At 52.2% G+C, this 42396-nt stretch carries 44 protein-coding genes (1 of these 44 running past the window's edge); 26 read left to right on the top strand and 18 right to left on the bottom strand.

The annotated features are described in order from the left end of the window. The first annotated feature begins 283 nt into the window (after nucleotides 1-283). From EVJ24_RS09085 to EVJ24_RS15585, 4 genes are all read left to right on the top strand, one after another. Entirely contained in the window at nucleotides 284-871 is a 588-nt protein-coding gene (locus EVJ24_RS09085) for a hypothetical protein (protein ID WP_131441066.1), read from the top strand. Nucleotides 872-984: 113 nt separating this feature from the next. After that, nucleotides 985-2454: a catalase gene (locus EVJ24_RS09080; protein WP_131441065.1), complete on the top strand. Its 1470-nt coding sequence runs from the start codon at nucleotides 985-987 to the stop codon at nucleotides 2452-2454. A gap of 144 nt (nucleotides 2455-2598) precedes the next feature. After that, entirely contained in the window at nucleotides 2599-3348 is a 750-nt protein-coding gene (nfsA, locus tag EVJ24_RS09075) for an oxygen-insensitive NADPH nitroreductase (RefSeq protein ID WP_131441064.1), read from the top strand. Nucleotides 3349-3411: 63 nt separating this feature from the next. Beyond that, entirely contained in the window at nucleotides 3412-3861 is a 450-nt protein-coding gene (locus tag EVJ24_RS15585) for a YrvL family regulatory protein (protein WP_131441074.1), read from the top strand. A gap of 98 nt (nucleotides 3862-3959) precedes the next feature. Here the strand turns inward: EVJ24_RS15585 and EVJ24_RS09065 are convergent, their stop codons facing one another. From EVJ24_RS09065 to EVJ24_RS09055, 3 genes are all read right to left on the bottom strand, one after another. Further along, the gene (locus EVJ24_RS09065; protein WP_131441063.1) at nucleotides 3960-5084 is read right to left on the bottom strand and encodes a redoxin domain-containing protein; all 1125 of its coding nucleotides are present in this window, start codon (nucleotides 5082-5084) and stop codon (nucleotides 3960-3962) included. Nucleotides 5085-5147: 63 nt separating this feature from the next. Continuing rightward, nucleotides 5148-6548, bottom strand: coding sequence for an MBL fold metallo-hydrolase (locus EVJ24_RS09060; protein ID WP_131441062.1), 1401 nt, complete (start codon nucleotides 6546-6548; stop codon nucleotides 5148-5150). A 67-nt stretch (nucleotides 6549-6615) separates the two neighbouring features. Continuing rightward, nucleotides 6616-6912 (bottom strand): rhodanese-like domain-containing protein, encoded by a 297-nt coding sequence (locus EVJ24_RS09055; RefSeq protein WP_131441061.1) that lies wholly within the window; start codon nucleotides 6910-6912, stop codon nucleotides 6616-6618. A gap of 114 nt (nucleotides 6913-7026) precedes the next feature. On the opposite strand from EVJ24_RS09055, the gene EVJ24_RS09050 reads away from it, so the two are divergent. The 7 genes from EVJ24_RS09050 (at nucleotide 7027) to EVJ24_RS09020 (ending at nucleotide 14640) form a co-directional block, all read left to right on the top strand. Next, nucleotides 7027-7398 (top strand): rhodanese-like domain-containing protein, encoded by a 372-nt coding sequence (locus EVJ24_RS09050; RefSeq protein WP_236637610.1) that lies wholly within the window; start codon nucleotides 7027-7029, stop codon nucleotides 7396-7398. Between the two features lie 41 nt (nucleotides 7399-7439). Continuing rightward, complete coding sequence (locus tag EVJ24_RS09045) at nucleotides 7440-8219, top strand: sulfite exporter TauE/SafE family protein (protein ID WP_016508199.1); 780 nt, start codon at nucleotides 7440-7442, stop codon at nucleotides 8217-8219. A gap of 206 nt (nucleotides 8220-8425) precedes the next feature. Continuing rightward, a complete protein-coding gene (locus EVJ24_RS09040) occupies nucleotides 8426-10333 on the top strand; it encodes an LTA synthase family protein (RefSeq protein ID WP_131441060.1) in 1908 nt (635 codons plus the stop codon). A gap of 401 nt (nucleotides 10334-10734) precedes the next feature. Beyond that, entirely contained in the window at nucleotides 10735-12216 is a 1482-nt protein-coding gene (locus EVJ24_RS09035) for a SulP family inorganic anion transporter (protein WP_131441059.1), read from the top strand. Between the two features lie 15 nt (nucleotides 12217-12231). Continuing rightward, nucleotides 12232-12645 carry a universal stress protein gene (locus EVJ24_RS09030; RefSeq protein WP_070327803.1) on the top strand — a complete coding sequence of 138 codons (414 nt, stop codon included), beginning with the start codon at nucleotides 12232-12234 and terminating at the stop codon, nucleotides 12643-12645. 57 nt (nucleotides 12646-12702) lie between these two features. Further along, nucleotides 12703-13320: a class I SAM-dependent methyltransferase gene (locus EVJ24_RS09025; protein ID WP_131441058.1), complete on the top strand. Its 618-nt coding sequence runs from the start codon at nucleotides 12703-12705 to the stop codon at nucleotides 13318-13320. Between the two features lie 54 nt (nucleotides 13321-13374). After that, a complete protein-coding gene (locus tag EVJ24_RS09020) occupies nucleotides 13375-14640 on the top strand; it encodes an MFS transporter (RefSeq protein ID WP_131441057.1) in 1266 nt (421 codons plus the stop codon). 34 nt (nucleotides 14641-14674) lie between these two features. On the opposite strand, the gene EVJ24_RS09015 is transcribed toward EVJ24_RS09020, so the two are convergent. The 3 genes from EVJ24_RS09015 to EVJ24_RS09005 form a co-directional block, all read right to left on the bottom strand. After that, nucleotides 14675-14869: a hypothetical protein gene (locus tag EVJ24_RS09015; RefSeq protein ID WP_236633421.1), complete on the bottom strand. Its 195-nt coding sequence runs from the start codon at nucleotides 14867-14869 to the stop codon at nucleotides 14675-14677. Nucleotides 14870-15003: 134 nt separating this feature from the next. Beyond that, complete coding sequence (locus EVJ24_RS09010) at nucleotides 15004-15741, bottom strand: ABC transporter permease subunit (RefSeq protein WP_070327797.1); 738 nt, start codon at nucleotides 15739-15741, stop codon at nucleotides 15004-15006. Continuing rightward, nucleotides 15719-16651 (bottom strand): ABC transporter ATP-binding protein, encoded by a 933-nt coding sequence (locus EVJ24_RS09005; protein ID WP_071399282.1) that lies wholly within the window; start codon nucleotides 16649-16651, stop codon nucleotides 15719-15721. The genes EVJ24_RS09010 and EVJ24_RS09005 overlap by 23 nt, the downstream gene beginning before the upstream one ends. Nucleotides 16652-16985: 334 nt before the next feature. On the opposite strand from EVJ24_RS09005, the gene EVJ24_RS09000 reads away from it, so the two are divergent. Both EVJ24_RS09000 and odhB read left to right on the top strand, forming a co-directional pair. Further along, entirely contained in the window at nucleotides 16986-19832 is a 2847-nt protein-coding gene (locus tag EVJ24_RS09000; protein ID WP_131441055.1) for a 2-oxoglutarate dehydrogenase E1 component, read from the top strand. A gap of 18 nt (nucleotides 19833-19850) precedes the next feature. Then, nucleotides 19851-21122 (top strand): 2-oxoglutarate dehydrogenase complex dihydrolipoyllysine-residue succinyltransferase, encoded by a 1272-nt coding sequence (odhB, locus tag EVJ24_RS08995; protein WP_071399284.1) that lies wholly within the window; start codon nucleotides 19851-19853, stop codon nucleotides 21120-21122. A 36-nt stretch (nucleotides 21123-21158) separates the two neighbouring features. On the opposite strand, the gene EVJ24_RS08990 is transcribed toward odhB, so the two are convergent. Further along, a complete protein-coding gene (locus EVJ24_RS08990) occupies nucleotides 21159-22754 on the bottom strand; it encodes a diguanylate cyclase domain-containing protein (protein WP_131441054.1) in 1596 nt (531 codons plus the stop codon). A gap of 153 nt (nucleotides 22755-22907) precedes the next feature. Between EVJ24_RS08990 and EVJ24_RS08985 the strand changes: the two genes are divergently transcribed. The 4 genes from EVJ24_RS08985 (at nucleotide 22908) to EVJ24_RS08970 (ending at nucleotide 25772) form a co-directional block, all read left to right on the top strand. Further along, nucleotides 22908-23579, top strand: coding sequence for a DsbA family protein (locus EVJ24_RS08985; protein WP_131441053.1), 672 nt, complete (start codon nucleotides 22908-22910; stop codon nucleotides 23577-23579). Then, a complete protein-coding gene (locus EVJ24_RS08980) occupies nucleotides 23576-23995 on the top strand; it encodes a disulfide oxidoreductase (protein WP_131441052.1) in 420 nt (139 codons plus the stop codon). Before EVJ24_RS08985 ends, EVJ24_RS08980 begins: the two co-directional genes overlap by 4 nt. Nucleotides 23996-23999: 4 nt before the next feature. Continuing rightward, complete coding sequence (locus EVJ24_RS08975; RefSeq protein ID WP_131441051.1) at nucleotides 24000-24587, top strand: SCO family protein; 588 nt, start codon at nucleotides 24000-24002, stop codon at nucleotides 24585-24587. Between the two features lie 90 nt (nucleotides 24588-24677). Continuing rightward, a complete protein-coding gene (locus EVJ24_RS08970; RefSeq protein WP_236637608.1) occupies nucleotides 24678-25772 on the top strand; it encodes an MBL fold metallo-hydrolase in 1095 nt (364 codons plus the stop codon). A 25-nt stretch (nucleotides 25773-25797) separates the two neighbouring features. On the opposite strand, the gene EVJ24_RS08965 is transcribed toward EVJ24_RS08970, so the two are convergent. Continuing rightward, complete coding sequence (locus EVJ24_RS08965) at nucleotides 25798-27015, bottom strand: MFS transporter (protein WP_071399289.1); 1218 nt, start codon at nucleotides 27013-27015, stop codon at nucleotides 25798-25800. A 173-nt stretch (nucleotides 27016-27188) separates the two neighbouring features. Between EVJ24_RS08965 and relB the strand changes: the two genes are divergently transcribed. Further along, nucleotides 27189-27410: a type II toxin-antitoxin system RelB family antitoxin gene (gene relB / locus EVJ24_RS08960; protein ID WP_071399290.1), complete on the top strand. Its 222-nt coding sequence runs from the start codon at nucleotides 27189-27191 to the stop codon at nucleotides 27408-27410. A 62-nt stretch (nucleotides 27411-27472) separates the two neighbouring features. Here the strand turns inward: relB and EVJ24_RS08955 are convergent, their stop codons facing one another. Both EVJ24_RS08955 and trhA read right to left on the bottom strand, forming a co-directional pair. Beyond that, nucleotides 27473-28168 carry a DsbA family oxidoreductase gene (locus tag EVJ24_RS08955; RefSeq protein ID WP_131441050.1) on the bottom strand — a complete coding sequence of 232 codons (696 nt, stop codon included), beginning with the start codon at nucleotides 28166-28168 and terminating at the stop codon, nucleotides 27473-27475. An 86-nt stretch (nucleotides 28169-28254) separates the two neighbouring features. After that, a complete protein-coding gene (gene trhA, locus EVJ24_RS08950; RefSeq protein WP_070327786.1) occupies nucleotides 28255-28899 on the bottom strand; it encodes a PAQR family membrane homeostasis protein TrhA in 645 nt (214 codons plus the stop codon). Nucleotides 28900-29024: 125 nt separating this feature from the next. Between trhA and EVJ24_RS08945 the strand changes: the two genes are divergently transcribed. Next, the gene (locus EVJ24_RS08945) at nucleotides 29025-29549 is read left to right on the top strand and encodes a DUF1836 domain-containing protein (RefSeq protein ID WP_071399292.1); all 525 of its coding nucleotides are present in this window, start codon (nucleotides 29025-29027) and stop codon (nucleotides 29547-29549) included. A 42-nt stretch (nucleotides 29550-29591) separates the two neighbouring features. Here EVJ24_RS08945 and EVJ24_RS08940 read toward each other — a convergent pair whose 3' ends face one another. The 4 genes from EVJ24_RS08940 to EVJ24_RS08925 all read right to left on the bottom strand — a co-directional run bounded on the left by EVJ24_RS08940 (nucleotide 29592) and on the right by EVJ24_RS08925 (nucleotide 32321). Then, nucleotides 29592-29870: a hypothetical protein gene (locus EVJ24_RS08940; protein ID WP_131441049.1), complete on the bottom strand. Its 279-nt coding sequence runs from the start codon at nucleotides 29868-29870 to the stop codon at nucleotides 29592-29594. A 14-nt stretch (nucleotides 29871-29884) separates the two neighbouring features. After that, on the bottom strand, nucleotides 29885-30499 hold the full coding sequence (locus tag EVJ24_RS08935) for a PH domain-containing protein (RefSeq protein ID WP_071399294.1): 615 nt from the start codon (nucleotides 30497-30499) through the stop codon (nucleotides 29885-29887). 13 nt (nucleotides 30500-30512) lie between these two features. After that, the gene (locus EVJ24_RS08930) at nucleotides 30513-31346 is read right to left on the bottom strand and encodes an aldo/keto reductase (RefSeq protein WP_071399295.1); all 834 of its coding nucleotides are present in this window, start codon (nucleotides 31344-31346) and stop codon (nucleotides 30513-30515) included. Between the two features lie 63 nt (nucleotides 31347-31409). Next, complete coding sequence (locus tag EVJ24_RS08925; RefSeq protein WP_131441048.1) at nucleotides 31410-32321, bottom strand: MBL fold metallo-hydrolase; 912 nt, start codon at nucleotides 32319-32321, stop codon at nucleotides 31410-31412. 364 nt (nucleotides 32322-32685) lie between these two features. Here EVJ24_RS08925 and abc-f point away from each other — a divergent pair, with 364 nt between their 5' ends. The 3 genes from abc-f to EVJ24_RS08910 all read left to right on the top strand — a co-directional run bounded on the left by abc-f (nucleotide 32686) and on the right by EVJ24_RS08910 (nucleotide 36191). Next, complete coding sequence (abc-f, locus tag EVJ24_RS08920) at nucleotides 32686-34383, top strand: ribosomal protection-like ABC-F family protein (RefSeq protein ID WP_131441047.1); 1698 nt, start codon at nucleotides 32686-32688, stop codon at nucleotides 34381-34383. Nucleotides 34384-34395: 12 nt separating this feature from the next. Further along, nucleotides 34396-35169, top strand: coding sequence for a hypothetical protein (locus EVJ24_RS08915; RefSeq protein WP_131441046.1), 774 nt, complete (start codon nucleotides 34396-34398; stop codon nucleotides 35167-35169). Between the two features lie 119 nt (nucleotides 35170-35288). Further along, nucleotides 35289-36191, top strand: coding sequence for a cation diffusion facilitator family transporter (locus EVJ24_RS08910; protein WP_131441045.1), 903 nt, complete (start codon nucleotides 35289-35291; stop codon nucleotides 36189-36191). 41 nt (nucleotides 36192-36232) lie between these two features. Here the strand turns inward: EVJ24_RS08910 and EVJ24_RS08905 are convergent, their stop codons facing one another. The 3 genes from EVJ24_RS08905 to EVJ24_RS08895 form a co-directional block, all read right to left on the bottom strand. Next, complete coding sequence (locus EVJ24_RS08905) at nucleotides 36233-37372, bottom strand: zinc-dependent alcohol dehydrogenase (RefSeq protein ID WP_131441044.1); 1140 nt, start codon at nucleotides 37370-37372, stop codon at nucleotides 36233-36235. Nucleotides 37373-37477: 105 nt separating this feature from the next. Continuing rightward, nucleotides 37478-38335 carry a metallophosphoesterase gene (locus EVJ24_RS08900; protein ID WP_131441043.1) on the bottom strand — a complete coding sequence of 286 codons (858 nt, stop codon included), beginning with the start codon at nucleotides 38333-38335 and terminating at the stop codon, nucleotides 37478-37480. A gap of 97 nt (nucleotides 38336-38432) precedes the next feature. Continuing rightward, nucleotides 38433-38846, bottom strand: coding sequence for an organic hydroperoxide resistance protein (locus EVJ24_RS08895; protein ID WP_083273990.1), 414 nt, complete (start codon nucleotides 38844-38846; stop codon nucleotides 38433-38435). 117 nt (nucleotides 38847-38963) lie between these two features. On the opposite strand from EVJ24_RS08895, the gene EVJ24_RS08890 reads away from it, so the two are divergent. Both EVJ24_RS08890 and EVJ24_RS08885 read left to right on the top strand, forming a co-directional pair. Further along, nucleotides 38964-39410 carry a MarR family winged helix-turn-helix transcriptional regulator gene (locus EVJ24_RS08890; protein WP_070327775.1) on the top strand — a complete coding sequence of 149 codons (447 nt, stop codon included), beginning with the start codon at nucleotides 38964-38966 and terminating at the stop codon, nucleotides 39408-39410. A 21-nt stretch (nucleotides 39411-39431) separates the two neighbouring features. Beyond that, complete coding sequence (locus tag EVJ24_RS08885) at nucleotides 39432-40352, top strand: CAP domain-containing protein (RefSeq protein ID WP_131441042.1); 921 nt, start codon at nucleotides 39432-39434, stop codon at nucleotides 40350-40352. Between the two features lie 44 nt (nucleotides 40353-40396). Here the strand turns inward: EVJ24_RS08885 and EVJ24_RS08880 are convergent, their stop codons facing one another. Then, entirely contained in the window at nucleotides 40397-40873 is a 477-nt protein-coding gene (locus EVJ24_RS08880) for a glutathione peroxidase (protein ID WP_131441041.1), read from the bottom strand. Nucleotides 40874-41032: 159 nt separating this feature from the next. Between EVJ24_RS08880 and EVJ24_RS08875 the strand changes: the two genes are divergently transcribed. Both EVJ24_RS08875 and EVJ24_RS08870 read left to right on the top strand, forming a co-directional pair. Continuing rightward, the gene (locus EVJ24_RS08875; protein ID WP_131441040.1) at nucleotides 41033-41551 is read left to right on the top strand and encodes a VanZ family protein; all 519 of its coding nucleotides are present in this window, start codon (nucleotides 41033-41035) and stop codon (nucleotides 41549-41551) included. 294 nt (nucleotides 41552-41845) lie between these two features. Then, nucleotides 41846-42396, top strand: the 5' end (the start) of a protein-coding gene (locus EVJ24_RS08870; protein ID WP_131441039.1) for a murein hydrolase activator EnvC family protein. It continues 763 nt past the right edge of the window; 551 of the gene's 1314 nt are visible here — the first part of the coding sequence; the start codon lies at nucleotides 41846-41848; the stop codon falls past the right edge of the window.

Here is a 42396-nt window from a genome sequence, read left to right as displayed (position 1 = left end):
CCATAGAGACGTCATGAGCCTCCTCGATTTCCTTCCAGGTGCATGTTCCTTCTTCCAGCATACGTAGTGCACTCAGTTTTTGTTCAATCGAATGCCGACTTCTCGCCATAAAAAAACACTCCCCAATTGATAAACAGATTTGTTATTTCATCTGTCTACCTATTGGGGAGCATATCAAAGCGATGGGGTCTTTGTCATATGGAAAAATGTATGTATTTGTTCGATGAGACGCGGAAATGGGAATAAGTCCGTAGAGACATTTTACAGAAAGAAGGCACGTATCATGAAGCTGACACGAGGACGACTGTTAGAATTCGGATTCGTCTTGTTCATGGGGATTATTCTCATCACGTCCATCATTCAAGGAGCGTGGTTTAACGCGAGTGTCGCCGGGGCGGGGATCGTCTCGGGACTGATTCCGTTCATGTTGGAGAAGATATTTAAAACCGAGTTCGATGCCAAGATGAAAATCGCCTATATTATTTTCCTGTTCGCCTCGCAATATTTGGGTTCGATCGTCGGATTATACAGCAATGGATGGTGGGACACGTTTTTGCACGTGTTGAGCGGGATATTTTTGGCGTTTCTTGGTTTTGACTTCTTTAGTCGTCTCGATGAAGACACACGGCTCGAGATGCCGAAGCGCTTTCTCTTCGTTTACATCGTCGTCTTCTCGATGGCGGGCGCGGCGTTATGGGAGATGTATGAGTTCACGTCAGACATTGTGTTGCAGACGACGATGCAAGGGAACGGGAACGATGACACGATGGTTGATATAATTGCCGGATCGCTCGGAGGGATCATCGCTGCCTTATTGGTGACAGAAATCCATCGGAAAGAGCAGATTAAAAAGAAGAATGGAACCACCTAAAAATAATAGCGCTTACAAAACGCTCGAGACGTCTCGAGCGTTTTATTTGTAATAATTATTATCTTTTAATATTATTAATTTAGTAATAATGATTATTAAGAGGAGGCAACAATATGGATCAACATCGTCATCTAACTACTAACCAAGGCGTTCCAATCGGGGACAACGCCAACTCCATCACAGCCGGCCGCCGCGGCCCAACGCTTCTCGAAGATTATCAGCTAATTGAGAAACTCGCCCACTTTGACCGTGAGCGCGTGCCGGAGCGGGTCGTTCATGCCCGTGGTGCCGGAGCACACGGTGTCTTCAAAGTTAAAAATAGCATGAAACGATATACGAAAGCCAAGTTCTTGCAAGAAGTTGGTCAAGAAACACCAATTTTTGCCCGCTTCTCGACGGTCATCCACGGTCTCGGTTCACCGGAAACGCTTCGTGACCCGCGTGGATTCTCAGTCAAGTTCTACACCGAAGAAGGGAACTACGACTTCGTCGGAAACAACTTGCCGGTCTTCTTCATCCGTGATGCGATCAAGTTCCCAGACGTGATCCACTCGCTCAAACCGGACCCACGGACGAACCTTCAAGACCCGGACCGTTTCTTCGACTTCATGTCGCTCACACCGGAATCGACGAGCATGCTCGTGCACTTGTTCAGTGATGAAGGCATCCCGGCGTCGTACCGTCACATGCGCGGTTCATCGGTCCATTCGTTCAAATGGGTAAACGAATTTGGGAACACGGTGTACATAAAGCTCCGTTGGGTTCCGAAGCAAGGCATTAAAAACTTGTCGATGGACGAAGCGGCCAAAGTGCAAGCGGAAGACTTCAACCATGCGACGCGCGACTTGTTCAACGCGATCGAAGAAGGCGACTTCCCGGAATGGGACCTTTACGTCCAAATCCTCGATCCGGCCGATATGGACAACTTCGACTTCGACCCGCTCGATGCGACGAAAGACTGGTTCGAAGACATCATCCCGTATCAACTCGTCGGCACGATGACGCTCAATAAGAACGTCGACAACTTCTTCGCCGAGACGGAATCGGTCGGGTTCAACCCGGGCGTGCTCGTCCCTGGGATTCAACCGTCTGAAGACAAGATGCTGCAAGGTCGTCTGTTCTCATACTCAGACACGCAACGCTACCGGATCGGAGCGAACTATCTCCAACTCCCGATCAACTGCCCGTTCGCACAAGTGTCGAACAACCAACGTGACGGCGCAATGCCGTTCAAACAACAGACGAGTCCGGTCAACTACGAGCCGAACCGTTACGAGGACACACCGAAACCGGATGCGGCTTATATCGAAACCGAGCAACCGATTTCAGGAGTAACGGGTCGTCAGAAAATCGAGAAGACGAACGACTTCGGGCAAGCGGGTGAAGTGTACCGCCGCTACTCGCAAGACGAGAAAGATGGTCTCGTGCGTAACTTGGTCGCCCACATTAAAGAAGTCCGTCATGAGAAGACAGTCCTTCTCTTGATCTGCAACTTCTATCGTGCTGACCGTGACCTCGGGGAACGCCTCTCGAAAGAGTTGAACGTCGATATCACGCCGTTCTTGAGTCAAGTGACGGAATAAATCATCAGCAACAGAGATACCTAACCGTATCTCTGTTTTTTTGTTTACCGTGGATACTCTACGAAGTGCAAACGTGAATGAAAGCCTCCAAAATTGTCGGGAGTCTTCCCGTATGCCAAGATAAGAAAAAAAGGGGGAAGTTACATGAATCAAGTTATCGAAACATTACTGAACCATCGCTCCGTCCGTTCGTTCACGGACGAGACGCTCACGGAAGAACAAATCCGTCTCATCGTCGAGAGTGCCCAGCGCGCCTCGACGTCGAGCTTCATCCAGGCGTATTCGATCATCGGCGTGACCGATCCTGACAAAAAGGCCCGTCTCGCAGAAATCGCTGGCAATCAACAGTACGTCGTCGACAACGGTCATTTCTTCGTCTTTTGTGCTGACCTTTACCGGCACGAACTGATCGGGCAACTGCAAGAAGCCGCCGTCAATCCGACGCTCGAGACCGATGAGAAGTTGCTCGTCGCCGTCATCGACGCCACGCTCGCGTCACAGAATGCCGTCGTCGCTGCCGAATCGATGGGGTTAGGCATTTGTTACATAGGCGGGATCCGCAATGATATGTCGGCGGTCAAAGAGTTGCTCGGTTTGCCGGAGCGGGTGTTGCCGCTGTTCGGGCTCGCGGTCGGTGTCCCGGCGCACGTCGAGGATCAAAAACCGCGGCTCCCACTCGAGCATATCTATCATGAGAACACGTACGATGCCGATCCGAATCAACTGAAGCAAGAGCTCACAGCTTATGACATGACGATTCACGATTACTACGCAGCACGCGGGTCGAACCAACGGAGTGACACATGGACCGGACAGATGGGACGGATGTTGTCGAAACCGACACGACTCGATGTGAAAGACTTCTTGAAGACACAAGGCTATTTGAAGCAATAAGAAAACCGCCGGGAGGCGGTTTTCAGTTTGGGGGATACGTCGTCTTAAAAATGAAGGGAGACAATCACAATTAAAGGAACTAAATCTCTATTAATCTGTATATTGATCGTTTCAACTATACTGATTGTCTTTATATCTTTCGAATTTCTAATTTTGAAGATACTTGGTCTACAGTATGAATCGTTGTGGAGTCTGCTACTCTTCCTCATCGTATATGGAATTTCTGAAATCCCGACCAACTTGTTTCTATCTGCATGCTTGAAGGCGTTGACTACTCTCGATATCATCCCATCCCATACAGGGGTGTTAGCCCTGTTTCTGCACATCGCGAGTACATATATCATACTGCACATCATCGACCGATTGATGGCATCGGTGTCGATTTCTCAACTCGGGATTCTTGTTTTCTCCCTTGTTATCGGTCTAGTAGGTTGGCTATCCATTCAAAATGATCCTGGACCTCCAAAGAGAGGATCGAAAGAATTTGAAGACTACAAAAAAAGAATCAATTGAGTTTCAGACGAGAGAAGCATGGTGCCCGTCATAGGAAACAATTCGAGACGAACAAAGGAGCGGCTAATCTCAATCGAGAGAAAGCTGCTCCTTCGTTTTCAATTTGTATGGGCATTGAGCCAAGCGTGGTCAATCGCCCCGAACTGTTTGGCTGTGATGACACCATTTTCATCGAGCACATACGTCGTCGGCATCGCTTGGATCCGGTAGGCGTTCCCGACGGCACCGTCCTCATCGTAGACGACTTGGAACGCGTCTTCATAAGGCTCGACGAACGACCGCGCCTCGTCGACGTCACGTTCACTCGTCGTCGTGTTGACGGCAACGATCGTCACGTCATCTTGCTCGCGGGCAAACTTGGCCATGTCTGGCATCTCGGCCCGGCACGGTGGGCACCATGACGCCCAAAAGTTGACGACGACACGCTGCCCGCGTAAGTCTTCTAAGTTAAGCGTCGTCTCGTCCGTTCGTTTCAATTCGAAATTCGGCGGAACTTGACCGATGTTCAGTCCTGCCGCTTGAGACGAGTCGGCAACGAGCGTTGGTGTCTCGTCCGGTAAGCTCGCGTTGATGATCGCGAGCAGGACGACGAGCCCGAGCCCATATTGGATCGCCTTTTGAGACGGTCGCGCCACGTATATGGCGATGGCGAAGAGCACGATGAGCAGGATTAGCCCCCACCATTCGAACGTGCCGGTCACATAAGTTCCGATCGACCAAATCGCCAACGCCCCGACTAAGGTCCAGAGTTGTGCCCCGAGCGTGGGTATCCGCATCCAGCGCCACGTTGCGACGAGTAATAAGGCGATGAGGAAAGCCAGGTATAAATGGAGAGGCTGCGGCGATGAAAGCAATGGGAGCGTTCCGTACTTCGGCACGACGATCGTCACACCGAACCATAAAAGTAGGGCTGAAAATAGCCAATAGCCCCGAAGCCCGGGAGCAAGTCGGAAGACGAAAAATCCGATCGTTGCAATGGCGACGAGGATCGACCAGATGCCGCCCGTCGCGTACAGCGATAGCGCCAAACTGCCGGTCGAAGCGAGGCCGATGATGATGGCGCTCAGTTTCCAGGCAAGAAACCCGGCGAACCACGTCCCGAGGACGGCGTCGCGGTCTTTTTCCGTTAAGCCGATTTTTTTGAAGCCGATGTAGAGACCGAGCAGACTGACCATGAAGACGAGCAGGTCGAGTCGGACGTTCAGTGGACCGATTGCAAACACGATATCCCTCCTAGAGAAAAAGCGCCCAAACGAGTGGGCGCTTTCTTTGTTTTTAGTATAGCATTAGCCGATTTGTTCTGCGTTGAGGACGGTCTTCATCGCGGCATAGCCACCGAGGATGTTTTGAATATCCTTGTAGCCGAGCGATTGAAGGACGCTCGCGGCCATACGTGAACGGACGCCTGACGCACAGTGGACGGCGATCGTCTTGTCTGTCGGTAGACCGTCGTGGTCACGCATGAGTTTACCGAGCAAGATGCGCTCTGCTTTCTCATAGTGACTTGCGTTCCATTCTGTCGCGTTGCGGACGTCAAGGACGAACACGTCGTTCTTCTCAGCTGATTCGATCGCTTGTTCAGCCGTCACGTCCGTGTACGTTTCTGTCAATAGTTCTTGACCGAGCTCTTCGACAGGGACGATGAAGCGGAGACGGTCAAGACCGATCGATTGAAGGTCTGTCTGCACTTCTTCGACGTCTTCCGCGCTCGCGATGAGCGTGATGTCTTTGTCGAAGTTCACGAGCCAGCCGGCCCATGAGACGAATTTTGTGTTGTAAGGGATGTTGATCGTCCCAGGGACGTGACCTTGCGCGAAGTCTTCGCCTCGACGTGTGTCGACGACTTGTGTCGCTTCGACGAGTGTGTCGAGACGGTCCGTGCCGACGACTTCCGGACGAGCGATCTCGTTCGTCACTTGGATGCCTTCTTTGTTCACTTTTTTCATCATTGCGAAGTAGTTCGGCGGTTCTGGTTGGTCCGTCGTCAACTCTTTGATGAATGCGTCTTTGTCCGTCATTTGGAGCGCCCAGTTCGTCGCTTTCTCATAACCGACCGTTGACGTTGGGATCGCGCCGAGCGCTTTCCCGCAAGCGCTGCCGGCACCATGACCAGGCCAGACTTGAACGAAGTCAGGGAGAGCCTTGAACTTGTTGAGCGAGTGGAACATTTGCTCGGCACCGATGGCCGTCGTTCCTTTCACGCCGGCGGCTTCTTCGAGCAGGTCAGGGCGTCCGATATCGCCGACGAAGACGAAGTCGCCTGTGAAAATACCCATCGGTTGCGTTTGGTTGCGGTCATAGAGCAAGAACGAGAGGTGTTCTGGTGTGTGGCCTGGTGTGTGCATGACTTCGAGCGTGACGTTACCGACTTTGAACGTGTCGCCGTCTTTGACGAGTTTCGAGTCGATGTCTTTCGCGAACGCGTATTTCCATGACGCGTCACCTTCATCTGACAAGTAGGCTGTCGAGCCAGTGCGTTTCGCAAGTTCGAGCGAACCTGAGACGAAATCGGCGTGGATGTGTGTCTCAGCCGTCGCGACGATCGTCATGCCTTCTTTTTCAGCTTCTTGCAAGTACGGTGTGATGTTGCGAGCCGGGTCGATGACGACCGCTTCGCCGGTCATTTGGCAACCGACCATGTAAGATGCCTGTGCTAATTTTTGATCATAGAAATAACGTAATAACATATGATATACCCCCTAGAATAGTTGACTGTAAACGTTAGTTGTCGTGCTGCTTTATATTAAGAAGTGATTAAACCGTTTCGCCTGTCCAGCTCATCATGCCGCCGTCGACGTTGATGACGTCAAAGCCGAGTGAGTCGAGGTAAGCTGACGCGTTCATGCTGCGTCCGCCTGCCGCACAGATGACATGAATCGGTTTCGTGCGGTCGAGCTCATCGACTTTCGCACTGAATTCAGACAACGGTAAGTTTTTCGCTTGTTTGATATGTCCGCCTGCAAATTCATCCGTTTCACGAACGTCGATCAAGTTGAGCGTTTCATCCGTGCTTAGCAATGTTTCTAATTCAGTCGTCGTAATCGTCTTCATGTGGTGTTAATCCCCTTTTCTAATCAAGTTATGTTTAAAGTGAGTAACTTTCGTTGTTTTTAATATACCCCCTAAGGTATACTCAATGCAAGGAAAAGAATTGGAGGTCAAAAATTGCGTAAATTAACGATTATCTTAACGATTTTAGTGATTGTGACTGTCGGAATCGTAGTTTTCACTTCGAAAGAGGATGGAATCACCCAAATTGACGTCGAAACACTACAAAACAGATTGGAAAACGAAGAAATAACCTTATTGGACGTCCGTGAACTAGATGAATACGAGGGGGGGCATATTGAAGGAGCGGTGAACGCACCACTTTCTTCATTAAATGAAACCAAATTACCTTATGCGAAAGATGAACCGATCTATATCATTTGCCGCAGTGGCAATCGAAGCGCCCAGGCGGCCGAGTTGTTGCAGGATCGAGGTTATACGGAAATTTATGACGTCTCAGGCGGTATGATCGCTTGGGAACAAAAATAAAACTTACTTATCTAATAGGGTAGGAAACTGGAGGAGCTAGTATGGAGTTAGAGTTTATCATCACAATCTTTTTGATTGGCTTTATCGGATCATTCATCTCAGGAATGGTCGGGATCGGCGGATCAATCATCAAATATCCGATGTTGTTGTACATTCCGCCGCTTCTTGGCTTCGCGGCGTTCAGCGCCCACGAAGTATCTGGAATCAGCGCGATTCAAGTGTTCTTTGCGACGATCGGTGGGATTTATGCGTATCGTAAAGGCGGCTATTTGAATAAACAACTCATCCTTTATATGGGTGTCGCCGTCTTGATCGGAAGTTTCATCGGGGGCTACGGCTCGACGCTGTTGTCGGAGAACTTGATCAACGTCGTCTATGCGGTCCTCGCGACGATTGCGACGATCATGATGTTCTTGCCGAAAGCGAACGTCGAAGATTTGCCGCTCGACCAAGTCACGTTCAATAAACTGATCGCGGCCAGTTCGGCGTTTATCGTCGGGATCGCAGCCGGGATTGTCGGAGCGGCTGGAGCGTTCATCTTGATGCCGATCATGCTCGTCGTGCTCCGTATCCCGACGAAGATGGCAATCGCGAGTTCGCTTGCGATCACGTTCATCTCATCGATCGGGTCGACAGCAGGTAAGATCATCACCGACCAAATCGTCTGGGAGCCGGCCTTCGTCATGATTATCGCGAGTTTGATTGCGGCACCGATCGGGGCTAACATCGGGAAAAATATGAAGACGAAGTCGCTCCAGATGATTTTGGCGTTGCTCATTTTAGCGAGTACGGTCAAAATCTGGATGGACATCATCGGCTAAATGAATCGTGTTTCAAAAGCTATCGAGTTCACTCGATAGCCTTTTTTAGATGAAGATTGCAATAAAAATGTTAAGTTTGTGTAGCATTGTAAACGTCAAAAAGTTGAATTAAGTTCAAAAGAACGTTAAAATACTCTTTATACGTCTGTACGTTTGTTAGTCGACGCACTAACTTACCATATGAAAATGACCTAAGGAGTGTTTGAATGAATCACACGAATCAATCGAAAGGGAAATTAGAGCGGTTCCGCCACGCGGCAAGCGACTCGTTCCGGACGCATCGCCTGTTTTGGATGTTTACGATCCTGTTATGGACGAAGTCACTGATTGCGTATCAGTTCTTCTTTAACATGCCACCTGAGAACGCGGTCCAAGCGTTCATTCTGTTCATCAACCCGTTAAGTTTCACGTTGTTCTTGTTTGCCTTTAGTTTCTTCTTCGGAGGCAATAAACGGAAGTGGGCATTATACGGTCTTTACACGGTGTCCTCGCTCATCTTGTTTGCGGATACGACCTACTACCGTGAGTTCACTGACTTCTTGACTGTGCCGTTATTGTTCCAATCGTCGAACCTAGAGACGTTATCGTCGTCATTCCTGTCGTTGCTTGAATGGAAAGACTTGCTTCTGTTAGGAGATCTCGTCGTGCTTCCGTTCTTGCTCTGGAAACTAAAAGAGACAGGTAAAGCGTCGCAACGCCGCGTGTTGCTCACGTTCGGTGCAGCTGCCGCCGTGTTCGGCTTTAACCTTGTCCTCGCAGAGACAGAGCGTCCAGAACTGTTGACGCGTTCGTTCGACCGTGAACTGCTTGTTAAAAACTTAGGCACGTTCAACTTCCACGTCTATGACGCGATGATTCAAACGAAGACATCGGCGCAAAAAGCGCTCGCGGACGGTTCTGAACTCGATGAAGTCGAGAACTACACGCGTCAGAACTATGCGGCGCCGGACCCGGACATGTTCGGGAAGTATAAAGGCAAGAACGTCATCGCCATCTCGCTCGAATCGACACAGAGCTTTACGCACAATATGAAAGCTTCGAACGGCGAGTACATCACGCCGAACTTGAACAAGTTGATCGACGAGTCTCACTTCTGGCCGAATTATTACCATACGACCGGTCAAGGGAAGACGTCGGACTCTGAGTTCGCGCTCGACAACTCGCTGTACGGATTGTCGCGTGGCGGCGTCTACTTCACGAACGCCGACAACGAATATGATGCGCTTCCTAGTGTCATCAAAGAAGACAACTACTATTCGGCGGTGTTCCACGCCAACAACAAATCGTTCTGGAACCGCGACCAGATGTATCAAAACATCGGAATCGATGAGTTCTTTGATGAGAAGAGCTACGATTTAGGCGACCCGGCCAACATGACGGAATGGGGTCTCCTCGACGATGAGTTCTTCTTACAGTCGGTACCGATGCTCGAAGAACTGCCGGAACCTTACTTCGCGAAGTTCATCACGCTGACGAACCATTTCCCGTTCACGATGCCGAGTGCGGACCATGAACTCGTTCCGAAATTCGAGACGAACTCGACAACGCTCAATAACTTCCCGCAAGCGCTCGCGTATCAAGACTACGCCCTCGGGTTGTTCATTGATGAGTTGAAAAAGAACGGGACATGGGACGATACGATCTTCGTCGTTTACGGTGACCATAACGGCATCTCGACGAACCATAACGCTGCCATGGCCGATTTGCTCGGGAAAGACGAGTTGACGCCATATGACGTGGCAAAACTTCAGTCAGTCCCGTTCGCGATTCACTTGCCTGGTCAAGACAAAGGTGAAGTCCACGAGACGGTCGGGAGCCACGTCGATATGAACCCGACGATTCAGCATTTGCTCGGGTTCGATACGTCTGATCAAATCGGGTTCGGTAACGACTTGTTCGCGCCAGAACGCAACGATCGCGCCATCTTCCGTGACGGTACGATCGTGACAAGCGACTATTTGTTCACCCAGTCAACGTGTTATGACGCCGAGACAGGAGAAGTCGTCGATGACGCGAAAGTATGTACGCCACTTGAAGACGAGGCGAACAAAGTGCTTGAGATGAACGATAAGATCATCTATTCGGACTTGCTTCGCTTTAAAGAAAATAACTAAACACGCGAGAGAAAAGATTTTAAAAATCTTTTCTCTCTTTTTTTGTTGTCTGAAAAATAAATCGGCGGCAAAATCGAATCGACTTTGGTGAAAATCAGGGTTGGTGAGGTAAGCGGTTACATGGTTGGTGTGAAGGGGGATACCAAGCCGGAGCAGCGAGGGGACGTGAAGAGAGAGAACGAAGTGTGTCGTTATATCCTTATAAAAATGAACGAATCCGCATGCGGACATCTAGGAAAAAGTTGAGGCTCATCGGTTGTCATCGTGCTCATTCTCGGGTAACATCTGAGTTGTTGTGAAGTTATGAACGAACTGTGAATACGGCTTCTATAATTTGATTAAGTTGATTTCTGTGAGAGTCAGAAATCAATTTAAAAATTTTTATAGAGAGGTGTGTTCATTTGGAAAAATTGAATACGGTAAAACAAGAATGGCTCGGGAATCCCCGTGCTGAAGTGATGGCAGGGATCGTTGTGGCCCTTGCACTCATTCCGGAGGCAATCGCCTTCTCACTGATCGCTGGATTAAACCCGATGGTAGGACTATATGCGTCCTTTATCATCGCGATGGTCATTTCGATTACAGGAGGACGCCCCGCGATGATTTCGGCCGCGACGGGCGCGATGGTACTCCTTGTCGTCGATCTCGTAAAAGATTATGGACTTCAGTACTTGCTCGCTGCAGGGATACTAGCTGGTGTGATCCAGATCTTGCTTGGTTTTCTTGGTATAGCTCGTTTAATGAAGTTCATCCCGCGTGCGGTTATGGTCGGCTTCGTTAACGCCCTTGCCATTTTGATCTTCCAAGCCCAGCTTCCGCAATTTGGAGGCGAGACGTGGATCATGTGGGCCATCGTTGCAGCATCGCTTGCGATCATCCTTGTTTTCCCACGCATCACGTCAGCAATCCCGGCGCCGCTTGTCGCCATCGTGGCGATGACGTTGCTCGTGTTCTTTATGGGACTTGAGACGAAAACGATCGGAGATATGGGGACGATCACGGCAACGCTGCCGATGTTCCTCTTGCCGGACCTCCCGCTCACACTCGAGACACTTATGATCATCTTGCCTTATTCGTTCTCGCTCGCCTTTGTCGGTTTGATTGAGTCGCTATTGACGGCTCAAATCGTCGATGACATGACGGGTACAGATTCGAATAAGAACCGTGAATCAAAAGGTCAAGGGATCGCCAACATCATCGCTGGTTTCTTCGGTGCGATGCCAGGATGTGCGATGATCGGACAATCGGTCATCAACGTCTCGTCTGGAGCACGTGGTCGCTTGTCGACGTTCTCGGCAGGACTTGCGCTCCTCATCATGATCATGACGATGAGTAACATTTTAATGCTGATTCCAGTCGGGGCACTCGTCGGTGTCATGTTCTTCGTCGCCTATGCGACGTTCGACTGGGGCTCACTGAAAACGCTCAAGACAGGTCAAAAGACCGATTCGCTCGTCATGGTCACGACGGTACTTGCGACCGTCCTCACGCACGACTTGTCGATCGGTGTCATCACCGGAATCGTGACGGCCGCCGTCATCTTCGCCGCGAAAATTTCGCGTGTCGAGCTGAAGCGTCGCCAAGACGGACAACGTGCACACTATGAAGTGAACGGACAGCTGTTCTTCGCGTCTACGTCTGACTTTGTCAACCAGTTCGATGTCGAAGCAGATGTCGAAGCAGACGTGAAACAAGTCAGTATCGACTTCGTCAACACCCATCTTTGGGACGATTCGGCCATTGGGGCCATCGATAAAGTCGTCTTCAAATATCGGACGGTCGGAATCGAACCAGAACTGTTAAACTTAAACAAAGATTCAGAGAAGCTGTTGAACACGCTGGCGCTCCATCTTCGTCAACAAGATGCGAACGTCGGCCACTAAGAGGGGGAACTTACAATGAGTAAAATCTTTCTAGCGATTGATGGTTCAGACCATTCGATGCGTGCCACCCAAAAAGCGGTCGAACTCGCCAAAGTGACATCATCTTCAATCGATGTCGTCCATGTCGTGTCACCGAAAGAATCAAAAGAAAGCGCCCTTCAATCGACGGGTAAAATCGATCTTGAAGTGAGACGGAAACAACGTCTTCAAGTGTTTTTCGATGCGATCACCGAAGCGGGCGTTTCGTACGAGTATATCGAACTCCGCGGCGAACCTGACGTTGAACTCGTCAACTACGCCAACCATGAACCGTATGAATTCGTGGTCGTCGGCTCGCGCGGCCTCAATACGTTCCAAGAGTTCGTATTGGGCAGTGTCAGCCACAAGCTTGCTAAACGTTCGTTGTCACCTGTGATCATCGTTCGTTAACAGAAAGCGCCACGAGACTTTCGTGGCGCTTTTGCTGTATAGAAAAAGGAGGAGCTTATGACATTGAATTATACGGGAGAACGGGTCATCCCAGATCAAATGGACCCGCTGAACGGTATGTTACTTGAACATATTGCCCGTTATCATTTTTCATTGTTGTACATGGACGGACGCGTGCTCGACTTTGCGAGCGGTGTCGGATATGGGAGTCAGTTGATTGCGAAAAATTTGAAGGGGCAAGTCGATGAGGTCGTCGCCCTCGATTTATCAGAAGAGACGACACGTTATGCACGAGGCCGATATTATCATCCGAACGTGACCTATGTCGTCGGGGATGTGCTTGATCGAACCTTACCCGAACAACTCGGCACGTTCGACTGTATCGTCAGTTTTGAGACAATCGAGCATGTGGACGATTTTGAAACGTTCATGGCGAACGTTTGGGAGTTGCTTAAACCGGGTGGTACGCTCGTCTTGTCGACGCCGTTCGGTCAAGGAGTCGGTAAACCGACGAACGAGCCGTTTCACGTCCATCAATTTACAGAACAAGAGTTTACAGCGTTGTTCGATCGGTTCGCCTCGACCGAGTTCTATTACCAACGGGGTGTGCTCGTCGAACCGAAACGACTTGAGCGTCATTATCCGATCGGGATCGCTGTCGCTACAAAAAAATAATTGAAAAGGCGATGGAAATGAAATCGTCTTACATAACAGAGGAAAAGGAGCAAGATGATGCGAAGACTTCGAAAACCATCCTACTACGGATGGTATATGGTCATGATCGCGGGCCTCGGTGTATTTTTCTCAGGCCCCGGTCAGACGTACTTTATCTCAGTTTTTATCGACCAATACATAACCGACTTTGGCTGGTCACGCTCTGAAGTATCGAGCGTTTATTCGGCCGCGACGCTCGCCTCGGCCGCCTGTTTATTTTTCGTCGGTCGATTGATCGACCGCTTTGGGCAACGGGCGATGATGGTCATCGCCTCGATATTGCTGGCGGTCGCTTGTCTGTTCAACAGTTACGTCACGAACTTGACGATGCTCTTCTTCGGCATCTGGATGCTCCGCCTGTTCGGGCAAGGATCGATGACGCTCATCCCGAACACTCTCGTCCCGCAGTGGTTCATCACGAAGCGTGGCCAGGCGCTCAGCTATATGGCAATCGGAGGATTCTTGAGCTCGGCCGCCTTTCCGCCGCTCAACGTCTGGCTCGTCGGTTTGATCGGTTGGCAAACGACGTGGCAAGTATGGGGACTACTCGTGCTCGTCTTGTTCACACCGCTCGCTTATCGTTTCGTCCGCAACCGCCCGGAAGACATCGGACTGTTGCCGGACGGAGGGACGAATCCTCATCCGAGCAACAAATCGACGACACCGATTCATATCGACGTCGATTTCACGTTCCAAGAAGCGCTCAAGACACGTGCTTTTTGGCTGATCTTGTCGTGCATCGGCATCCCAGCGCTCGTCAACACAGCGATCACGTTCCACTTGATCTCAATCTTTGAAGAGCAGAGCCTACCACCGGTGACGGCCGCGATTGTTTTGAGCTTGATGGCGATCCTCGGCTTCCCGGTGACGTTCATCGCGGGACGGATCATCGATGTCGTGAAAATCAATTATGTATTGATTGGCATCTTCGTGACTGAGATCATCTTCATGATCATCCTGCAATATACGTCGACGTTCTCAATCGCGATGCTGTTCGGAGTGATCTGGGGCATCAGCAACGGCTTTGAGCGCATCGCTTTGAACTATGTTTGGCCGTATTACTTCGGTCGGGCCGCGCTCGGTAGCATCAGCGGGCTGGCGACGTCGGTCATGGTACTTGGCTCGGCGGTCGGACCGTTGCCGTTCGGGATCGCCTACGACTTGTTCGGCAACTACGAGTCGATCATTTGGTATTCGCTCGTCTTCCCGGTCATCGGCATCCTCGCGGCCTCATTCGCCGTCAAACCGACGCTCGTGCGAGGGCCACCTCTTTTCCATTAACAAAAACGTACCACAAAAAAACTCGATGAACGAGTCATCGAGTGATGAAATAGTATAGCAGTCCGAGCGCCACGAATGAGACCGGGAATAGGACGATATACGTCCAAGACACCAGCGACCAGCTTTTCTTTTGGCTATAGTCTGATTTGTCTTTTCCGAGACCGACCATGATCGTGAAGACGAGGGCAATCAAACAGACGACTAGCGATAATCCAATTGTGAGATACATCATGTCACTTCCTTCATCATTTCTTCATATCTTTAGCATAGCCGAAATTCGATACAAAAAGCCTCTGAAATGTTGGGATTGTGTGTCCAACAATCAGAGGCTTTTATCACATTTCTAGAGTGATAGGTGCGGATTTATTCCGCAAACGTCTTGCTGCGGAACATGAACGCCGTGATGATATAGAAGGCGATGATGTGGATCAATACGTAAAACGCCGAGAACCAAATCGTCACGTCCATCGTCTCCATGAAGCCGGGGCTTTGGTAATAGATAGACAAGTCCGTGTGCAAAAAGACGATCCACTTGGCGATGGCCGGCTTCCACGCGATGAGGAGGCCGCCGATCATTGTCGAGACGAAGTTCGCGAGCACAGTGAACCCGATGACGACACCGACCGATTTGAAGACGACCGAGAACATGAGCGTCAAGAAGATGACGAACACGCCGCTCGACACGCTAAGTAAGACGTTGCGGAACTGCTCGAACGTCAAGTTCCCGTCAAGCGTCAAAGCGAAGCCATACGTCACAGCAAGGATGAACACGAACTGGGCGAGCATGATCAGGATTGCGGCAACGAGTTTCGACAGCAAGATCCGGTCACGGGAGTACGGACTCATGAGCAAGTGTTTCAACGTGTCGAACTTCAGTTCATTCCCGATCATCTCAGCGGTGAACACGATCGTGAAGATGCCGAGGAATGTCATCGCGGCCATCGTGGCATAGTTGACGAACGTTGTCGCATCTCCCGACTCGTTTCCACTCGTGACGATGACGTACGTTAAAATGATAATCCCGGTATACATGCCGAGGGCGATCAGCGGCTTGATCGTGCGCCGCCATTTCATAAACTCATTGGCTAGTAATGAACGCATTGTTCGTTCCTCCTTCTTTCTTCGTCACTTTGAGGAATTGATCCTCGAGCGTCTCGTACTTCATCCCGATTTGGAAGACGTTGATGTCTTGATTGATGAGTCGTTTCAATAGAACCGGGATATCCGTCTCAGGGCGGGGGACGAGGAACGTCTCAGCCGATTGCTGAACGATTTTCACATCGTCAAACAGCATGGCGGCCACGTCGAGCGCCTCGTTCATTTGCTCGCGTGATACTTTACATAGAATGACGCCTTCTTCACGCGTCGTCCCGTCTTGGACCGATTTGATTTGACCGTGGTCGATGATTGCGAACCGGTCCGTGATCAGTTCCATCTCGCTGAGCAAATGGCTCGAGATCAATATGGCGATGCCGCGGTGCTCGGCGAGATGCCGTAAGTAGTTGCGCAGGTCGGCGATACCGGCCGGGTCGAGCCCGTTCGTCGGTTCATCGAGAATGAGCACTTTCGGATTGTGGAGGAGAGCACGGGCGATCCCGAGACGTTGCTTCATCCCGAGCGAGTACTGTTTGACTTTCATGTCGAGCTTCGATTCGAGCCCGACTAGTGCCCCGAGGGCGTTCAAGTCGACTTTTTTCAAATTGGGGATCAAGTTCTTGGCGTGGATCAAGTTTTCTCGACCAGTCAAGTAAGGGTAGAACGCCGGGTTTTCGACGATGGCACCGATGCGACTGAGCGCCTCTTGGCGGTCGGTCGATACGTCGAACCCGTCGACGGTAACGGAGCCGTGCGTTGCCGGCATTAGACCGGTGATGATACGGATCGTCGTCGTCTTTCCGGCACCGTTCGGACCGAGGAAGCCGAAGATTTCGCCGGGTGTAACTTCGAAGCTGACGTTGGTCAGAACGTTCGTCTGGCCCAGTTTTTTGTGGACATTTTGGACGGATAACATGTTGTCACCTTACTTTCGTTGAGATATATTTCCAATCTTGCTAACATTGTATACGACAAGACTGAAAGAAGGTTTCACCTTTTTTTGAAACAATTGAATCAAACGACAAGTGTCACAATTAGTCGATAAGTAAAACTTATTGAATTAGTATGGACGAATTGTGAATTTGAAAGGGTCTTTCGACCTGGAAAGGTGTAGTATGAAGAAGAGAGTAAGAGGCAAGATTTGGCTCTTTTCACGGCCTGAATCAGATGGATGAACTGATTCGCGCGGCCTTAAAAAATGAAAGCGTTCACACATCGGACGCATAGGAACGGACAGGGGGATTTATTCAATGGGAGAGTCGTCGAACGGTCGCGAGCAATCGCAAACATTTTATGGTCCAAACTTAGGCTACATCGTTGAATTGTACGAGCAATATTTGGAAGACAGAGAATCGGTCGATGCGGAGACGCGTCGTTACTTTGATGAGAACGGTTCACCCGATCAAGCGGTACCGGTCGCACCGGTCGCTTCATTTGATTTGGAGAAAATCGTGGCGGCGACTCGGCTCGTCAACGACATCCGGGCGCTCGGTCATAAAGCGGCTGATATTTATCCGCTCAAAGACCATCCGCGTGAGCACGGATTGTTTGCGTTCGACCGTTACGGGTTGAACGAGTCAGACCTCGAGCAGATCCCGGCACATTTGTTGTCAGAAGACGTACCGAAGCCCGGCGCGAACGCACTTGAACTCGTCCGTCATTTACTCGACGTCTATACAGGGACGGTCGCCATCGAGTTGCGCCACTTGGATGACATGGAAGAGAAGCGCTGGATTCGCCGCCGCATCGAGCAAGGCGCATTGAAAGCCGCGTACTCGAAAGAAGAGAAGCTCGAATTGTTCGAGCGTTTAGCCGAGACGGAACTGTTCGAATCGTTCCTTCATAAGACGTATGTCGGACAAAAACGTTTCTCGATCGAAGGACTCGACAGCATGGTCCCACTCCTTGACGCGATGGTCGGACGGCTCATCTCGAGCGGTTCGGAACATATCAACATCGGGATGGCACACCGTGGACGTTTGAACGTCCTCGCCCATGTGCTCGGTAAACCGTACGAAATGATCTTTGCCGAGTTCCAGCACGCACCAAACAAAGAACTCATTCCGTCAGAAGGTTCGATCGGCATCAACTTCGGCTGGTCGGGCGACGTGAAATACCATCTTGGACTCGACCGCCGCGTGTTAGATGAGAAGAAAGAAGTCCGCTTGAACCTCGCCAACAACCCGAGCCACCTTGAATTCGTCGGCTCGATCGTCGAAGGTTACACGCGTGCCGCCCAAGACGACCGCTCTGCAAAAGGAATGGCGGTCCAACACGATGACAAGGCTGCTTCGATCTTGATCCACGGGGACGCCGCGTTCCCAGGCCAAGGCATCGTCGCCGAGACGCTCAACATGACGAACTTGACGGGCTACCGCACAGCCGGGACCGTCCACGTCATCGCCAACAATACGATCGGCTTCACGACGGACCCGAGCGACTCGCGCTCGACACGTTATGCGAGCGATATCGCCAAAGGCTACGAGATCCCGGTCTTCCACGTCAACGCCGACGACCCGGAAGCGTGTGTCGCCGTCGCGAAATTGTGTAGCGAATACCGTGCCAAGTTCCATAAAGACATCCTTGTCGACTTGGTCGGCTACCGCCGCTATGGGCACAACGAGATGGATGAGCCGATGAACACGAACCCGGTTCTGTACAAAGCGATCAAAGAGCATCAATCGGTCCGTCACGTCTATGCCGATCTTCTCGAAGCTGAAGGCGTCATGACGAAAGAAGACAAAGCGAAGATCGAGCAATCGATTGAAGATCGCTTGAAGTCAGCGCGCGACCTCGTCCCGGCTGAGGAAGAAGATGCCGACATCGTCTTGCCGGAAGCGGTCCATAAAGGATTCCCGTACGTCGATACGGCAGTCGAACGCGACTTGTTACAGCAGTTGAACGATGAGCTTCTCGTATGGCCTGAGGGGTTCGGCGTGTTCCATAAGCTTCAAAAAGTACTCGACCGTCGTCGTGACGCGTTCGGGGACAACGGGAAGATCGACTGGGGCCATGCCGAGACGCTCGCCTACGCCTCGATCATCTCGGACGGGACACCGATCCGGTTGAGCGGTCAAGATTCAGAGCGCGGGACGTTCGCGCAACGTAACATCATGTTGAACGATGTCGAGACCGGCAAGAAATTCTCGCCGCTCCACGAGTTGTCGACGGCAAAAGCCTCGTTCACGGTGCATAACAGCCCGCTCTCGGAAGGCTCGGTGCTTGGCTTTGAATACGGCTATAACGTGTTCGCACAAGACACGCTCGTGTTGTGGGAAGCGCAGTACGGTGACTTCGCCAACTCGGCCCAAGTCATGTTCGACCAGTTCATCTCGGCCGGTCGTGCGAAATGGGGCCAAAAATCGGGTCTCGTCATGCTGTTGCCGCACGGTTATGAAGGACAAGGTCCGGAGCACTCGAGCGCGCGGATGGAACGTTATTTGACGCTCGCCGGTGAAAAGAACTGGACGGTCGCTAATTTGTCGACGGCTGCCCAATACTTCCACATCTTGCGTCGTCAGGCGAAGATGCTCGGTACTGAAAAAATCCGTCCGATGATCATCATGACACCGAAGAGCCTGCTTCGTCATCCGCTTGCAGCCTCAACGGTCGAAGAGTTGTCAGATGGAAGTTTCTGTCCAATCGTCGAACAAACAGGTCTTGGCGAACAGCCGGACAAAGTCGAACGGCTCGTCTTCTGTTCAGGGAAGATGGCGATCGATCTGCAAGAAGCGACGATGAAGTCAGAGGAGTCACTCGACTTCCTCCACATCATCCGCGTCGAAGAAATCTATCCGTTCCCGGTCCGTGAGATTCGCGACGTCATTAGTCGCTACCCGAACGCCAAAGAAATCGTCTGGGTACAAGAAGAACCGAAAAACATGGGAGCTTGGACATACATCGAGCCGCGTCTTGAAGCGGTGACATCGAACCGTCTGAACGTCCGTTACATCGGTCGCCGTCGCCGGTCAAGCCCGGCTGAAGGAAATCCGACAGCACACAAACAAGAACAAGCACGCATCATTCGTGAAGCCTTATCCCGTGACGCCGTCTCAAGTGCGGCTGGAGCGAGCACATACCAAAAAGATCGTAAATAAGTTAAGGGGGAACTCATTGTGATCGAAATTAAAGTACCGGAATTAGCAGAGTCCATTACGGAAGGAACGGTCGCGTCTTGGCTCAAGCAGCCAGGCGACCACGTTGAAAAAGGGGAGGCCATCGTCGAGCTCGAGACAGACAAAGTCAATATCGAAGTACCGGCCGATGAGTCAGGAACGTTAGAAGAACAACTCGCCGGGGAAGGCGATACGGTCCAAGTCGGTCAAGTCATCGCCCGCTTAAGTTCAGGTTCAGCCGGCGGCACGGCCGTCGCGACGAAGACGAAGACGGAAGCAGCGACAGAAGCTGCTCCGGCTCCAGCCGAGACGAAAACAGAAGAAGTCGGCGAAGCGAAAAAAGTCGAGCGGCGTGAAGAGCACGTGGCAAGCCCAGGTAAAGGCCCGATCGCTACACCGGCGGCACGCAAGCTCGCTCGAGAGAAAGGCATCGACCTCTCGGCCGTTCAGACGAACGACCCGATCGGCCGCATCAACGTCCATGACGTGTCGAACCACAACGCAACACCGGCTCCAAAGCCAGAAGCACCGAAAGCACCGGCTGCGGCACCACAATCGGTCGCGAGCGGCAAAGACGAAGAGCGCATCAAGATGACGCGTCGTCGTCAAACGATCGCAAGCCGTCTCGTCGAAGTCCAACAGACGGCGGCGATGCTCACGACGTTCAACGAGATCGATATGACGGCGGTCATGGCGCTCCGGAAACGTCGCCAAGAGAAATTCATTAAAGATAACGATGTCAAACTGGGCTTCATGTCGTTCTTCACGAAAGCGGCCGTCGCGGCTCTAAAACGGATGCCATATTTGAACGCTGAAATTCAAGGTAACGAGATCGTCTTGAAAAAATATTACGACATCGGCATCGCCGTATCGGCACCGGACGGACTCGTCGTCCCGGTCGTCCGGGAAGCGGACCGTAAAAACTTTGGCGAGATCGAGAAGGATATCATCCATCTTGCCGACAAGGCCCGCAACAATAAGCTCGGGCTTAGCGACCTGACTGGCGGCACGTTCACGATCACGAACGGCGGCGTGTTCGGTTCACTCTTATCGACACCGATCTTGAACGGACCGCAAGTCGCCATCCTCGGGATGCACACGATTCAACTTCGTCCGATCGCAATCGATGCTGAGACGATTGAGAACCGTCCGATGATGTACGTGGCGCTCTCATACGACCACCGCATCGTCGATGGCCGTGAGGCCGTGACGTTCCTCAAACACATCAAAGATATGATTGAAGATCCAGAACAGTTGTTGTTCGAAGCGTAAAAAACAGGTCCATGTCGCAAGTGACATGGACCTTTCTTATGCAAGCAGCGTCTCATCGAGCGTGATCTGGTTCTTGCCGCTCGCTTTCGAGCGGTAGAGCGCTTGGTCGGCCCGTTCGATGGTAAGATGCGGCGGCGTGTTCGAACGCCAGAGCGCAGCGCCGATACTCACACCGACAGCAGCCGTCCCGCCGTCAAACGATACGGGCGCGGACAACGCGGCGATGACATCTTCCCCGATCTGCTGGACGTCGCGGTCACTTTGGTTGTTTCGTTCGAACAGAAGGAAGAACTCATCTCCGCTCAATCGGACCGGGTATAGCCCTTCGAGAGGCAGTTGCTTCAGCCGGTCGGCGATCTCGACCAACACTTCGTCGCCCGACGCGTGCCCGTACGTATCGTTGACTGCTTTAAAGCCGTCAAGGTCGATATAGAAGCAGATATAGTCGTTCGTTGTCAGTTGTGCATCATTCAAGTACTGACGGAGCGACGTCCGGTTGGCGAGACCGGTCAATACATCGTGGTTGGCGAGTGATTCGAAGCGGATCCGTTCTGTCTCTGAATTGGTCAGCGACGTGACGAGTGACTCAAGGGCGAACGCGAGCGACTCGATCTCACGGATACCGGACTGATGCGGGAACGTTTTCACTTTCCCTTGCTTCATGAGCGTCGCCGTCTCGGTGATTTTTTGTAATGGCCGCGTCACAAACAAGGCGAGCAGCCAACCGAGCAGGGCGGTCACGATCGAAGCGACGAGACCGATCCATAAGATGTTGTTTTGCAGCGACGTAACGGGGGCGAACGCCACGTCGATCGGTTGCCGGACGACGACACTCCAGCCGAGACCAGCGTAGTCGTCGTAACCTTCCCCGATAGCGACACCGGTCAAGTATGACTTTCCATCTTCCCACGTCTCGACGTGCCAACCGTCATTGAACGTCGTCGGCAGCGGTGTCCCGACGAGATGATCGGGCCCGAGCAACACGGTGTTGTCACGTCCGCTGACGACGAACATGTCGGTATAGTCCGAGTGATGGTGCAACGTGCGGTTAAAGTGTTGGAGCATTTCATCTCCCCATTCCCAGCTCAGGTGGGTCGCCAAGACGCCTTTAAACTCACCGTCGCGCATGATCGGAACGCTGATGTCGACGAACTGGAGAGGTTCTCCACTCGGATTTGGGAGCTTTTCAGCGAGGAGAACGGCCTCGTGGACGTCCCCGATGAACGGTTGTTGTTGCGCTTCCGAGAAGACGGGACGTTCGGCGATCGACATCCCTTCTAAAATCCCGTCCGTCGAGGCGGTGACAGTCCCAGACGCATCGGTCACCCCCATCCACGAGAAAGCAGGGATGTTCGTTTGGACTTCATCGAGAAGGGCCCGGCTTTCGCGCGGTTCGGTCAAGGCGTCGAGTCCTTGGAGCAATTGGACTTCCTGATAGCGCGACCACATATAAAAGTCGAGCTTATCGACGAGTTGGTGCGATGTCGTCGACAGACGTTCCCCGATCTCTCGTTCAAGCGACGCGGCCGACCGCTCGCTGATCGTATATGTTAAAGCGAGTGTTAGAATAAAGACGAGACTGGCAATGCTGAGCCCCAAGATTAACCCGAGGCGCATCGAGAACGATTTCATGAAGTATTCCTCCTACAATAAACATCCACTTTATTCATCGTCAAAATGTGGACGACTTAAAGCAAAGTCAGTAATAAACAAGTCGATTTTGTGGAAACGGATAGCGCTTTCGCTATAATGAAAGACGAATCGATAAAAATAGAGGTGAAACGAATGAAACAAAATCAAGCATTGGTCATCGGGACGCTCATCGCGGTCGCACTCATCGCGGTCGTGGTCGTTCTCTTGAACCGACCGGCCGAGCAGGCAGAGACGGCGGCGCCGGCTACGAGCGAGCACGTGCCGACGGACGGGCAGCCGACGCTCGGGGAAGCGGACGCACCGGTCTCGATCGTCGAGTTCGGGGACTACAAATGTCCGTCTTGTAAACAATGGGGCGAGACGATCTATCCGCAACTAAAGGCGGACTATATCGATACGGGCGACGCGAGCTTCAGCTATATCAACGTCTTGTTCCACGGACAAGAGTCGATTTTGGCGTCACTCGCTTCAGAATCGGTCTATAAGCAAGACCCGGATGCGTTCTGGGACTTCCATAAAGCACTCTATGACGCACAACCGGCGAGTCAGCAACACGACGAGGCGTGGGTCACTGTCGAGCGGTTGAAGCAGATCGCAGGCGAGACGACGTCGGTCGACATGGCGAAGTTCGAAGACGACTTGAATGAAAACTCGAGTGTGCTCGAACAGGTGAGTCTAGATGACGGACTCGTCAAAGAATACGAGGTCCAGTTCACGCCGTCGATCATGATCAACGGCGTCATGCTAGAAGACCCATTCGACTATGAGGCGATCGAACGGTTGATTGAACAAGGGGCACCATGAAGCAGTCGTTCCTGAGCCGCTACGGCTTGTATCTCGCTTGGCTCGTCGCGCTCACGGCGACGCTCGGCAGTTTATACTTCAGTGAGATCCGCGAATTCGTACCGTGCGAACTGTGCTGGATCCAACGTATCTTCATGTACCCACTCGTCTTTGTGCTCGGTATGGCTGTATTCACGAACGATCGTCAAGTGAAGAAATATGTATTGCCGCTAGCAATTACAGGCGGTATGATTTCACTTTACCATTATCTAGTGCAAAAAGTACCCGGTTTTGCCGACATCAAACCGTGTGTCGAAGGTGTGCCGTGCAACGTGCAGTACATCAACTGGTTCGGCTTCGTGACGATCCCGTTCCTCGCGCTCACGGCGTTCACACTAATCACGCTATTAATGCTCAACATAAAAACGGACAAGTAAGGGGATGGAACGTTTGAAAAAATGGATGCTGATCGGGCTAGTCAGTTTACTCATTGTGCTCGCCGCTTGCGGCAATGAGATTGAAGACCCGCTCAACTGGGAGATCGAATCGTTCGACTATATGAACCAGGATGAAGAGATGGTCAGTCTCGATGACTTGAAAGGGAAAGTGTGGATGGCCGACTTCGTGTTCACGAACTGTGAGACCGTCTGTCCGCCGATGACATACAACATGACGAAGCTAAATGAAGCGCTCGTCGAAGAAGGTGTCGAGGACGTCCAGTTCGTGTCGTTCAGTGTCGACCCGACCGTCGACACACCGGATAAGATCAAACAGTTCATGTCCGGATACGACTTGGCAGAAGCCGACTGGCAGTTCTTGACCGGCTATTCGCAAGACGAGATTGAGGCGTTCGCGCAACAGAACTTCAAGGCGCTCGTCCGCAAGCCCGACGAAGGCACGCAAGTCGATCACGCGACATGGTTCTATCTCGTCGACCAAGACGGGAAAATCATCAAGGCGTACCAAGGATTCCAAGACGTACCAATCGAAGAAATCGTCAACGACATTAAAATTTTGCAAAAATCTTGAGGGCGACGCGTTGTCGTCCTTTTTTGCGTATTCAAAAACAGGGGAATCCGGCATGTTGCCGTATAATAAGCAGTAGAGGAGAGGATACTTTTGAAAAAATCATTACTCGTTTCATTGATGGGTTTGGCTGCTGTGACGGGTACAGCACTCACACAATATAAACCGCTCGGACGCAAGCCAAAAGCGCTCCAGTCGCCGAATCTTGTCAACGGCAAGTTCCGCAATCAGCTTGAGACACCGATGCGGTTTTCAAGCGATGATATGATCTCGATGTCGAAAGAATTTTTGCATCCGGACTCGCTCCGGAAGCCGAGCGTTCGGTTGCCGGTCGTCCCGATCGACTTCACCGAGACACTTGGCTCGAGCTTCACCCGCATCTATTGGCTCGGCCATTCAGCGATGCTCGTCCAAATGGACGGCAAGACGATGCTCGTCGACCCGATGTTCGGCCGGAGTCCGTCACCGCTCCCGTTCGCGAAGAATGAACGGTTCAGCGAGGACTTGCCGTTCGAGCTCGACGATTTGCCGTCAATCGACGTCGTCTTGCTGACGCATGACCATTACGACCATTTGGACTATGCGACGATTCAAGCGATCAAAGACAAAGTCGCCATGTTCATCGTCCCGCTCGGCGTCGGCAGCCATTTGAAACGTTGGGGCGTCGGGGCAGAACGCATCGTCGAACGCGATTGGGGCGATACGTATCAGTTCGGGACGTGGACGTTCGTCTGTACACCGGCCCGTCACTTCTCCGGTCGATCGCTCACCGACCGCAATGCGACGCTTTGGGCGTCATGGGTCGTCATCGGTGAGACGGACCGTTTGTTCTTTAGCGGCGACGGCGGTTACGGTCCTCACTTTAAAGACATCGGGGACGAGTACGGCCCGTTCGATTTCGCGGCACTCGAATGCGGGCAATACGATGAGCGTTGGCCGGATGTGCACATGCAGCCACGAGAGACGGCTCAGGCGTTCCGCGACGTGCGGGCCGATAAGATGTTACCGATCCATTGGGGCGCGTTCACGCTATCATTCCACGCCTGGTACGACCCAGCCGAACAGATGACGCAATTGTTGCCGCAAGAACACGTACTTACTCCGATGATCGGGGAACGGATCACGCTCGACGGTCGTAACGACACAAACACGTGGTGGCGCGACATCGAGGATATGAACAAGCGCTGACCGAATTCGGTCAGCGCTTGTTTTGTTAGGAGGAGATCCGTTCGGTCTCGTCCGTTTCGATATAAAGCTTGTGTTTCCGCGTATAGACGAGGAAGGAAGCGGTCATCGCGATCGAACTTACCCCGAACAAGACGACCATGAGCTGCAGACCGATCAAGTCGAGGAAGAAGCCGGTGACGAGCAGGACGACTTGAAAGACGATACGGTCGAGCATGTTGCGGAACGAGAAGAAGCGGCCGTGATAGTCTTTCGGCATCCGCGTCTGGAAGATTGTCACCGCGGTCGGGAAGAAACAGCCGACCGAGAAGCCGAACAAGACGAACGCCGCGATCGAGACGACCGGGATGTCGGCGAAGTACAGCATGAGCTGAGCGATCCCGATCAAAAACGAGAACGTGAACAAGATCGAGAACACGGAGAACTTCTCACCGATCCGTTTGATGACGAACGCGCCGACCATGAAGGCGATTCCTTCCGCCGTATAAATCCAACCTTTGATTGCGGTCGAATCTTGCAGCTCGCTAATGTTGATGACGAGCAAGTTGAACCCGCCGATGAAGAGGAGCGGGATGAGTGTCATGACGAGCGTCATGAAGATGACCGGAATCGACTTGATGATCGGGAAGACGTCCTTGAATCCGCCTGACGACTTCGTATCGACTTTTCGGGCGGACGGTGTCGTCGTCTCGTCGATGTTCAAGAACCACGTCGCGACAGCGAGCAACAAGTAGGCGACGAGCGAGAGCGCATAGACGTCCCGCAGTGAGATGAGCGTGAGCAGAATCCCGGCGATCGCCGTTCCGATGACGCGTGATAACGTCGACACGTTCATATGGACCCCGTTCAAGGCGAGCAGCTCCCGTTCCTTGACGATGAGCGGGATGGCTGCTTGGAGCGCCGGGAAGTAAAACGCGGCCGACCCTTGCAAGAAGACGAGGAAGACGACCATCCAAAGCACGCTTCCCGTCTCGATGGCGACGAACATGAAGAGAACGCTCAGCGCCCGGACGATGCTCGAGATGAGCATGATTTTCTTTTTGGAGCCCTGATCGGTGAGACGACCGGCGAGCGGTCCGATGGCGACGCCTGCGAGCAGCCCCCCGGCGAGGATGAGCGCCTTGATGAAGTCGGACGGCACTTTCTCCTGCATGAACTCCAAATTGCCGATGATACCGAGCCAAAGCCCGAGACCGGCGACGAACTCCCCGGTCAAGATGATCCAGACGTTCCGATTTTTCCACATATGTTAAGTCCTCGATTCTTATCAGTTAATAATAATTATGCTTGAGAATGATTCATTAAGCCACAAAAAAGAAGCCGGGATTTTAGCTTCTTCTCCCATTCATTAATTCGTGTGAACTGATTATATAAACACTCTGATTTCGTAATACAATGTGTATGAAGGAGGGTGATTGTATGGGAACGATATCTGTGCGACTCAATGAGGAAGACGAACTTCTCATTAGAGAGTATGCGAAAACGAAAAATCTTACCCTCTCTATGCTTGTTCGGGAAGCTGTCCTAGAACGAATAGAAGATGAATTAGACATAGTGCTTTATCATGAAGCAATGAGTGCACATCAAGAACATTCTGAAGCAATTTCATTCGAGGCCATGCTAAAGGATTTGCAAACTTAGATTAAACCTAAAAAAGCATTCGTCCGTATTCAGACGAATGCTTCTCTGTCGTTCTTTTGAAGTCAAATATCGCAGTTATCGTCCGTGCACGTCGCACCGCCCGAGAGCACTTGAAGTGTCGGTGCCGATTCGGCCCACGTCTTCTCGAGTACTTGTGTGAACGCCTCGGTCGGTTGGGCGCCTGAGACGCCATACTTGCCGTCGAAGACGAAGAACGGGACGCCGGTGATGCCGAGATCGCTCGCGCGTCTTTCTTCAGCGCGGACGTCTTCCGTGTATACGTCTGAAGCGAGTACGTTTTTCACGGCGTCAGCATCGAGCCCGACGCTTGTCGCGATCTCGACGAGGACGTCGTGGTCGCCGATATGTTTCGCCTCGATGAAGTACGCTTTGAGGAGCGCTTCCGACAGTTCCTTCTCTTTACCGACCGTCTTCGCATAGTGCGTCAACCGGTGCGAGTCGAGCGTGCCGGTGACGACCATGTTGTCAAAGTCATAGTCGAGTCCGACTGATTGAGCTTGAGCGGCGACTTGGGCCGTCGTCGTTTTCGCCTGCTCGAGCGGCATGCTGTATTTCTTCGCGAGCACTTCATAAATCGAACGTGAATCGGTCGTCGGGGCGTTCGGGTCGAGTTCGAAGCTCTTAAACTCCACTTCGACCTTGTCCGCGTGTGGGAACTGTTCGAGTGCTTCTTCTAGACGGCGCTTACCGATATAACAGAACGGACAGACGTAATCTGACCAAACTTCAATTTTCATAGTGAATCCCTCCTACAGTCAGTGTAGAATGTCTTGAATTTGAAGTAAATGAATGTGCTCACAAAAAAAGCCCTCACGATGAGGACTTAAAAGACGTACCAGAACACGCAGACGAAGTGGGCGAAGCTGCCGAACAAGATGAACAAGTGGAACACCTCGTGGAAGCCCCAACCGCGCCAGTTGACGAACTTCGGCTTAAAGCCGTAGATGAGACCGCCGACCGTGTACATGAAGCCCCCGAGTAGGAGCCAGAAGATGCCGCCGTTGCCGATCACGCTATGGAGCGGTCCGATGAAGAACACCGACAGCCAGCCCATGCCGATATAGAGTGCCGTCGACAAGAAGCGTGGGGCGTGGAACCAGACAAGTTTGAAGATGATGCCGAACAAGGCAAGGACGTGGACGATACCGAACAGCACCCAACGCATCGGACTTTCGAGCGCGAGCAGTGTGAGGGGGGCGTATGTCCCAGCGATCAAAGCGTAAATCATCGCATGATCGATTCGTCGGAAGAACGCGATGACTTTCGGCGAGGCGATGATGCTGTGGTAGAGACCAGACGATAAGTAAAGAAAGACGAGACTGATCCCGAACAAAATCGCCGCCATGATGGCGAGCGGTGAGCCGAGCAGTGACGCTTTCACCGTCATCGCGATCAAGGCGATGAAGGCGAGTACCGCCCCGGCGAGATGGGTCAGCGCGTTAATTGGTTCCCGAAAAATCGAATTCATGCAAAAACACTCCTTATGACGTCATGTAGTATCCATAACTACATGATAAGCGGTATGGGCAAGAAGAACAAGGTTTTTGTTTCGACAAACGACGATTGTCCGTATACTGAAAGTGAGGTGATTCGATGAAACCGAACGAGATTGTACGGACGGAAGGCACGCTCCCGAAAGCGGTATTGCCGACGATCGACTTATACATGGACCAAGTCATCCAACTGTTCGAGCAACATTACGGTAAGATGAAACGTAATGAAGACGAGACGATCTTGACGAAGACGATGATCAACAACTACGCCAAAGGCAAGTTGTTCCATCCCGTCAAAAACAAGAAGTATACGAACGAGCATTTGATGCTCCTCGGGTTGATCTATGAGATGAAGGGGCTGTTGTCGATCAACGACATCAAGGAGACGCTCAGGCCGCTGAACGAATCGGACGAGGCGTTCTCGCTCGAAGACTTTTATGACGCCTATCAAGCTCAGAAAGAACAGAACTTGCAGGCGTTCGAGACGCAAGCCGAGACGTTGCTCGAGAACGTGAAAGCGACTGAAGCGAGTGAAATCCAACAGTCGCTCGCAATCGCCTCCGCGGTGCATATGAGCCACTTGTACCAACGGCTCGCCGAAAGGTTGATCGACGAAGGTAAATAAAAATGTCCCCTAGACTCCGTTTGTAGTCTAGGGGACATTGTGTCATTTTAGATGTTCGCGTTCGAAGCGCTCACCTTTGTTGTATAGTTTAACGACGAGAAGTGGTGCTAAATAACTGATGGTCACAAGAATGAAAAGCGTCCATAAGAGATTATAATCTAACATTAGACGCTCATACGTGAACGACAAAAACAAAATGACGGTGATATGAACTGACGGGTGGAGGTTCCTGAGCAAGGCGTTGAGCACACTACTGATGAATACAGTCAAAATCACGAGCATGAACAAGAAAAACGCAATCAACAACCACATATAGTCCATACGTCACCACCAAGTTAATTATTGATGTACTTCTCGAACACGTCACCGAAATCTTTCCGGTTCCATTCGTGATAGTGGCCTTGGAGCCAGTCGAACGATTGTTGCGACAAGTCTTTAAACGTCGTCGCGACGTTCATGTCGCCTTGACGGAGGCCGCTCATCACCGACACGGAATGCGTGAGCGACGTGTTGGCAAATTCAAGCATCTTCCGGCCTTCGCGTTGTTTCTCGGCGATGGCGAGGAGTGATTTGTACAAGTCTTTGACGTGCTCGATTTGCTTCTTGTTCACGTCGATCGAGTATGGCTTGTCACCGATCGTGAACTTGATCTCGACGTCTAAGTCGACCGTGCCGGCCGTCTCGAACATGACGTGTTGGAGCGGGTGTTGCGCGTACGGATAACGATACAAGACGCGCTTCGAACTGATGGCGCTCGCGCCGTCGAGATGGATCATCGCGAGGTTCGTGAAGCAGTACTCATCCGATTTCGACTTGATCAAGAAGTAAATCTTCTCGTTGTCCTCATGTAAGACGTAATCGTCGGCATCGGCCTTGTCGAAGTCTTTCGGGTCGATGACTTCACCGATATCGCTAAAGCCTGTCAAATCAGAAGCTAGTTTTTTGAACATGTCCAGTCTCTCCTCAGTAGTGGATTTTGTGCATCTCGACCGGGTCGGACCCGGTCCGTTCGTTCCGGTTGAGTCCGTCGATCGCTGCCATGTCTTCTTTCGTCAACGTGAAGTCAAATACCTGTATATTTTCACGAATCCGACTCGGTGTGACCGATTTCGGGATGACGGCGACACCGTTTTGAAGATGCCAGCGCAAGATGACTTGGGCCGGGGACTTGCCGTACTTGCTCGCGATGTCGACGATCGTCGCATCCTCGAGCGCCTCACGACCTTTCATGAGTGGACTCCATGCTTGAATCTGGATGTCATAACGCTTGCAGAACGCGATCAATTCTTTTTGGGACAAGTATGGGTGGATCTCAACTTGATTCACCGCCGGTACGATCGCGCACGATTGGATGATCTGTTCGAGGTGTTGAATCTCGAAGTTCGAGACGCCGATGGCCCGTACTTTGCCTTCCTCATACAACTGCTCGAGCGCTTTGTACGTCTCGACGAACTTACCGAAGCGCGGCATCGGCCAATGGATCAAGAACAAGTCGACATAGTCGAGGCCAAGTCGGTCGAGGCTGTCTTGAAACGCCTGGAGCGCCTCGTCGTAGCCGTGAAATTCGTTCCACAGTTTCGTCGTCACGAAGATATCTTCGCGCGGGACGCTCGACTCACGGATCGCCTGTCCGACGCTCTCTTCGTTCTGATAGATAGCGGCCGTGTCGATCAACCGGTAGCCGGCGTCGAGTGCCGCCTTGACCGTGTCGACCGTGACCGTCCCGTCTTCAACTTTGTACACACCGAGCCCGAGCATCGGCAGCTTCACATCATTATTGAGTGTTGTCCATTCCATAATTTGATTCCCTCCCTCTCACATCTAACGTTACCGAAAATCACGACAAAGTGAAAGGGAAACCTATAGCCGAATGCTTTCTCCGTGCGCTTTGATCACGATTTGGTCGCGTTCGAGCTTGGCCGCGGCGACGAGGCGGTCATACGGCTCTTCGACCGGCTCGTACGATAAGACGAACGTGTCCCAGTGCATCGGGAAGAACCGTTTCGCACCGCTCTGTTTGAACATCGTCCACGCCTGTTCCGGGGTGCAGTGCGCTTCTTGGAACGAGTCGGGTTGATACGCACCAATCGGGAAGAAGGCGAGGTCGATCGGTTCTTTGTTCGCGAGCCCGTTGAACGCTTCGGTGTACGCCGTGTCACCGGCGAACAGCATACGGACGCCTTTATACTTCAGGACGTAACCGTTATAGCCCATGTGCTTGTCCCACGGGAAGCGGTTGCCCCAATGCTTGACAGGAATGGCACGGACATCGAGCCCGTTCGCGAGTGTCAACTTGTCGTGGGGATGCATCTCGAGCGTCTGTAGGCTCGGATAGTTGCGCAACAGTTTGCTCGTTCCCGGTGCCGAGATGACGACCGTGTCGCGGGTGATGAGTCGCTTCAAACTTTTATGGTCGAAGTGGTCCATATGGGCGTGGCTGAGCAAGATGACGTCGACGTGGCCGATTTCTTCAATCGTGAGGGCAGGGGCGGTATGCCGTTTCATGCCGAACGTGACGGGACCGACGTGGACACCGATCCGTTTTGAGAATACCGGGTCGGTCAAAATTTTGAGGCCGTACCAATGGATGAGCACGGTCGAGTGGCCGATCCATGTCGCGCTCACGCTCGTCTCGTCGAAGACGGACAAGTCAGGTTTGATCGACGCCTCTTTAAAGTCTGGACGCGGTAACCGCTGTTTCAGTCGTGTATAAAAGAACGTGCCGACGCTTGCCAAGACAGCGCTCGGGACGAGTAAGTTGCGTAATTTCATGTGAGTCACCTCGATATATAGAATAGTTTCATCTTAACGCTGACGACTAAGACATGCATCCGCCCATAGGCGTAGAAACGATGGGAGATTGTGGGTTTGCTGGTTGCGAATCCGCTTACAATTTGGTAAGGTGGCAGTAGATTAGGAAAGGAAGGTACATCGCGCCATGAAAAAGTCACGCTCACTCAACTGATGAAACGAATCATCACTGTTCGCACGAACAGTCACGGGTGAAGTGTGTCCAATCTCAAGCTGCGGGGTGACCCTTTTTTCCGCTTGACCGGAGATCTTCACACCATCGCTTTGTAGCGAATGGTGTTTTTGTTTCATCGCGTATCGGACAAACAAGCGAGGTGAGACAACTATGTTATCAGTAAATCAAGTTCGGTTCGACTTCGACCAGCAACCGCTATTCGACAGCGTCTCGTTCGATGTGGCAACAGGCGAACGGGCCGTCTTGTTCGGCCAAAACGGGTCAGGGAAGACGACGTTGTTCAAATTGCTCGTCGGTGAACTGAGCCCTCAGGCCGGTCGAATCGAAGTAGCAGGGAAAGTCGGTGTCGTCGAACAGACCGTTTTTGTTGGGGAGGGGACGACGCTCGCGTACGTCATGAAATGTGACGACGAACGGTTCCGTTTGTACGAAGAAGTCACATCGGGCGACACTGAGCGCGTGCTCGCGGTGTATGACGAGGCGATGGCGTGTGACGCTTTCGGACTCGAGGCCGAGGCGAACCAGGCGTTGAAACGGATCGGCATGGACGGAATGGGATTAAGACGGCTTTCTGACTTGAGCGGCGGCGAACAGACGCGGGCACAATTGGCCCGGCTCATGATGCGTCACGTCGACGTCGTCTTGCTCGACGAGCCGACGAATCATCTCGACGTCGACTCGATCGACTGGCTGACGCGCTGGGTGCGTGAGTTTCCGGGCACGGTGCTCGCCATCTCCCACGACCGCCAGTTCATCGATGACGTCGCAACGGTCATCCTTGAACTGAGTGGCGGCGAGGTCGTCCGCTATCCGGGCAACTATAGCGCCTATAAGCAGCAAAAAGCCGAGGAACGGGTGCGTGACGAGCGGGCCCACGCGCGCTATGTGGCGCGCAAGTCGGAACTGCTCGATATGATCGCCCAGTACAAAGGCTGGCACTTGAAGGCGAAAGCGACGGCGAGCGTCCGCAGTCCTGGTGCTCAGAAAGGGGCGGCGAACCTTGCCGTCAAGATGAAAGCAAGGGAACGAAAACTCGATCAGCTCGAACAAGGGCGTCCCAACAAACCGAAAGACGCGGGGCGCGTTTCGGTCCGCTTCGAAGCGGAACCGCTTGAGGCGAAGACGTGGATTACGGTCGAGAACGTCGTGTTCGGGTATGACGAGCCGTTGTTCGAGCATCTTTCGTTCACGTTCAATCGAGGAGATCGTCTGTCGATCGTCGGACCGAACGGGAGCGGCAAGACGACGCTGTTGAAGCTGCTTTTAGGGCAGCTTGAGCCAAACGAGGGTGCTGTGCATCGTCATCCGAAACTGAAAATCGGCTACTTCTCACAGACGCTCGAACGGTTGCCCGAGGATGGGACGCTGCTCGACGTACTATTATCCGCGAGCGACATTCCGGAGACGGAAGCGCGGACGCTCCTGGCCCACTTCTTGTTCCGTCGTGACGACGTCTATAAACCGATGCATGAGGCGAGCATGGGCGAGAAGTGTCGGATCGCATTCCTCATCCTTTACTTCTCGGATGCAGACATGCTCGCGCTCGATGAACCGACGAACTATTTAGACGTTGCGACACGCGAACAGATCGAGGCGGCCTTATCGATCTACCGGGGCGGTCTCATCCTCATCTCGCACGACCGGACGTTCCATCAGCTGACGGACCGGACGATCGAGCTCGGCGAGACGGTGCGGATTTTAGAAGCCGGACAAGACACGCCTCCCATCGACGTCGAAGCGACGATTCAGACGCTCGAGGCGCTGACGAATGACGAACAAAAATTTGTCGACGAGGCAGGAAACGTGAAGCCGTTTGACGAATCGGAACAGATGAGACGAAACGAGTAGGAGTGGAGAATAATGAAGGAAGAAGTTCGGTCATCACGGGCCGCGTCAAGGAAACGAAAACGGTTGTTACGGTTAGCGACGGCGGTCTTGTTGATCGCTTCATTGATCGGTGTCATCGCGTTCGCGGCGTACATCGATTCGCAAAAGCAGACGGCACTGCCTGAGTCGGACAACATCTCGACAGAAGAAGTCGATAGCGGGACAGAGGCGGAACCTGAAGAGGAAGCGACTGAAGAAGAGCCGAGTGAGGACGTCGTCTACATCGCGACGCCGTACACGAAAGTGTATGCTGATGATCGTGTGACCGTTCTATATGAAGCGGATCTTGGAGATCGGTTCGAACGGCTCGAAGCCGTCAGTGGATTCGTCAAACTTCAGTTGAACGAGCGGACGACCGGATGGGTGACGGAAGAGCGTGTGGCCGAGGAAGCGACTAGCGTCTCGGACGATGAAGTGGAACAGGCTTGGCAAACGGTCGTGCCGACGGCTTCAGCGTCTGCCTTGGACTGGCTCGGTCAGGACGTGGCGACGGTCCGGTCGACACTCGGGGCACCGGCGTCTGTCCAGCGCGACCAAGTGAACGAATACCACTTCTACAATGGTTTCTTTTTAATGGTGCGTGACCAACGAGTGAAAGCGATCGATTGGGACCGTCAGACGGCCATGACGCCTGAACTTGAGGCGTCGAGCGCCCAAAGTGCGGGCAGTTGGTATGACGGGGAGACGCTTCAATTGAAGCTATTCCCGTATAACGGGGTCATGCGGGTCCGAATTGAACAAAAGTAAGTGCTGGCGTCGAGAGGGTGCATCCTGTCGGCGCTTCTTTTTTTTTGAATTCATTCAAACGAACGTTTGAATGAAGGGGGGAAAAGGGATATAATGAAGGGAGAGAGGAGCGATGACGCATGGAACAACATAATCATGGCCACGAAGGCCACCACCACACAACGAATCAACGAGCATTATTCCTAGCATTTCTGTTGATTGTCACGTTCATGGTCGTCGAAGTTATCGGCGGTCTGTGGACGAACAGTCTCGCGCTCTTATCGGACGCGGGTCACATGCTCGGCGACGCGGCAGCGCTCGGGCTCAGTTTCTTGGCGGTCCGGTTCGGCGCCCGGAAGGCGACACCGAACCAGACGTTCGGGTACCGCCGCTTTGAGATTTTGGCGGCGTTCGTCAACGGATTGACGCTCCTTGTCATCTCAGGTTATATCATCATCGAGGCGTATAAGCGCTTGTTCGCGCCACCAGAGATTTTAAGCGGCGGCATGCTAGCCATCGCCGTCATCGGGTTGCTTGTCAACGTGCTCGCGGCGTGGATCTTGATGCATGGCGAGCGGGACAACTTGAACGTCCGGAGCGCGCTCCTGCACGTGTTCGGAGACTTGCTCGGATCGGTCGGGGCCATCACGGCGGCGCTGCTCATTTTAATGTTCGGGTGGACGCTCGCTGATCCGATCGCCAGTATGTTCGTCGCACTCCTCATCTTGGTAAGCGGGTACCGCGTGACTCGGGACGCCGTCCATATTTTGACGGAAGGGGCGCCTGACAAAGTCGACGTCGTGGCGATGCAGCGTGACCTTGCGACCGTCGAAGGGGTCAAAGAAGTGCATGACCTCCACGTCTGGTCGATCACGTCTGAGGAGTACGCCGTCACGTGCCACGTGTTGATTGACAAAACGACAGATGATCAACGCGTGCTGCACGATGTGACGGAGCGGATGAAGCAGTACGGGTCGTTCGGTCGTTCGACCGTTCAAATCGAACGAGAGACGGCACACTGCGAGGAACGAACGATCTGGTAAACGCACGAGCGGTCCCTGACAAGAGTCGGGGACCGCTTTTGTTATGGTTTCAGGACGACTTTGACGCAGTCGTCGAGGTGGTCGTTGAACATCTTGTAGGCGTCCGCGGCTTGTTCGAGCGGCAGGCGGTGGGTGATGATATCGGTCGGATCGAACTTCTTGTCGACGATCATCTGGAACAACTCAGGCATGTAGTGGATGACCGGAGCTTGACCAGTCTTAAGCGTGACGTTGCGCGTGAAGAAGTCACCCATCGGAAACTGGTTATAGTTCATCGGGTAGACACCGGTCAATTGGACCGTACCGAACTTGCGGACGGCTTCTTTGGCGACTTTGATGGCGCTGAGCGTTCCGCCTTGGATCATCAGTTTTTGCTCGACTTTCTCGATCGGGGTTTTCTTCCCATCGATGCCGACACAGTCGACGACGATATCGGCGCCGCCACCCGTGATTTCCCGGATGTATTTGCCGGTCTCGACCGGGTCTTTCAACAAAACGGTTTCGACGTTGTTTGAGAGTTTTGCTCGGTTCAATCGATAGATCTCCGGGTCGACAGCGATGACGCGTTTTGCGCCGCGCACCCAGGCGAGTTTTTGTGTCATCAAGCCGACAGGGCCCGACCCGAGGACGACGACCGTGTCGCCGGCCTGCATCCCGGCGTTGTCCAAGCTCCACCATGCGGTCGGGATGACGTCGGAGAGGAACAACAGTGCCTCATCCTCGAGCTCGCACGACTCGGGGATGACGAGCGGCATGAAGTTACCATACGGTACTTTCAAGTATTCGGCCTGACCACCCGGGTGGTTCCCGAACTGTTCAGTGTAACCGAACAGTCCGCCCGCATCTGTGTGCGGGGCGTGGTTCGAGTTGTCGCACTGGCTCTCCATTTCATTCTCACAATAGAAGCAATGGCCGCAAGAGACGTTGAACGGTAAGACGACGCGATCGCCTTTTTTCACTTTCGTCACGTCTGGTCCGATGTCTTCGACGATGCCCATCGGTTCGTGTCCGATGATAAACCCGTGCCGGGCCGGCATGTTGCCTTGGTAAATGTGAAGGTCAGACCCACAGATGGCCGTCGACGTGATCTTGACGATGATCTCTTCTCGGTTCTCGATTTCCGGGTCCGACACATCTTTCACTTCGATGTTTTTCGTCCCTTGATAAGTAACAGCACGCATACGTTGGTTACCTCCTTTTAAAAAAACAGGTGAACGACGACATGGTTACTGTACCCGTATGGTGCGAGCATGAATCTACCCGCGAACGGGAATAGAAAAAGGGACTCACAAAGGAGTCCCAGTGCCCGCGATGTCGATAACGACGATCTCGGGTGGATTGAAGATACGCGGTACGCTGACTGTGTAGTTGAAGCCGCGGCCGATGATATGGGTGAACGAATCGTGTTCATACAGGCCGCCCGCATATTTTGGAAAGAAGCCTTGATCAGGCGCGTAAAGCCCGTTCAACAGATAAGGGATACGGACCTGGCCGCCGTGGGCGTGGCCCGACAAGACGAGGTCAAACGGAAGCTCGGCGTACGTCTCGACTTGTTCTGCCCGGTGGGACAAGAGCAGGCTGAACGTGTCGTCCGTTTCGACGTCGTCAAGTGCGGTCAAGACGTCCTGCTCCCAGCTCCCGTATATGTTTTCGGCGTACGTGCGAAGCGGGTCCTCGACGCCGCCGATGATGAGCTCGACTCCGTTGACCGTCACGGTCTCGGCTTCGTTCTCGAGCACAATCACACCAAACGAACGAAACACGTCTTTGACGTCGTGCCGGACGAAATCGCTTGATTCATCAATTTCATGGTTGCCGGTGACGAAATACATCGGGGCGATTCCTTGTAGCCCTTCGATCAGTTCGAAAGCGGCGTCTGGCGAGCGGTATCGGTCGAGCAAATCACCGGGAAGCGCGATCAAGTCAGGTTGCTGTTCACGAACTTTTTCAATAAGATTTTTTTGGTCCTCACCATAAGAGTAGCCGTGCAAATCCGAGAGGAGGATGACGCGTAACGATTGACCAGTTTCGAGCTTCTCGGTCGTCAGCTCATACTCTCTAATCGTCAGCCCGTTGTAAAGGGCGGCGAACAGAAAGACGACCACGATGCCGAACGTGATGTACTTTCGTTTTCCTTTAAGCATCGTGTCGCCTCCTCGGTCGGATGTTTGTCTCTTCATTCTACTCTGTTAATAGGTATGGACGCAAAAAAAGCCCACTCATATTTGAGCGGGCAGGGGATTAGGCGACGTTTGTCGTCAATTTGACGTCGACGTTGCCGCGTGTCGCTTTCGAATACGGGCACACTTGGTGCGCTGCTTCGACGAGACGCTCAGCAGTTGCTTGGTCGACACCTTTGATTTCGACTTCGAGCTCGACCGAGATGAAGAAACCTTCGTCGTTCTGGTTGAGTGTGACGTGGCCAGTGACGCTCGTGCCATCCGTCTTGACGCGCTCTTTACCGATGACGAGGTTCAACGCGCTGCCGAAGCAAGCTGCATATCCGGCTGCGAACAATTGCTCAGGGTTCGTCGACTCTTCTGCTTGTTTCGATCCTGGCATTGCGACGCTCAAGTCGATGACGCCGTCCGTAGATGTGACGCGACCTTCGCGGCCACCGAGAGCTGTTGCTGAAGCTGTGAATAATGGTTTCATAATTTAATTCCTCCGTTTCATTTTTAACAATTAAGTTGTGCACAATTTAATTATAGGGCAGTCAAACAGATATTCAAGTGATATGCTTGACCTAAGACTTTAGCCGGAGGAATTTATATGAAAAGTTCGTTAACATTAGAGCATCAGATTTGCTTTCAGCTCTACACCGCCTCAAAAGAATTGACACGTTTGTATCGGCCGATCTTAGAGCCGCTCAAACTCACATACAGCCAGTATTTGGTCATGCTCGTTTTATGGGAAGAAGATCACATCGATTTGAAACAGCTCGGGGAACGGTTGACGCTTGATTCGGGCACGCTGTCACCGCTCATCAAACGGTTGACCCAACTCGGATACGTGGAGAAAATCCGGGCGACCGATGATGAGCGCCGGGTGTTGGTGTCGCTCACTGCATCGGGTAGCGCACTTCGTGAGCAGGCCGAGGACGTGCCTGTCAAAGTGAGTGGTATGCTAAATATAGACGAAGCGACTTATTTCGCTTATATGGAGATGCTCATCGATATCAAATCGCGTCTGCGTGAATTCGGTGAGCGACAGGGTTAGGTTCTCACGAAAGGAGACGATATGTTTCGTAAACTGTTTATTCTATTGATTGGGATTGGTCTCTATACGGCTTGGAACTATGAGGTGCCGAACGTATCGGCGCCGACGAGCGTCCAGGTGAAGTCGACAGAAGTGGTGGAAGAGCGCGTCGCGACCGACGCTCCAAAGTTCGCGAGCCAATATGCCGGTCACGACTGGTATTTGCTCGAGAAAAATGGTGACCGGACGCTTGAGCTCGTCGACGAGGATGGTGCCAAAAAAGGGCAATACCAATTCGAGTCGGGCAGTACGTTCGAAGGGCTCGTCCTTGACCAGACGACACGACAACAAGTCGAGAACATCGGCTTCGACGAAGTGAAGTCTTACGATAAAGGGTTGAAACGTTACTTGATCCCGGACGATCCTTCGTTCTCGGTCTATGCGATGAACGGAAATTACGTCACGATGTTCTTTGACCAACATGACGAAGACAAGCTGAAAGGCATCCTTTCCGTTGAACGGAGCGTCGAGGAGTCGAGCGACGGTTATTATGGAGACGTCTCGGCCGAGAGTATCGTATCCAACGAGACGCTCATGCGCATGCTCATGAACTGGGACCGTCAAAAGTTTGGGTTATCCGCGCTCGCTGACTATGAGCCGCTGCTCCCGGTCGTCCGGGCGCATAGTGAGAACATGGCGGTGAACAACTTCTTCAGCCACACCGACCCCGAAGGACGCGACCCGTTCGAACGGATGAATGAGGCCGGACTTGCCTACTCGCTCGCCGGGGAGAACTTGGCGATGGGACAGATGAGTGTCTTTCACGCTCACTGGGGGCTGATGAACTCGCTCGGTCACCGCGAGAACATCTTGAAGCGGGACTTCACGCACGCCTCGGTCGGCCTTGTCTATAATGAAGACAACAGCCCGTTCTATACGATTAACTTCATCACACCACGATAAAAGGATGGTCTGCCCTAGAGGGGCGGACCATCCTTTTTTAGCGGTCAGAGCAGGCGTTTCAAAGCTCGCTCGATCTCATCCGGTGTCGTCTGTGGTGAGAACCGTTCGATGACGTTGCCTTTCCGGTCGACGAGGAACTTCGTGAAGTTCCACTTGATTGTTTTCGAGCCGAGCAGGCCAGGCGCTTCTTTCGATAAGTGTTGGAAGAGCGGGTGAGCGTCTTTGCCGTTGACGTCGACTTTCGCGAACATCGGGAACGTCACGCCATAGTTCAATTGACAGAACTCGCTGATCTCTTCGTTCGAGCCCGGGTCTTGGTTGCCGAACTGGTTGCACGGGAAGCCAAGAATATGGAAACCTTGACCTTGATAGCGCTCAAATAGCTTTTCAAGGCCGTCTAATTGAGGTGTGAAGCCGCACTTGCTCGCCGTGTTGACGATCAAGAGGACATCCCCCTCGTATTTGGATAAAGGCTGCAGCTTGCCGCTCATGTCGGCTGCTTCGTACTGATAGATCATCATCTGATTCTCCCTTTTTCTTTTCATTATAGCAAGCCGTTCGATTGCGAACGACTTTGAACTGCTTGTCCGCAATCAAATTGTCACGAAACGATGAGGTCGCTGTTACAATGAAATCAAACGGAACCCGTATAATGAATCGTTGTAGAGAGGAAAGGTGTTATGTACATACTGAAAAATGAATTTATTTGGATCGCATTGATCCTGATCGGCTTGTTCGTCTCGAGTGCGACGCCGTACTCTGACCAAAGCATCGTCTCGCCGCTCGAACGCTTCGATTGGACGTGGGCCGAACCAGCCCTCTCGAACGTCGACTTCGACTATGCCGGCAGCCCGGTCTCGCTCGAAGACAAAGGAAGCGTCGGCATGATCGAATTTTTAATTCGGAAAGCGGCACACTTCACGGTCTTCTTCGCCTTAGGTGCGTTGTTCGTCAAAGCCGTGTCACGGACGAGACTGAACGCGTGGCTCGTGTTGTTGTTCGCTTGGGCGCTCGCGAACACGGTCGCCATCTTTGATGAGTTTCATCAGAGTCTGACCCCGGAACGCACCCCGCTCATTCAAGACGTCGTATTAGACAGCTTCGGCGCTTGTTGCGGCGTCCTGCTCTTCGGTGGCTATTATCTGTTCGTGAGAAAACGTAATAAGCACCAACGGAGAGGTTATGTATCGGTAAGGTAGATAAAAAATAGTATAGGTCATTATTTGAAAAGCGCTTTCATAAGGCGTTTTTCTTTTTTACTAAATTCATATTTTGTGACAATTTGTTGATTGAGCCCGTTAAATACCCACGTTTTATCGAGGATAAAACCTAAATCAGGTCAATGTAACGCGAATGAAATATAAGTGTAAAATAACTTCAGGTTTAGATTGCTATAATGAGTCACAGGGCGAGACGGATTCTCGCAAAACTATACAGAACTCATTCATCTATTATCCTATAGAAATTCACACGACTCAGCGGAGGTAAGCACATTGATTAACTTGAAGAAACTTGCAGCAACCGTCACTTTAGGCGCTCTTCTAATCAGCGGCACGACACCTGGTTTTGCAGCGTCACTTACAGACAAGCAAAAAAAGGTCCAACAGCAGCAACAAAAGAATAGCACTGAGCAGAGCAAAGCGAACTCTTCGATCCAATCACGCGAAAAAGCGATCAGCAAAGAGCAGCAAGAAATCAATAAGCTAGACGCTGAACTCCAAGACGTCATCAACGACGTCGCACAAAAGAAAGCTGAGATTCGTGCTACGCAAGAAAAAATTGCCGCACTTGAAAAACAAATCAAGCAGTATGAAGCAAAAATGAAAGCGCAAGAAGAACTTATGAAAGAGCGCATGGCAACGATGCAAAAGAACGGCGGCGGGTCGATTGACTGGGCCGAGTTCATCTTCGGATCAAAAGATTTCGGTGACTTGCTTACTCGTATGATCACTGCAGGTACGATTCAAGAGAACGACAAGCAAATTTTTGATGAGTACCAGGCGACGAAAGAAAAGCTTGCGACAGCACAGGCTGAATTGAAAGC

The sequence above is a fragment of the Exiguobacterium sp. SH1S21 genome (assembly GCF_004337175.1).
GTDB lineage: Bacteria > Bacillota > Bacilli > Exiguobacteriales > Exiguobacteriaceae > Exiguobacterium > Exiguobacterium aurantiacum_A.
Note: the sequence above shows the minus strand (reverse complement) of the source record. Positions and strands in the feature narration are given on the sequence as shown.

Coding starts and splice junctions, on each gene's coding strand:
- EVJ24_RS09085 (WP_131441066.1), top strand. CDS start 284: ATGAAGCTGACACGAGGACGACTGTTAGAATTCGGATTCGTCTTGTTC.
- EVJ24_RS09080 (WP_131441065.1), top strand. CDS start 985: ATGGATCAACATCGTCATCTAACTACTAACCAAGGCGTTCCAATCGGG.
- nfsA (WP_131441064.1), top strand. CDS start 2,599: ATGAATCAAGTTATCGAAACATTACTGAACCATCGCTCCGTCCGTTCG.
- EVJ24_RS09060 (WP_131441062.1), bottom strand. CDS start 6,548: ATGTTATTACGTTATTTCTATGATCAAAAATTAGCACAGGCATCTTAC.
- EVJ24_RS09055 (WP_131441061.1), bottom strand. CDS start 6,912: ATGAAGACGATTACGACGACTGAATTAGAAACATTGCTAAGCACGGAT.
- EVJ24_RS09045 (WP_016508199.1), top strand. CDS start 7,440: ATGGAGTTAGAGTTTATCATCACAATCTTTTTGATTGGCTTTATCGGA.
- EVJ24_RS09040 (WP_131441060.1), top strand. CDS start 8,426: ATGAATCACACGAATCAATCGAAAGGGAAATTAGAGCGGTTCCGCCAC.
- EVJ24_RS09030 (WP_070327803.1), top strand. CDS start 12,232: ATGAGTAAAATCTTTCTAGCGATTGATGGTTCAGACCATTCGATGCGT.
- EVJ24_RS09025 (WP_131441058.1), top strand. CDS start 12,703: ATGACATTGAATTATACGGGAGAACGGGTCATCCCAGATCAAATGGAC.
- EVJ24_RS09020 (WP_131441057.1), top strand. CDS start 13,375: ATGATGCGAAGACTTCGAAAACCATCCTACTACGGATGGTATATGGTC.
- EVJ24_RS09015 (WP_236633421.1), bottom strand. CDS start 14,869: ATGTATCTCACAATTGGATTATCGCTAGTCGTCTGTTTGATTGCCCTC.
- EVJ24_RS09010 (WP_070327797.1), bottom strand. CDS start 15,741: ATGCGTTCATTACTAGCCAATGAGTTTATGAAATGGCGGCGCACGATC.
- EVJ24_RS09005 (WP_071399282.1), bottom strand. CDS start 16,651: ATGTTATCCGTCCAAAATGTCCACAAAAAACTGGGCCAGACGAACGTT.
- EVJ24_RS09000 (WP_131441055.1), top strand. CDS start 16,986: ATGGGAGAGTCGTCGAACGGTCGCGAGCAATCGCAAACATTTTATGGT.
- EVJ24_RS08990 (WP_131441054.1), bottom strand. CDS start 22,754: ATGAAATCGTTCTCGATGCGCCTCGGGTTAATCTTGGGGCTCAGCATT.
- EVJ24_RS08985 (WP_131441053.1), top strand. CDS start 22,908: ATGAAACAAAATCAAGCATTGGTCATCGGGACGCTCATCGCGGTCGCA.
- EVJ24_RS08980 (WP_131441052.1), top strand. CDS start 23,576: ATGAAGCAGTCGTTCCTGAGCCGCTACGGCTTGTATCTCGCTTGGCTC.
- EVJ24_RS08975 (WP_131441051.1), top strand. CDS start 24,000: ATGGAACGTTTGAAAAAATGGATGCTGATCGGGCTAGTCAGTTTACTC.
- EVJ24_RS08965 (WP_071399289.1), bottom strand. CDS start 27,015: ATGTGGAAAAATCGGAACGTCTGGATCATCTTGACCGGGGAGTTCGTC.
- relB (WP_071399290.1), top strand. CDS start 27,189: ATGGGAACGATATCTGTGCGACTCAATGAGGAAGACGAACTTCTCATT.
- EVJ24_RS08955 (WP_131441050.1), bottom strand. CDS start 28,168: ATGAAAATTGAAGTTTGGTCAGATTACGTCTGTCCGTTCTGTTATATC.
- trhA (WP_070327786.1), bottom strand. CDS start 28,899: ATGAATTCGATTTTTCGGGAACCAATTAACGCGCTGACCCATCTCGCC.
- EVJ24_RS08945 (WP_071399292.1), top strand. CDS start 29,025: ATGAAACCGAACGAGATTGTACGGACGGAAGGCACGCTCCCGAAAGCG.
- EVJ24_RS08940 (WP_131441049.1), bottom strand. CDS start 29,870: ATGGACTATATGTGGTTGTTGATTGCGTTTTTCTTGTTCATGCTCGTG.
- EVJ24_RS08935 (WP_071399294.1), bottom strand. CDS start 30,499: ATGTTCAAAAAACTAGCTTCTGATTTGACAGGCTTTAGCGATATCGGT.
- EVJ24_RS08930 (WP_071399295.1), bottom strand. CDS start 31,346: ATGGAATGGACAACACTCAATAATGATGTGAAGCTGCCGATGCTCGGG.
- EVJ24_RS08925 (WP_131441048.1), bottom strand. CDS start 32,321: ATGAAATTACGCAACTTACTCGTCCCGAGCGCTGTCTTGGCAAGCGTC.
- abc-f (WP_131441047.1), top strand. CDS start 32,686: ATGTTATCAGTAAATCAAGTTCGGTTCGACTTCGACCAGCAACCGCTA.
- EVJ24_RS08915 (WP_131441046.1), top strand. CDS start 34,396: ATGAAGGAAGAAGTTCGGTCATCACGGGCCGCGTCAAGGAAACGAAAA.
- EVJ24_RS08910 (WP_131441045.1), top strand. CDS start 35,289: ATGGAACAACATAATCATGGCCACGAAGGCCACCACCACACAACGAAT.
- EVJ24_RS08905 (WP_131441044.1), bottom strand. CDS start 37,372: ATGCGTGCTGTTACTTATCAAGGGACGAAAAACATCGAAGTGAAAGAT.
- EVJ24_RS08900 (WP_131441043.1), bottom strand. CDS start 38,335: ATGCTTAAAGGAAAACGAAAGTACATCACGTTCGGCATCGTGGTCGTC.
- EVJ24_RS08895 (WP_083273990.1), bottom strand. CDS start 38,846: ATGAAACCATTATTCACAGCTTCAGCAACAGCTCTCGGTGGCCGCGAA.
- EVJ24_RS08890 (WP_070327775.1), top strand. CDS start 38,964: ATGAAAAGTTCGTTAACATTAGAGCATCAGATTTGCTTTCAGCTCTAC.
- EVJ24_RS08885 (WP_131441042.1), top strand. CDS start 39,432: ATGTTTCGTAAACTGTTTATTCTATTGATTGGGATTGGTCTCTATACG.
- EVJ24_RS08880 (WP_131441041.1), bottom strand. CDS start 40,873: ATGATGATCTATCAGTACGAAGCAGCCGACATGAGCGGCAAGCTGCAG.
- EVJ24_RS08875 (WP_131441040.1), top strand. CDS start 41,033: ATGTACATACTGAAAAATGAATTTATTTGGATCGCATTGATCCTGATC.